The 57,244-nt window shown below is 65.9% G+C and carries 51 protein-coding genes and 2 pseudogenes (2 of these 53 only partly in view); 29 read left to right on the top strand and 24 right to left on the bottom strand.

The window, feature by feature from the left end:
- On the top strand, positions 1-182 hold the 3' portion of the coding sequence (locus MKW15_RS11660) for an acyl-CoA dehydrogenase family protein (protein WP_240857787.1). Its footprint begins 1,498 nt before the window's first position; the window shows 182 of its 1,680 coding nt (coding positions 1,499-1,680); its start codon lies beyond the left edge, outside the window; the stop codon is at positions 180-182.
- Between the two features lie 108 nt (positions 183-290).
- Here MKW15_RS11660 and MKW15_RS11665 read toward each other — a convergent pair whose 3' ends face one another.
- Complete coding sequence (locus MKW15_RS11665) at positions 291-1,199, bottom strand: LysR family transcriptional regulator (protein ID WP_276614871.1); 909 nt, start codon at positions 1,197-1,199, stop codon at positions 291-293.
- A gap of 310 nt (positions 1,200-1,509) precedes the next feature.
- On the opposite strand from MKW15_RS11665, the gene MKW15_RS11670 reads away from it, so the two are divergent.
- Together MKW15_RS11670 and MKW15_RS24660 are read left to right on the top strand one after the other, a co-directional pair.
- On the top strand, positions 1,510-2,679 hold the full coding sequence (locus MKW15_RS11670) for a GGDEF domain-containing protein (RefSeq protein ID WP_240857788.1): 1,170 nt from the start codon (positions 1,510-1,512) through the stop codon (positions 2,677-2,679).
- Positions 2,680-2,865: 186 nt separating this feature from the next.
- Positions 2,866-3,090: pseudogene (locus MKW15_RS24660) on the top strand (helix-turn-helix domain-containing protein); the annotation flags it as partial.
- A 105-nt stretch (positions 3,091-3,195) separates the two neighbouring features.
- Here the strand turns inward: MKW15_RS24660 and MKW15_RS11675 are convergent.
- Positions 3,196-4,563 carry an FAD-binding oxidoreductase gene (locus tag MKW15_RS11675; RefSeq protein ID WP_240857789.1) on the bottom strand — a complete coding sequence of 456 codons (1,368 nt, stop codon included), beginning with the start codon at positions 4,561-4,563 and terminating at the stop codon, positions 3,196-3,198.
- A 40-nt stretch (positions 4,564-4,603) separates the two neighbouring features.
- Between MKW15_RS11675 and MKW15_RS11680 the strand changes: the two genes are divergently transcribed.
- The 3 genes and pseudogenes from MKW15_RS11680 to MKW15_RS11690 all read left to right on the top strand — a co-directional run bounded on the left by MKW15_RS11680 (position 4,604) and on the right by MKW15_RS11690 (position 7,931).
- Entirely contained in the window at positions 4,604-5,026 is a 423-nt protein-coding gene (locus tag MKW15_RS11680) for a nitroreductase family deazaflavin-dependent oxidoreductase (protein WP_240857790.1), read from the top strand.
- 33 nt (positions 5,027-5,059) lie between these two features.
- A complete protein-coding gene (locus MKW15_RS11685; protein ID WP_240857791.1) occupies positions 5,060-5,986 on the top strand; it encodes a serine/threonine-protein kinase in 927 nt (308 codons plus the stop codon).
- Positions 5,987-6,431: 445 nt separating this feature from the next.
- Positions 6,432-7,931 (top strand): annotated as a pseudogene (locus tag MKW15_RS11690) (amino acid permease).
- Between the two features lie 10 nt (positions 7,932-7,941).
- Here the strand turns inward: MKW15_RS11690 and MKW15_RS11695 are convergent.
- Positions 7,942-9,075, bottom strand: a complete 1,134-nt coding sequence (locus MKW15_RS11695; protein WP_240857792.1) for an amidohydrolase family protein — start codon at positions 9,073-9,075, stop codon at positions 7,942-7,944.
- Between the two features lie 125 nt (positions 9,076-9,200).
- Here MKW15_RS11695 and MKW15_RS11700 point away from each other — a divergent pair, with 125 nt between their 5' ends.
- Entirely contained in the window at positions 9,201-10,352 is a 1,152-nt protein-coding gene (locus MKW15_RS11700) for an FAD-binding oxidoreductase (RefSeq protein WP_240857793.1), read from the top strand.
- Positions 10,353-10,360: 8 nt separating this feature from the next.
- Here the strand turns inward: MKW15_RS11700 and MKW15_RS11705 are convergent, their stop codons facing one another.
- The 5 genes from MKW15_RS11705 to dnaK all read right to left on the bottom strand — a co-directional run bounded on the left by MKW15_RS11705 (position 10,361) and on the right by dnaK (position 15,747).
- A complete protein-coding gene (locus tag MKW15_RS11705) occupies positions 10,361-11,422 on the bottom strand; it encodes a hypothetical protein (RefSeq protein ID WP_240857794.1) in 1,062 nt (353 codons plus the stop codon).
- A gap of 91 nt (positions 11,423-11,513) precedes the next feature.
- The gene (locus MKW15_RS11710) at positions 11,514-11,906 is read right to left on the bottom strand and encodes a heat shock protein transcriptional repressor HspR (RefSeq protein WP_240857849.1); all 393 of its coding nucleotides are present in this window, start codon (positions 11,904-11,906) and stop codon (positions 11,514-11,516) included.
- Between the two features lie 2 nt (positions 11,907-11,908).
- Positions 11,909-13,114, bottom strand: coding sequence for a molecular chaperone DnaJ (gene dnaJ, locus MKW15_RS11715; protein ID WP_240857795.1), 1,206 nt, complete (start codon positions 13,112-13,114; stop codon positions 11,909-11,911).
- 192 nt (positions 13,115-13,306) lie between these two features.
- Complete coding sequence (gene grpE, locus MKW15_RS11720; RefSeq protein WP_308221038.1) at positions 13,307-13,912, bottom strand: nucleotide exchange factor GrpE; 606 nt, start codon at positions 13,910-13,912, stop codon at positions 13,307-13,309.
- Positions 13,909-15,747 (bottom strand): molecular chaperone DnaK, encoded by a 1,839-nt coding sequence (gene dnaK, locus MKW15_RS11725; protein WP_240857796.1) that lies wholly within the window; start codon positions 15,745-15,747, stop codon positions 13,909-13,911. The genes grpE and dnaK overlap by 4 nt, the downstream gene beginning before the upstream one ends.
- 995 nt (positions 15,748-16,742) lie before the next feature.
- On the opposite strand from dnaK, the gene MKW15_RS11730 reads away from it, so the two are divergent.
- Positions 16,743-17,471 (top strand): mycothiol-dependent nitroreductase Rv2466c family protein, encoded by a 729-nt coding sequence (locus MKW15_RS11730; RefSeq protein ID WP_240857797.1) that lies wholly within the window; start codon positions 16,743-16,745, stop codon positions 17,469-17,471.
- Here the strand turns inward: MKW15_RS11730 and MKW15_RS11735 are convergent.
- A complete protein-coding gene (locus MKW15_RS11735) occupies positions 17,461-18,903 on the bottom strand; it encodes an MFS transporter (RefSeq protein WP_240857798.1) in 1,443 nt (480 codons plus the stop codon). The two genes, MKW15_RS11730 and MKW15_RS11735, sit on opposite strands and share 11 nt — an antisense overlap.
- Before the next feature lie 78 nt (positions 18,904-18,981).
- Complete coding sequence (locus MKW15_RS11740; protein WP_240857799.1) at positions 18,982-19,722, bottom strand: SDR family oxidoreductase; 741 nt, start codon at positions 19,720-19,722, stop codon at positions 18,982-18,984.
- 157 nt (positions 19,723-19,879) lie between these two features.
- On the opposite strand from MKW15_RS11740, the gene MKW15_RS11745 reads away from it, so the two are divergent.
- Both MKW15_RS11745 and MKW15_RS11750 read left to right on the top strand, forming a co-directional pair.
- The gene (locus MKW15_RS11745; RefSeq protein WP_240857800.1) at positions 19,880-20,713 is read left to right on the top strand and encodes a helix-turn-helix transcriptional regulator; all 834 of its coding nucleotides are present in this window, start codon (positions 19,880-19,882) and stop codon (positions 20,711-20,713) included.
- Positions 20,714-20,783: 70 nt separating this feature from the next.
- On the top strand, positions 20,784-21,389 hold the full coding sequence (locus tag MKW15_RS11750) for a TetR/AcrR family transcriptional regulator (protein ID WP_240857801.1): 606 nt from the start codon (positions 20,784-20,786) through the stop codon (positions 21,387-21,389).
- Between the two features lie 6 nt (positions 21,390-21,395).
- Here MKW15_RS11750 and MKW15_RS11755 read toward each other — a convergent pair whose 3' ends face one another.
- Positions 21,396-21,752 carry a YciI family protein gene (locus MKW15_RS11755; protein WP_240857802.1) on the bottom strand — a complete coding sequence of 119 codons (357 nt, stop codon included), beginning with the start codon at positions 21,750-21,752 and terminating at the stop codon, positions 21,396-21,398.
- Positions 21,753-21,807: 55 nt separating this feature from the next.
- Positions 21,808-24,153 (bottom strand): endopeptidase La, encoded by a 2,346-nt coding sequence (lon, locus tag MKW15_RS11760; protein WP_240857803.1) that lies wholly within the window; start codon positions 24,151-24,153, stop codon positions 21,808-21,810.
- A 220-nt stretch (positions 24,154-24,373) separates the two neighbouring features.
- On the opposite strand from lon, the gene MKW15_RS11765 reads away from it, so the two are divergent.
- The 5 genes from MKW15_RS11765 to MKW15_RS11785 all read left to right on the top strand — a co-directional run bounded on the left by MKW15_RS11765 (position 24,374) and on the right by MKW15_RS11785 (position 28,585).
- Positions 24,374-24,820, top strand: a complete 447-nt coding sequence (locus tag MKW15_RS11765) for a helix-turn-helix domain-containing protein (protein ID WP_240857804.1) — start codon at positions 24,374-24,376, stop codon at positions 24,818-24,820.
- Positions 24,821-24,856: 36 nt separating this feature from the next.
- Positions 24,857-25,033 carry a hypothetical protein gene (locus MKW15_RS11770; protein WP_240857805.1) on the top strand — a complete coding sequence of 59 codons (177 nt, stop codon included), beginning with the start codon at positions 24,857-24,859 and terminating at the stop codon, positions 25,031-25,033.
- Between the two features lie 736 nt (positions 25,034-25,769).
- Positions 25,770-26,240 carry a hypothetical protein gene (locus tag MKW15_RS11775; RefSeq protein WP_240857806.1) on the top strand — a complete coding sequence of 157 codons (471 nt, stop codon included), beginning with the start codon at positions 25,770-25,772 and terminating at the stop codon, positions 26,238-26,240.
- A 36-nt stretch (positions 26,241-26,276) separates the two neighbouring features.
- Entirely contained in the window at positions 26,277-27,683 is a 1,407-nt protein-coding gene (locus tag MKW15_RS11780; protein WP_240857807.1) for an MFS transporter, read from the top strand.
- Between the two features lie 77 nt (positions 27,684-27,760).
- Complete coding sequence (locus MKW15_RS11785) at positions 27,761-28,585, top strand: CPBP family glutamic-type intramembrane protease (protein ID WP_240857808.1); 825 nt, start codon at positions 27,761-27,763, stop codon at positions 28,583-28,585.
- A gap of 7 nt (positions 28,586-28,592) precedes the next feature.
- On the opposite strand, the gene MKW15_RS11790 is transcribed toward MKW15_RS11785, so the two are convergent.
- From MKW15_RS11790 to MKW15_RS24565, 5 genes are all read right to left on the bottom strand, one after another.
- The gene (locus MKW15_RS11790; RefSeq protein WP_240857809.1) at positions 28,593-28,949 is read right to left on the bottom strand and encodes a hypothetical protein; all 357 of its coding nucleotides are present in this window, start codon (positions 28,947-28,949) and stop codon (positions 28,593-28,595) included.
- Between the two features lie 82 nt (positions 28,950-29,031).
- Complete coding sequence (locus MKW15_RS11795) at positions 29,032-30,618, bottom strand: DUF222 domain-containing protein (RefSeq protein ID WP_240857810.1); 1,587 nt, start codon at positions 30,616-30,618, stop codon at positions 29,032-29,034.
- 161 nt (positions 30,619-30,779) lie between these two features.
- On the bottom strand, positions 30,780-30,938 hold the full coding sequence (locus MKW15_RS11800; RefSeq protein WP_240857811.1) for a hypothetical protein: 159 nt from the start codon (positions 30,936-30,938) through the stop codon (positions 30,780-30,782).
- 226 nt (positions 30,939-31,164) lie between these two features.
- Positions 31,165-32,103: a molybdopterin dinucleotide binding domain-containing protein gene (locus MKW15_RS24560; protein ID WP_308221039.1), complete on the bottom strand. Its 939-nt coding sequence runs from the start codon at positions 32,101-32,103 to the stop codon at positions 31,165-31,167.
- Entirely contained in the window at positions 32,100-33,491 is a 1,392-nt protein-coding gene (locus tag MKW15_RS24565; protein ID WP_308221040.1) for a molybdopterin-dependent oxidoreductase, read from the bottom strand. Before MKW15_RS24565 ends, MKW15_RS24560 begins: the two co-directional genes overlap by 4 nt.
- 200 nt (positions 33,492-33,691) lie before the next feature.
- On the opposite strand from MKW15_RS24565, the gene MKW15_RS11810 reads away from it, so the two are divergent.
- The 8 genes from MKW15_RS11810 (at position 33,692) to MKW15_RS11845 (ending at position 44,202) form a co-directional block, all read left to right on the top strand.
- Positions 33,692-35,038 carry an IS110 family RNA-guided transposase gene (locus MKW15_RS11810; RefSeq protein WP_240857812.1) on the top strand — a complete coding sequence of 449 codons (1,347 nt, stop codon included), beginning with the start codon at positions 33,692-33,694 and terminating at the stop codon, positions 35,036-35,038.
- Between the two features lie 439 nt (positions 35,039-35,477).
- On the top strand, positions 35,478-36,749 hold the full coding sequence (gene mdo / locus MKW15_RS11815) for an NDMA-dependent methanol dehydrogenase (RefSeq protein WP_240857813.1): 1,272 nt from the start codon (positions 35,478-35,480) through the stop codon (positions 36,747-36,749).
- Positions 36,750-36,889: 140 nt separating this feature from the next.
- On the top strand, positions 36,890-37,918 hold the full coding sequence (locus tag MKW15_RS11820) for a MadB family AAA-type ATPase (protein WP_240857814.1): 1,029 nt from the start codon (positions 36,890-36,892) through the stop codon (positions 37,916-37,918).
- Between the two features lie 6 nt (positions 37,919-37,924).
- Entirely contained in the window at positions 37,925-39,463 is a 1,539-nt protein-coding gene (gene madC, locus MKW15_RS11825; protein WP_240857815.1) for a MadC family VWA domain-containing protein, read from the top strand.
- Between the two features lie 83 nt (positions 39,464-39,546).
- Positions 39,547-40,287: a cutinase family protein gene (locus tag MKW15_RS11830; RefSeq protein ID WP_240857816.1), complete on the top strand. Its 741-nt coding sequence runs from the start codon at positions 39,547-39,549 to the stop codon at positions 40,285-40,287.
- Positions 40,288-40,343: 56 nt separating this feature from the next.
- Positions 40,344-41,534 carry a MacS family sensor histidine kinase gene (macS, locus tag MKW15_RS11835; RefSeq protein WP_240857817.1) on the top strand — a complete coding sequence of 397 codons (1,191 nt, stop codon included), beginning with the start codon at positions 40,344-40,346 and terminating at the stop codon, positions 41,532-41,534.
- The gene (locus MKW15_RS11840; RefSeq protein ID WP_240857818.1) at positions 41,531-42,181 is read left to right on the top strand and encodes a response regulator; all 651 of its coding nucleotides are present in this window, start codon (positions 41,531-41,533) and stop codon (positions 42,179-42,181) included. The genes macS and MKW15_RS11840 overlap by 4 nt, the downstream gene beginning before the upstream one ends.
- Positions 42,182-42,249: 68 nt before the next feature.
- Positions 42,250-44,202, top strand: coding sequence for a DUF2339 domain-containing protein (locus tag MKW15_RS11845; protein WP_240857819.1), 1,953 nt, complete (start codon positions 42,250-42,252; stop codon positions 44,200-44,202).
- Here MKW15_RS11845 and MKW15_RS11850 read toward each other — a convergent pair.
- The gene (locus MKW15_RS11850) at positions 44,189-44,704 is read right to left on the bottom strand and encodes an alpha/beta fold hydrolase (protein WP_240857820.1); all 516 of its coding nucleotides are present in this window, start codon (positions 44,702-44,704) and stop codon (positions 44,189-44,191) included. The genes MKW15_RS11845 and MKW15_RS11850 overlap by 14 nt on opposite strands.
- A 154-nt stretch (positions 44,705-44,858) precedes the next feature.
- On the opposite strand from MKW15_RS11850, the gene MKW15_RS11855 reads away from it, so the two are divergent.
- The 3 genes from MKW15_RS11855 to MKW15_RS11865 are packed head-to-tail and all read left to right on the top strand — an operon-like array spanning position 44,859 to position 47,157.
- Positions 44,859-45,266 (top strand): YciI family protein, encoded by a 408-nt coding sequence (locus MKW15_RS11855; RefSeq protein WP_240857821.1) that lies wholly within the window; start codon positions 44,859-44,861, stop codon positions 45,264-45,266.
- Complete coding sequence (locus tag MKW15_RS11860) at positions 45,263-46,426, top strand: RNA polymerase sigma factor (protein WP_240857822.1); 1,164 nt, start codon at positions 45,263-45,265, stop codon at positions 46,424-46,426. The genes MKW15_RS11855 and MKW15_RS11860 overlap by 4 nt, the downstream gene beginning before the upstream one ends.
- Before the next feature lie 11 nt (positions 46,427-46,437).
- Positions 46,438-47,157, top strand: a complete 720-nt coding sequence (locus MKW15_RS11865; RefSeq protein ID WP_240857823.1) for a cutinase family protein — start codon at positions 46,438-46,440, stop codon at positions 47,155-47,157.
- Positions 47,158-47,189: 32 nt separating this feature from the next.
- Here the strand turns inward: MKW15_RS11865 and MKW15_RS11870 are convergent, their stop codons facing one another.
- Genes MKW15_RS11870 through MKW15_RS11880 form a run of 3 tightly spaced genes read right to left on the bottom strand, consistent with a single transcriptional unit; the run spans position 47,190 to position 49,010 of the window.
- On the bottom strand, positions 47,190-47,903 hold the full coding sequence (locus MKW15_RS11870) for a neutral zinc metallopeptidase (RefSeq protein ID WP_240857824.1): 714 nt from the start codon (positions 47,901-47,903) through the stop codon (positions 47,190-47,192).
- Positions 47,896-48,561 carry a nitroreductase family protein gene (locus tag MKW15_RS11875; RefSeq protein WP_240857825.1) on the bottom strand — a complete coding sequence of 222 codons (666 nt, stop codon included), beginning with the start codon at positions 48,559-48,561 and terminating at the stop codon, positions 47,896-47,898. The genes MKW15_RS11870 and MKW15_RS11875 overlap by 8 nt, the downstream gene beginning before the upstream one ends.
- A gap of 8 nt (positions 48,562-48,569) precedes the next feature.
- Positions 48,570-49,010: a DoxX family protein gene (locus MKW15_RS11880; RefSeq protein ID WP_240857826.1), complete on the bottom strand. Its 441-nt coding sequence runs from the start codon at positions 49,008-49,010 to the stop codon at positions 48,570-48,572.
- A gap of 297 nt (positions 49,011-49,307) precedes the next feature.
- On the opposite strand from MKW15_RS11880, the gene MKW15_RS11885 reads away from it, so the two are divergent.
- A complete protein-coding gene (locus MKW15_RS11885) occupies positions 49,308-49,586 on the top strand; it encodes a GIY-YIG nuclease family protein (RefSeq protein WP_374246989.1) in 279 nt (92 codons plus the stop codon).
- Positions 49,587-49,733: 147 nt separating this feature from the next.
- Here MKW15_RS11885 and MKW15_RS11890 read toward each other — a convergent pair whose 3' ends face one another.
- The gene (locus MKW15_RS11890; protein WP_240857827.1) at positions 49,734-50,663 is read right to left on the bottom strand and encodes an oxidoreductase; all 930 of its coding nucleotides are present in this window, start codon (positions 50,661-50,663) and stop codon (positions 49,734-49,736) included.
- 931 nt (positions 50,664-51,594) lie between these two features.
- A complete protein-coding gene (locus MKW15_RS11895) occupies positions 51,595-52,956 on the bottom strand; it encodes a styrene monooxygenase/indole monooxygenase family protein (RefSeq protein WP_240857828.1) in 1,362 nt (453 codons plus the stop codon).
- Positions 52,957-53,055: 99 nt separating this feature from the next.
- On the opposite strand from MKW15_RS11895, the gene MKW15_RS11900 reads away from it, so the two are divergent.
- Positions 53,056-55,182: an acyltransferase family protein gene (locus tag MKW15_RS11900; protein ID WP_276614889.1), complete on the top strand. Its 2,127-nt coding sequence runs from the start codon at positions 53,056-53,058 to the stop codon at positions 55,180-55,182.
- Positions 55,183-55,188: 6 nt separating this feature from the next.
- On the opposite strand, the gene MKW15_RS11905 is transcribed toward MKW15_RS11900, so the two are convergent.
- Positions 55,189-55,755: a SanA/YdcF family protein gene (locus MKW15_RS11905; protein WP_374246992.1), complete on the bottom strand. Its 567-nt coding sequence runs from the start codon at positions 55,753-55,755 to the stop codon at positions 55,189-55,191.
- Positions 55,756-55,919: 164 nt separating this feature from the next.
- On the opposite strand from MKW15_RS11905, the gene MKW15_RS11910 reads away from it, so the two are divergent.
- Positions 55,920-57,244, top strand: partial view of a WS/DGAT/MGAT family O-acyltransferase gene (locus MKW15_RS11910; protein WP_240857830.1) — the 5' portion only. 61 nt of this gene lie beyond the right edge of the window; 1,325 of the gene's 1,386 nt are visible here — the first part of the coding sequence; the start codon lies at positions 55,920-55,922; its stop codon lies beyond the right edge, outside the window.

The following is a 57,244-nucleotide window of genomic DNA, read 5'->3' on the forward strand; positions in this document are numbered from 1 at the left end:
CGAGGGCACGAGTGACGATCGAGGCGATGGCGCTCGCGTTGGAGGCCTCGCTGCTGGTGCGGTACGCACCGACGGCGGTGTCGGAGGCGTTCATCGCCGCACGGCTGGGTGCCGATCGCTCGTTCGAGTACGGAGCGCTGCCGGTCGGAGTCGACGTGGGAGCGATCGTCGAGCGGCACTGATGCGCGGTGAGCCATCGGTGTTGCGGACATTGTTGTCTCACTGGGCCTTCGAGGCTCGTCGCTAGCGCTCCTCACACCTCAGGCAGCGGAAGGGGTCAGCGGGTGGGATCAGCCGTCGGTGCGCAGTGAGTCCAAGATCTGTTGCCGGAGTGGCGATGTCGTGTTCGGTAGCCAGGTGGCGCGGGCGGGGGCCACGGGCGGGTCGGTGAATTCGACGATCCTGATGCGACCGTTGTCGAGCCATCCGGGCGCATTGGTCACGAAGGCGCAGGCCTGCGGGTGTGCGATGACAGAGGTGTGTGGCGGGGTTCCGATGAGGGTGGAGACGATCACCCTAGGTTCGAATCCCGCTCTGCGACAGATGTCTACGAGAATGTCGGTGTATTCGGCGTCGCCCTCGGCGCCCCACACCACGATCTCGTGGTTGGCGAGAGCCTCGAGGTCGACGCGCTCGTGCTGGGCGAGAGGATGATCGGCGTGCATGGCCAGGCGGAGCACGTGATAGGTCGCGATCGCCGACGCCAGCCTGGACGGATCGCCGACACCCCGACCGAAGGCCAGATCGATCGCGCCACCGACCAGGGCGTCGTGGATGTCGGACGCAAACACCGGGCGCACGGTGATCGGCACTGTGGGATCGTCGCGCACCACGGGCTCGATGATTCGGAAGATCTCCGACGGCGCGAGGTCCGGCGTATGACCAATCACGAACGGCACCCGACGATCGGCGTCGGCGCTGCGCACTGACGAAGCGAGGTGCCGACCGCCGGCTAGCAACGGCACCGCCCCGTCGTAGAGCGCCGAACCCGCCTCGGTCAGCACCAGGCGTCGATTCGCGCGCGAGAACAACGTGACGCCCATCTGCCGTTCGAGTTCGCGAATCGCCGACGACAGCGCCTGCTGGGTGATGTAGAGCTCGTCGGCCGCGACCCGCAGGTTCGGCGAATCGACCACCGTGACGAACATACGGAGCCGACGCAGATCGAGGTCGCGATCACCGGCCGACGGTGAGTTCATCAAGTGATTCCTGTCAACTATCCGATTTGGTCTGATTGTAGATTGTCAATTCGATCCTTAGGCTTGAACTTGCGATGCGAGCGGTACCCCCGACACCGCTCGCATCGCTTCGCTTCACGTGGGTCCACGCACTGAGGGGATGCGTGGACCCATTTGCGCTTCCCTGGCCGGTTCCACCTATGCACCGCGGCCCATCACCTATGCGATCCTTGACTACACTTTTGGCATCAACAACCTTTGATGCGCGCGCGACTTCCGGGGGTCAGGCTCGTGTGCCACGCAGGCTTGGGAGGGGCGCAGCGTGGGCAACATGGTCGGCACACCCCGGTATGCCCGGATACGCAAGCGCATTCCGCGTGCGTCCGCTGAGGTCAGCGCGGACTACAGTGACGCGCTCGAGATTGTCAACCAGATCGGCATCCGTGAGCGGTTCATTCGCTACAGCATCGCCGCACTGACCATCACCTTTGGTGTTGTGGGACTCGTGAGCGCCTTCGCGCCGGGAGGTTCGGCGGGGTCACCGGTCCGCCTCGCCGTCGCTCTCGCCGCGTCGGCCAGCACCATCCCAGCGGCCATCGTGGTCAGCAGGGTCAACCTCGGCACTGTGTGGTGGTCCAAGGAGGCATCGATCAAGGGCGCCAACACGGCCTTCGTGATCTACGCCGATCTGGGCGTCGCGATAGTCCTCGCCACATTTCAGAATCCGCTGATGGCGCTGCATGGAGCCACGCTGTTCGCGGTGATCGCCGGCTATGTCGCGCACTTCGTGCGGTTGCCGGTGGTCATAGCGCATGTGACGTTCACGAGCTTGGTGATCGTTGCGTGTGGGATTGCCACGGTCCTGCTGGACTATCCGGTGGCGACCAGCGTGTACTACACCGTCGTCGCACTGGCTGCGTCGAACGGCATCGTGGTTCTGCTGCGGACCTACACCATCGATTTCCAGCGCGCCATTGCGCGCCAGCTCGAACTTGCCAGTACCGACCCGCTGACCGAGGTCCGCAACAGACGAGGCTTTCTCAACACCGTCGCATCCGAACTGCGTCGGGGTTGCTTGTCGGGCCCGTTCGCCATTGCGATGGTCGACATCGACAACTTCAAACAGATCAACGACCAGCACGGGCATGTCGTCGGGGATGCCGTCCTCATCCGCATCGCACGATCACTGCAAGATGTCGCCGGACCATCTGCCGTGGTCGGGCGCATGGGCGGCGACGAGTTCGCCATCGCGGCACCGCTCGAGCGTGAGGAAGCGATCCGCATGGCTCGCCGCATCACCGAGGTCCCGCACTCGATTCAGGGTGACGTGACGATCACCATGAGCCTGGGGATCTCGGTCCGCCGGGCGAAACGTACGCCGGTGTCGGCGTCGATGGTGATCGCGATCGTCAACGCGACACTCGCCAGTGCCGATCTCGCGCTGCTGCGTGCCAAGGCATCGGGCCGGGCCGGTCTGTCGACCACCGAAGCACCGTCCTGAGTTGCCCGTTCAGCGTCGGCCTTCGTCAGGCAGTTTGCCCGCGAGACCGCAGTCCGTGGGGAGACACCTTCCCCAGGAACAGAGGTCGCCGCACTCGAGTTGATCTGTGCGGCCCTCGGCGAGCTGAACTACGAGAAGTATCGGCTGTCCGACAACGGGGTCTTCATCCGGCAGGCCGCCGATGAGTTGATCCGACGTCACCACTGTGACCCGGATTTCACGCCTGACACCATTGCGCGGCTACTACACGTCAGTCGGCGACAACTCTATCGGCACTTCGAGCAGGAGCCTCAGTCCATGGCCGAGCTGATCGGGGCTCAGCGTGCCCGGACCGCTCGATCATTGCTCGTCACGAATCCAACCCGCCCGGCCGAGGATATCGCCACTGAATCCGGATTCACGTCGACAGCAACGATGCGCAGCCATTCTGCGTGCCCAATATGGCATGGGGCCCAGAGTGATTCGTTCGAGCGCCACCAAGGCTCCACCCACCACCTGAAGCTCCGGTATCGACGGTCAGAGAATGACACCCGGGTTGAGCAGCCCCTGCGGGTCGAGTGCCTGCTTGATCAGGGTCGTCAGTTCCATCACGTCGGGTCCGACCTGATCGGGCAGCCACGCCTTCTTCAACCGGCCGACGCCGTGCTCACCGGTGATGGTGCCGCCCAACGAGATAGCCAGATCCATGATCTGACCGAACGCGCGGTGGGCCCGATCGTGCTCGTCGGCGTCGTCGGGGTCGAACACGATCAGCGGATGCGTGTTGCCGTCGCCCGCATGCGCGATCACCGAGATCATCACCGAGTTGTCCGACGCGATGTCGGCAACTCCGTCGATCAGCGACGGAAGCGACGGCAACGGCACGCCGACATCCTCGAGCAACAGCGTCCCGAGTTTCTCGACTGCGGGGATCGCCGCTCGTCGCGCCGCGGTGAATGCCTCCCCCTCGGCCGGGTCGTCGGTCGCGAAAACCTCGGCGGCCCCGTGGGTTTCGAAGGCATTCTGAATCAGTTCCACCTCGGCGACACCCGCCGGACCCGGCGCGTCGGACTGGGCGACGAGCAACGCGCCTGCCTCGCGATCGAGACCCATCCGCAGCATGTCCTCGACGGCGTTGATGGAGACCGAATCCATGAATTCCAGCATGGCAGGCCGTATTTCGGAGGTCACGGCGAGCACTGCAGCGCTCGCGTCGTGCACCGAGGAGAAGGTGCCGACCACCGTGCACGCCGGCGCCTGCGGCGGGAGCAGGCGCAGGGTGACCTCGGTGATGATGCCGAGCAGGCCCTCGCTGCCGACAAACAGTTTGGTCAACGGCAGTCCTGCGGAGTCCTTGAGTTGTTTGCCGCCGAGCCGTACCGCTCGGCCGTCGGCGAGGACCACTTCGAGGCCGAGGACGTAATCAGTCGTGACCCCGTACTTGACGCAACACAGGCCGCCGGCGTTGGTGGCGACGTTGCCGCCGATCGAGCAGATCTCGAACGACGACGGGTCCGGCGGGTACCAGAGCCCGTTGGCCGATGCGGCCGCCTTCACCTCGGAGTTGAACAGGCCCGGCTGACTCACCGCGGTGCGGGTGGCGGTGTCGATGGTGAGTTCGCGCATCTTCTCCGTCGAGATCATCACCGCGCCGTCGACCGCGGTGGAACCTCCGGACAGGCTGGTGCCGGCACCGCGCGTGATGATCGGCGTGGCGTGCGACACGCACCAGCGCACGGCGGTCTGCACCTCGGCGGTGCTCGTCGGGCGGATCAAGGCGAGTGGGGTTCCGGCGTCCGGGTCTGCCGCCCGGTCCTGGCGGTAGGCGGCGAGGATGTCGGGATCGGTGACGACCATGCCGTCGGGTAGCTGGGACATCAACTCGCTCAGATCGGCACCGCTCATGTTTGCCAGCCTATGGGGCGTCGGTGTGCACAATGGCGGCATGAGCGATTTCAACGGCACCATCATCGACGAGTTCCGTACCAACAGCGGATTTGTGCAGACCGCAGGGTTCGGGCGCAATCTGATCCTGCTGCACACCGTCGGCGCCAAGTCGGGTGAGCCGCGCATCAACCCGCTGCTCGCGCTGCCCGACGAGGGCGGATGGCTGGTCATCGGCTCGGCCGGCGGGTCACCGAAGACACCGGCCTGGGTGCACAATCTGCGCGCCGACTCGTCGGTGACGGTCGAATCCCCCGACATCGGCGGCGTCAAGACCCAGCAGGCCACCGTCACCGAACTCCCGCCCGACGAGCGCGACGCCGCGTGGGACCGTTTCACCGCCAAATCTGACGGCTTCCTCAAGTACACCGAGACTGCGGAGGGCCGCCAGTTCCCGATCTTCCGCGTCAGCCCCACCGAATAGCGGCCCGACGTCGGCTGCCCCTACCCTGTCGGTGTGTTCGAAGTTGGCGATGTGGTGGCCGGCTACACCGTCGACGAATTCCTGGGAGGCGGTGCGACGGCCGACGTCTTCCGTGTGCACCGCGGCGACGACCGACCTGTGGCACTCAAGGTGCTGCACCCGAAAGGGTCCGATCCCAGCCGCATGCGCGAGCGATTCGACCGCGAATTCACCATCGCCCGCAAACTCGACCATCCACACATCGTCAAGATCTATGCCCGCGGCGAGGTCGACGATCCGGACACCGCACCCGCGCTCCGCCGACCGCACTACCCGGCGCTCTGGATGGCGATGCAGTACGTGCCCGGCTCCCCCGCGACGACGCTGATACCCCACGACGCCGAACCCGACGTACCGGCGATCCTGCGCATCGCCGCACAGATCGCGAGCGCGCTCGACTACGCGCACGGACAGGAGATCCTGCACCGCGACGTCAAACCCGCGAACATCCTCACGACGCCGACGTCGTCGGGGCTCGACGGGTTTCTGTCCGACTTCGGCATCGCGCAGTTCCTCGATGACACCCGGCCCCTGGCCCGAAACGGACGCGTGCAAGGTTCGATCGCCTACGCAGCACCGGAACTTCTTCAGGCTCAACAGCTTTCCCCAGCCACCGATCTGTACGCCTTCGCTTGCTCGTTGGTGGAACTGCTGACCGGCTTCCCTCCGTACCCACGCACCACCGCCTTCGCCATCACCTACGCACACATCAACGACGACCCGCCGAAACTCACCCGACGGCGCAGATGGCTACCGTCGGCGGTGGATTCGATCTTCGCAAAGGCTCTCGCCAAATCGCCCACCGACCGCTATTCGTCGTGCGGCGAACTGGTCGAGATCATCACCCGGCTCATGCGCGACGTCCCGATCCCGGACACACCCCCGCACCGACTGTTCGGGCGATCGCGGACCCGACGCTGACTTCTCTGCTGCCTGGGGGCTCGAGGCGCCGGCCGGGAGCCGCGCAGGTGTCGATGGGCCGACGGGGTGCCACTGAAAGTAGGGGAGGAAGTCTCTTCCCCGGGGTTTGGTGTCGTCCCCCAGAAAATTCGCGGGGAGGACACCGAGGTTAGGGGAAGAGTTTCTTCCCCTATTTTCTTGGGGACGGCCGGAGGGTGGCGGCGATCACATCCGAGGAGATGTTAAATCGGACATCCGATCCGTTAAACTGCCTGGCGCCAAGATGATTCGCGTTGCACGGTGCCACGTCGAGCCGAATGATGTCCGATTTCTTTAACATTCCACCGCTCGCGCCGACCATTTAGCACGTCTAATCTCTGTTCTGGTTCTGTTCATCTGCGCGTGCGCTCTCGCGATCCGAGGGTGCCCAATGCTGCGCGAAAAAACCCACCACCACAAGGGAAACATGACGTCCGAAACCACCACGTACGACAATTCGTCCCTCGCACACGAAGACGAGGGCTATCACAAGAGCCTCAAACCGCGGCAGATTCAGATGATCGCCATCGGCGGCGCGATCGGCACCGGCCTGTTCATGGGCGCGGGCAGCCGCTTGCACGACGCCGGACCCGGCCTGTTCATCGTGTACGCCGTCTGCGGCATCTTCGTCTTCTTCATCCTGCGGGCCCTCGGTGAGCTGGTACTGCACCGCCCGTCGTCGGGCTCGTTCGTGTCGTATGCACGCGAATTCTTCGGTGAGAAAACAGCATTTGTCACCGGATGGCTCTACTTCTTCAACTGGGCGGCGACCGCGGTGGTCGACGTCACCGCGGTTGCGCTCTACGTGCACTACTGGAGCATGTTCGAGGCGATACCGCAGTGGCTCATCGCGCTCATCGCACTCTGCATCGTCCTCACCATGAACGTCATCTCGGTGAAACTGTTCGGCGAGATGGAGTTCTGGGCATCGATCATCAAGGTCACCGCGCTCATCGCCTTCCTCGTGGTCGGCATGGTGTTCCTGGCCGGACGCTTCGACATCGACGGACAGCAGGCCGGGATCAGCGTCATCACCGACAACGGCGGTCTCTTCCCCGAGGGCATCTTCCCGCTGTGCATCGTCACGTCCGGGGTCATCTTCGCCTACGCGGCAGTCGAATTGGTCGGTATCGCGGCCGGCGAGACCGAGGATCCGCCCAAGGTGATGCCACGGGCCATCAACTCCGTCATCGTGCGCATCGCCGTGTTCTACGTCGGCTCGGTTCTGCTGCTCGCGTTGCTGCTGCCCTATACCGCCTATCGCGCCGGCTAGAGTCCATTCGTCACGTTCTTCTCCAAGATCGGCATGCCTGCCGCGGGCGGGATCATGAATCTTGTTGTGCTGACGGCCGCTCTGTCGAGCCTCAATGCCGGCCTGTACTCCACCGGCCGCATCCTGCGTTCGATGGCGATGAACGGTTCGGGACCGGCGTTCACCGGCAAGATGAATCGCAATGGAGTGCCGTTCGGCGGCATCGCACTCACCGGAGCCCTGACGCTCCTCGGCATCGTGCTCAACCTGTTCGTTCCCGAGGACGCATTCAACATCGCGCTCGATCTGTCTGCGCTGGGGATCATCTCGACCTGGGCGATGATCGTCGCCTGCCAGATTCAGCTGTATCGCTGGGAGCGCAAGGGAATTCTCGAACGCCCCGCATTCCGGCTGCCGGGTGCTCCCTACACGAGCTACGTGACGCTGCTTTTCCTTGCCGCGGTGACCGTGCTGATGTGCTACGAGAACATCTGGAACCTGATCGCCATCCTCGTCATCATCCCGATGCTGATCGTCGGCTGGTATGCGGTGCGCGGCAAGGTGATGACGATGGCAGCGGCACGCGAAGGCTACACCGGCGACTACCCCGTCGTGCCGCAACCGCCGGTCCCCGAGGCGCCGCACGGGCGTCATCAGGAGTCGGAGGAGGACTGAGCCGGAGTCCTCAGGGAGCGGACACCTCTTCGATGCTGTAGGTGCGTAGCGCGTTGTCGCGGAACACTTTACGAAGCGCGTCCGGACCCCATCGGGACAGGCAGTCGATGAGCGCACCCACCTGCATGTCCATCCGGGAGTTCGGTTTGTCGATCGGGTAGTTGCTGCCGTACATGACACGTTCGGTGCCGAAGTGGGTGATGATGTGTTCGACGAACGGTCCGATCATCTCGGCGAGGGTGGCCTGGTCACCGATGTTGCCCCACCGTTCGTGGCCGAACCCGAGGACCGGCATCGCCAGGCCGGACAGCTTGACCGACACATTGCGATGGCCGGCGAGCGTCGTCATCCGTTCCCGCCACAGGCGCATGATGTCGGCGCGGGCTGCGGCGGTGGCTCCGGTTCGCAGGCCGATGGGACCGAAAACCCCTGCGGGAATGCCGAAGTGGTCGAGGACGATCGGCGTGTCAGGATACTCACGGGCCAGGGTGACGACGTCGTAGAGCTGGTGGGAATACACCGAGGCGTCGAAAATCAGCTTCCTGGCGGCGATCTCGCCGAACCCTTCCAGGAAGGCGGCCGACGCCAGCATGCCTTCGGTGTCGCCGCCGTCCCGAACGCGAGGATCGGGGTGCCGTGAGGAGATGATACGAACACCTCGGAACAGATCGGTGACCGCCGCGTGCTCGTCGAGGATGCGGCCGAACTCGGGAGCACGCGGATCGGCATGTGCGATCAGGGCGCCGAGTCGCGGGGCGCCCCGCTCACCGAAGGGCAATCCCACCACGTAGCGGGTCTCCTCCACCGACGTCGTATCTTCTGCCAGCTGGTCTTCGATGGACTCGGCGCGCCAGTGCGATTCCATGTGCACGACGGTGTCGATCGGCACCCCGGCGACGGCCGGCACGCCCGCGATGTCGGCGGCGTACTGCCGCGGCTCGTAGGTGCGCGCGACGGTTCGGGGAGTCAGCACGTATTCGCGATCGGCGCGCGAGACGATGACGGGGAAGATCCGGTCCCCGATGCCGGGCACGAAGCGATAGAGGCGGGACGCACGGTTGGCAGCCCACGGTGTGCGCCGCGGATTCCACTGCTGCAGGTGTGCATCGACGATCCCGGGAATCACACCGTCGAGAGACGTCACAACACGTACCCTGCCACAGGCTTCGGCGAGGCGGCATACGATGGAGGATCGTGAATCGGTCTCGATCCAGCCGCGACCGGTCCCGACCACATCGACACGAGCGACCGGGGAGGTGAAAGGACGCGATGGCGACGCACTCTCGGCATGCGCTGCACCATCTGCGGACCGCGGTGAACCGAGATCCCGACCGCTTCGCCAAGAACGTGTACACGCGCATGTTCGCCATCGACCCGGACCTCCGGGACCTCTTCCCCGCGATGATGGCCGGCCAGCGCGACGCCTTCTACCGCGTCGTCGACCACGTCCTGGAGGTCATCCCCGCCGAATCCGGCCAGCCCGAGCTGGTCGAGTTCTTGGCCCAGCTGGGCCGCGACCATCGGAAGTTCGGCGTCGAACCCGAGCATTACCGCGTCATGTACCTCGCGCTCATGGGTGAGTTCGCCGAGTTGATGGACGGGTATTGGGACACCGACACCGCCGACGTCGTCGCGCAGGCGACGATGCTGCTGACCGGCGTCATGCGTGGCGCCGCCGAAACCGCGACACAGCCGGCGACCTGGACTGCCACCGTCGCCGAGAAGTACCGGATATCCCGCGACCTCGCCGTCGTCCGCCTGGTGGCCGACGCCCCGCTGCATTTTCACGCCGGCCAGTACGTCGAGGTGCAGATCCCGCAGTGGCCCAAGGCGTGGCGGAATCTGTCGTCGGCGATCCCGCCGAACCCCGACGGCGAACTCGAGTTCCATGTCCGGGCCATCAAGGGCGGCACGGTGAGCCCGACCATCGTCGCCGACACCCGCGTCGGGGATGTCTGGCATCTGGCGCAAGGGCACGGCACGCTGCACGTCGACCCCGACCGCGACGTGCTCATGGTCGCCGGTGGCACCGGGCTGGCACCACTTCGCGCGCTGATCATCGAGATGTCCAAACGCGCGGATTCGCCCCGCACACACATTTTCTACGGCATGCGCTACCCCGGTGAGCTATACGACCTCGCCGTGCTGCGACGCATCGCCACCACCAATCCGTGGCTGCAGGTGACCGCGGTGACCGAGGAGACGACCGACCCTTGGTGGCTGAGCTCGCTCCCGTCACCCGAAGATCTGGGGATGCCGCACCTGATCGGGCGACTCGGTGACGTCGTCGTCGGACAAGGATCGTGGGACGACCATCAGGTTCTGGTCGCGGGGTCGCCGCAGATGGTGGAGGCGACGCGGCGCAAGCTGATCATCGCCGGGGTGCCCGCGAGCCGCATCCAATACGACCCGGTGATCTGACGAACCGCTCAGTTCTCGGCGTTGGGATCGAAGTACGGGTTCGCCGGCTCGGTGACCGTGGTGGTCTCGGTCGTCGTCTCCGCGGGTGGTGTCTCGGTGATCGTCCTCGTCCGGGTGACGGGCCGCGGTGTGGTGGTCTGGGTGACGGTCCGGGTTTCCGTCTCGACGACGGTGTCGGCGGCCTCGGTCTTGGTCACCGTCCTGCCCGGTCCGGGGGTGGTGACGGTGGAGGTGATGGTGCTCGGACTGGTCTCGCGGAGTTCTCCGTCGGCGGCGAGCACCGCGGTGATGGCAAGGGCACCCAGGACGATCGCAGCGCCGATTGCTGCGCCGATGAACCACCAGCGTCGGCCCGATGATGCGGGCGCCGATCTGGTCAGCATCGTCGGTGCCTCGGCGACGCGGGCCAACTCGGCGGAGCTGATGGCCGACGCGAGGGAAGGCTGGTCGGCGATCGTCACGGGACGCTGGACGGCGTACTCGAAGGCGGGCGCGACGCCCGGGGTCTCGGCACCAGGTCCGGTGCAGATCACCGAGGTGAGCTTGTCGCCGCCGGGCATCTCGGTGATGGCGTCGGCCAACGCGGAGGCACCCTCATGCTCGGTGACCGGTCCGCACTCACCTCGATCGAATTGCCCGACCCCGACGAGACGTCCGGTCGCGACGTCGACGGTGACCGTGGTGGCCCCGACCGAGGGGGCGGCGTTGGTTCCGAGGTCGACCACCGCGACCACGCCGGGACGCGTCGCCTGCGCTCGGGCGACCTCCGCCAGGGCGGTCGGGAAATCGGTCACCCCGATCTTCGAGTGCCAGTCGGGAGTGCCAGCGGTCGGAGCGAATGCGCTGTTGAGATGCTCGCGCAGGGAGTCGTCGGCGACCGCGAGACCGATGTGCTGGAAGTCCATCGGGACCGAGGTCACGAGTTCTTCGATCGCGGACTCCACCTGCGACGACGTCGCCGAATCCGGCAGGTCGACGAGGTTGCTGGCGACGACACGGCCGTCCCCGTCGCGGACGACAGAGGCGATCTGGTCGTCGACGACGGAGATACCGAGCACGGTATCGGTCATCTCGGCCACCGGGCACTACCTCTCACGTCGATCCTTGACCAGACAGGATAACGGCAGGTCCCGGGTCCTCGGCTGCCGGGGCCGATCGGGGTTAACTCTTGGGACGCCTGTTACGCGGCTGCCACACCACCAGCGCGCTGGTGCGCGGCACCGGGACGAGTTCGCCGCCGCGTCGGCCGCGGGCCTGCTGCAGTTCGTCGCCGAGTTCACGCACCCGATGGCTCAGCGTATCGACCTGATTCTCCAGATCGATGATCCGTTTGATGCCGGCGAGGTTGACACCCTCCTCCTGGGAGAGTCGCTGGATCTCGCGCAGCAGTTCGACGTCGCGGGTGGAGTAGCGCCGGCCGCCGCCGCTCGTGCGTTGGGGGGTGACCAGGCCGAGCCGGTCGTATGTGCGCAGGGTCTGCGCATGCATACCGGCCAGCTCGGCGGCCACGGAGATGAGGAACGTCGCCGACTCGTCGAAGTCACCCGACGCCATCATCATCGCCCCCACCCGGCGCGAGGATCGAATCCGCTCGCGCGTTCGGCCTCGGCGTAGCGGCGCATGGCCTCAGTGGCGTCGTCGTCGAGCTTGGGTGGCACGGCGACCTTGACGGTCACCAGCAGATCGCCTGCCCCGCCCGAACGCTTCGGCACTCCTCGCCCGCGCACTCGCAGCGTGCGGCCGTCGGTGGTGTTGGCCGGGATCTTGACCCCGACCGACCCCTCTAGGGTCGGCACCGACACCGTCGCGCCCAGCACGAGTTCGGAGATACTCACCGGCAATTGCACCTTGAGGTCGTTACCACTGCGCGTGAAGACCTTGTCGGCGGTCACGTGGACGACCACATACAGGTCGCCCGACGGCGCGCCGCGTCGTCCGGCCTCACCCTGTCCGGCAAGCCGGATGCGTTGCCCGTCTTCGACTCCCGCGGGGATGCGCACGTTGATCGTGCGGGCGCGGACCTTGACGCCGCTGCCGTCGCAGTCGGTGCACGGATCGTCGATGCGGCTTCCGGTGCCCTGACAATCCTGGCAGGGTTCGCTGAATCCAAACGCGCCCTGGTTGCGGCTGATGAACCCGGAACCGTTGCAGCTCGGACACACTCGCGGGCTGGTGCCCGGCTTCGCGCCACTGCCGTGACACGTGGTGCACGGCGACGGGCTGGTCACCCGAAGTTGGACGGTGGTACCGAGTGCTGCGTCCTTGAACGACAGCGACGTCTCGGTTTCGAGGTCGTTGCCGCGTCGCGGCCGGCTTGCGGTCGAGGTTCGCTGACCGCCGCCGCCACGGTTGAACAGGCCCTCGAAAAGGTCACTGAATCCGCCGGAGCCACCACCGGCCTCGGCACCGCTGCCGAACAGGTCGCCGATGTTGAAGTCGGCCCCGCCGCCCGACGTGCTGTAGCTCGTGCCGCCGCCGAAGCCGCCGGGAAAACCGTTGCCGCCGCCGCGGAATCGACCGCCCGCGAACATGGCGCGGGTCTCGTCGTACTCCTTACGCTTCGCGGGATCGGAGAGCACACTGTGGGCTTCGGATACGCGCTTGAAGCGTTCCTCGGCCGCGCTGTCCCCCGGGTTGGCGTCCGGATGCAGCTCGCGGGCGAGCTTCCGATAAGCCTTCTTGATCTCGTCGGCCGAAGCGTCAGAAGCAACGCCGAGGTCCTGGTAGAAGTCGTGTTCCAACCATTCGCGTTGTGGAGCCACCAGACGTCACCTCCTTTGATGTTCTGTTGTCTGGTCTATCAATGAAATTGTGCAGCAATCCGCTTTCTGAGCCGTAAGCCCCCGCTCCCTGAGGTGCGAGCCTGCGAGCCTCGAAGGGGCTGGCGACATTGTCTCACCAAGCCCTTCGAGGCTCGTCGCTAGCGCTCCTCGCACCTCAGGGAACGTTGACCCTCAGGGTGCGGCGGTTTCTGCCGGATCGGTGACCGTGACCATTGCGGTACGGATCACCTTGTCGCCCAGTCGGTAACCGCAGCGGTACACGGCCCCGAGTACGGGGTGTGCGCCGTCGCCGTCGTGCTGGACGGCCTCGTGCAGTTCCGGGTTGAACTCGTCGCCGGGTTCACCGAAGCGGGCGAGACCCTCCGCGCTGAGTGCGCCGACGAGTTTGTCGGCGACCGCACGCAACGGACCGCTCTCGAGGTCGCCGTGCTCGCGCGCACGGTCGAGGTCGTCGAGGACGGGGAGCAGCTTGTCGATCAGGATCTGCTTGCCGTAGGCAACCGATCCCTGCTTCTCCTCCGCCGCACGCCGCTTGAAGTTGGCGAACTGCGCGCGTTCCCGTTGCAGGTCCGCGGTCAGTTCTGCCACCCGCGCGTCGGCCGCGTCGGGTTCGGCCGCCGGGTGGGTACCCGGGCGCACCTCCCCCGTGTCCGGGTCGATGACCCGCTTGTCGGTGACGGTGATGGGCATGTCGCCCTCGCGCTCGGGTTCGACCCCGCCGAGTTCGGCTTCGGTCGGGTCGAACCCGGTGTCGGGCGAGGACTCGCTCTGGGTCACTTCTTCTCCTCGTCGACGACCTCGGCGTCCACGACGTCGGCGTCGGCATCTGCGGCGTCACCGGCCGGTGCGTCACCGTTGGGCGACTCGGCGGTGTTGGCGTAGATGGCCTGGCCGAGAGCCTGGGACTCCTCGGACAGCTTCTCGATCGCGTTCTTGATGGCGGTCGAATCGGTGCCCTTCAGTGCCTCCTGCGCGTTGGAGATGGCCGATTCGACCTTCTCCTTGACGTCGGCGGGAACCTTGTCCTCGTTGTCCTTGAGGAACTTCTCGGTGTGGTTGACCAACGACTCCGCCTGGTTGCGGGTCTCGGCCTCTTCACGCCGCTTGCGATCCTCGTCGGCATGCGCCTCGGCATCCTTGATCATCCGGTCGATCTCGTCCTTGCTCAGGCCCGAGCCGTCCTGGATGCGGATGGAGTTCTCCTTGCCGGTGCCCTTGTCCTTCGCGGTGACGTGCACGATGCCGTTGGCGTCGATGTCGAAGGTCACCTCGATCTGCGGGACACCCTGCGGCGCGGGGGCGATGCCACCGAGCTCGAAGGAGCCGAGAAGCTTGTTGTGCGAAGCGATCTCACGCTCACCCTGATACACCTGGATCTGCACCGACGGCTGATTGTCCTCGGCCGTGGTGTAGGTCTCCGACCGCTTGGTCGGGATGGTGGTGTTGCGCTCGATCAGCTTGTGCATCACGCCGCCCTTGGTCTCGATACCGAGGGAGAGCGGGGTGACGTCGAGCAGCAGCACGTCCTTGACCTCACCGCGCAGCACACCGGCCTGCAGGGCGGCGCCCACGGCGACGACCTCGTCCGGGTTGACGCCCTTGTTGGGCTCCCGGCCGCCGGTCAGTTCTTTGACCAGCTCGGTGACGGCCGGCATACGGGTCGAGCCGCCGACCATGACCACGTGGTCGATGTCGCCGACGGAGATGCCGGCGTCCTTGATGACCGCCTGGAACGGTGCGCGAGTGCGCTCGAGCAGGTCGCTGGTGATCTTCTGGAACTCGCTGCGGCTCAGCTGCTCGTCGAGGAACAGCGGATTCTTGTCGGCGTCGACGGTGATGTAGGGCAGGTTGATCGACGTCGACTGCGAGGACGACAGTTCGATCTTGGCCTTCTCGGCAGCCTCGCGTAGACGCTGCATGGCCATCTTGTCCTTGGTCAGATCGATGCCGCTGGAGCTCTTGAACTTCTCGACGAGCCAGTCGACGACGCGCTGATCCCAGTCGTCACCACCGAGGTGGTTGTCACCGGAGGTCGCGCGGACCTCGACCACGCCGTCGCCGATCTCGAGCAGCGAGACGTCGAACGTTCCGCCACCGAGGTCGAAGACCAGGATGGTCTGTTCCTTCTCACCCTTGTCGAGTCCATAGGCCAGGGCTGCGGCGGTGGGCTCGTTGACGATGCGCAGGACGTTGAGGCCGGCGATCTGGCCGGCTTCCTTGGTGGCCTGGCGCTGGGCGTCGTTGAAGTATGCGGGCACCGTGATGACGGCGTCGGAGACGTCTTCACCCAGGTACGACTCGGCGTCGCGCTTGAGCTTCATGAGCGTGCGCGCGCTGATCTCCTGCGGGGTGTACTTCTTGTCGTCGATGTCGACGGTCCAGTCACCTTCGCCCATGTGGCGCTTGACCGAACGGATGGTGCGGTCGACATTGGTGACCGCCTGATTCTTTGCGGGCTGACCGACCAGCACCTCGCCGTTACGCGCGAAGGCGACCACCGACGGGGTGGTCCGGGAGCCTTCGGCATTGGCGATGACGGCCGGCTCTCCACCTTCGAGCACCGCGACCACGGAGTTGGTGGTGCCGAGGTCGATTCCAACAGCACGGGACATCTTGTTGCTTCCTCCTAGTTCGTGGGTGTGCACCCAAGTACGTTGTTCGAAACCCGAACTTCAGTGCATCCGACTCATGTCCTACTGGAGGACACAGCCGGAGTCAACCTGGGTTGAGCCTACACGACTCAGGTTTCTCGATTTGTTCAACCGGGACATGGCCGGGATCATTCCCGGATTCCCGAAAAAGTTGAGCGCGATACGCTCAATGTGAGTAATCGCTGGTCAGGGTCGGTTCTGCTCGGCGTTGCAATCACCGACGATGTCGGCGGATGGGTCGCCGACTCGAAGAGTTAGGGTGACCGCCTCCGCTGAGCTGCGGAAATCTGTACCTGGGAGGCTTGCCAAGCACATAGTGCCCTTGGCCGGGCTGAGGGGTACAGACATCCGACGGGTCGCGGTGCGTTCGGGTCGTTGGGCCGGCTCGACTCCGGGAGTTGGCGTCTGAAGCGGTCGCCGTGAGGTGTCGCCGAGGGCAATACGCCTCGGCGGGCACTGAGGAGGCCCGTTTCGGACGCCTCCCGGTGGGTGTCATTGCCCTCGCGCTCGGCGACCACGCTCTTCCCGCCGCCACGATCGCCGACGACGTCGGCGGGGGGTCGCTGATCCGACAGAGTCCGGTGACCGACGCTGCGAACTGGGCAAATGTGAGGCTCGCGTCTGCGGCGCGACGGCTTGGGCGACCGAGCCCGCCAGGTGCCGGGGCCGAAAAGCGGTGCGGACCACCGGTTCAGCCCACTGTGTGTGCTGTCACTACCACTCGCAGAACACGATTCGCGGGCTTAAGGTCAGCCTTGTCGTCGTGATCAGATTCGATGACACGTAAGAATCGCACTATATGTCGGGGGACATCATGGGATCAGTTGAAACAATCGTCGGCCTGTACCAGGTCTATCAAATCCTGCACTCACTCGGCCTCGTCTGAGGTCCACGCGATCAGTATGATTTTGGGGCCGGATTCCGGACCCAAAATTATACTGATCGGGAGGTGATCCGTGAGCGACGCCGACATCCGCTTCTACTTCGATCCGGTCTGCCCGTTTGCCTGGATGACCAGCAAGTGGGTGCGCAAGGTGCAGGAGCAACGCGACTATGCGGTGGACTGGCGATTCATCTCGCTGCGACTTCTCAACGCGCACATCGACTACGACGCGCACTTCCCGCCCGAGTACGAGGCCGGGCACTGGGCCGGTTTGAAGCTCCTGCGGGCGGCGGCAAGTGTCCGACGCGAACACGGGCGCGACGCCATCGGCCCGCTCTACACCGCTTTCGGGACCCGAATCTTCGACTCGCACACCGGAACCTACATGGTGGGCGAGCGCGATCACCGCGGCACGGCCGAATTCCTGGAACCGATCCTCGCCGAACTCGGACTGTCACCCGAACACATTGATGCCCTTGAGGACTCGTCGTGGGACGCCGAGATCCAAGCCGAGACCGACGAAGCGCTGTCGCTCACCGGACGGGACGTGGGCACGCCGATCATCCATTTCCAGCCGCCAAACGGAGTCGCCTTCTTCGGCCCGGTCATCAGCCGGCTGCCCAGCGACGACGACGCAGTCGCCCTGTGGGACCACGTCATCGGCCTCGCGAGCTTTCCCGGCTTCGCGGAACTCAAACGCAGCCTGCGCGAGAAGCCTCAACTCCGTGCCTTCGGCGTCGAAGACGCTGAAGTGGGGGTCCAAGAAGATTGGCACGCAGGGAGTCGTCGGCTCAAGAAGTGAGTCGCTCCGGCAGCTGGCATGCGTGATTCATTGCCGGCTGGACGTGCGGTGTCACCGGCGCCCCGGATCGGATGGTCGCGGCCGCCACGATCCCACCGAGCGCACAGCAGACCGCCGCGATGACCATCGCGGTATGAAATCCCGCACCCAGCGGTTGGCCGGGACCGCTGTCGATACCGGCGACGACCGGCAGGATCGCGACCGCGAGCAACCCGGCGAGACGCGCAACTGCGTTGTTGACGCCCGACGCAGTGCCTGCATGTGCGTCGTCGACCGCGCCCAGCGCCGCGGAGGTCAAGGGCGCAACCGTGATGGTCATACCGAGCCCGAACACCACAACAGCCGGGAACACTGCAGTGAAGTAGCCGGCGCCGGGTTCGATCCGCGTCATCAGCGCCAATCCGGTGGCCGCGACGAGCGGTCCGACGGTCATCGGCAGTCGCGGTCCCGTCATCTGCGACACCTTGCCGGACAGTGGTGACCCGAACAGCATGATGATGGTGCTCGGTGTGGTCGCGGCCCCGGCCTCGAGCGCCGAGTAGCCCATACTCTGCTGCAGTTGCAGCGCAAGCAGGAACAGCGCTCCGCCGAGTGCCGCGTACACGGCCAGCGTTGTCAGGTTGGCTCCGGTGAACTGCGCAGACCGGAACAGCCCGAGCGGCAGTAGTGGGTCGTCGACCCGGGATTCGATGACAACGAAACCGATCAGTCCGATGACACCTATTGCCGCCCAGGCGATCACACCGGCGTCCGAGCCTCGATCCGGGAACTCGATCAGCGCATAGATCACCCCACTCAACCCGACGATCATCGCGAGAGCGCCTGCGACGTCGAGCCTTCCCGTGCCGGCGCCGTCTGACTTCGGCACGTGCCTCAACGCGATCGCGATGGCACCGACGGCAAGTGGAACGCTGAGATAGAACACCCACCGCCACGACACGGCGTCGACCAACCACCCACCGACGAACGGGCCCAAAGCGGTTGTGGCACCGGACATGCCGGCCCACAGGCCGATCGCCTGGCTGCGGTCCTCCTCGCGAATCTCCGCGTCGATCAATGCGAGGCTGCCCGGTACCACGGCGGCCGCGCCGACGCCCTGGACGATGCGAGCCGCGATCAACGCCTCGATCGTCGGCGCCAGGCCGCAGGCCATGGATGCCAGCCCGAAGATCACCAGTCCGCCGACGAAGATCCGACGCCGACCGTAACGATCGCCGGCCACGCCACCGACCAGCAGCAGAGCGCTGAGGGTCAGCAGGTAGCCGTCGAGCACCCACTGCTGCCCGGACAGTCCAGTGTCGAGGTCGCGGGAAATGGCGGGAAGTGCGACGTTGACCACCGTGCTGTCGAGGAACGCCACCCCCGAGCCGAGCACGGCCGCGGCGATGAGCCAGCGACCGGAACTCGACGATGCGGAGAGACCTTCCGACATGAGCCGGCGTCACCTGCCCTTCGAGGCTCGTCGCTAGCGCTCCTCGCACCTCAGGGAGCGGTAAGGCCAGGGTATGCCCTAGACGTGCGCCAGCGCTGCCATCAGGTCATCGCGGTTGCCGTTGAGTTCGGCGAACCGCAGCGGCTTTACGCGTTCGACGAGGATCTCGCGGGTGGCCTCCGGGAGAAGGTGCATCACCTCGTCGAGGAAGTCGTCGAGCGGCATCGCCCATTCGGCCTCTGCCTGCCCGGGCATGAGATCGGTCTGGACGGCCGGCGGGACGAGCTCGAGAACACCGATACCGCTGTCGGCCAACTGGATTCGCAGGCTGTCGGTGAAGGAGTGGATGGCCGCCTTGGTTGCGCTGTAGGTGGGTGTGCCCACCATCGGGGTGAACGCGAGCCCCGAGGACACCGTGATGATCGTGGCGTCGGGCTGTGCGGCGAGGAATTCGGTGAACGCCGCCACCAGGCGCAGGGGTCCGAGGATGTTGGTCTCCACCTCCGCGACCGCTGTGCTGAGAAAGTCGTTGTCGCGCAGATCTTCTGAGCGCATGATGCCGGCCATCGCGATCAGCACGTTGGTGTCCGGGAATCGTCGCTGGACCTCGGCGGACACCCGCACGACGTCGTCGGCGTCGGCGGTGTCGATGCGGACGGTCTCGATGCCGGGGTGCGCGTCGGCGATCTGCGACAGCAGTTCTGTGCGTCGACCGCCGACGATGACCCGATTGCCCGCCTCGTGCAGGCGCAGTGCGAGACCGAGCCCGATTCCCGAGGTCGCGCCCGGGATGAAGATGGTGTTGCCGCTGATACGCATGATCTGTCTCCTTGTTGACGACTGAACTTTTCGACCTCCACACCACCGCAGTGCGGCGAGGGCAACAAGGCACCACTCATCCACGGACCGTCGATCCCTGGATGAGTACGGGCCGATCGGCAAGAGTGGAATGCAGAGTCGATCGTGAGGAGGGCCCATGGACTTCGACCGGGCCGGTTTGGCGGAGTTCCTGCGACGCCGCCGGGAGGCGCTGACGCCTGCGGACGTAGGGTTGCCCGCCGGGAGTCGGCGTCGTACCAGCGGATTGCGTCGCGAAGAGGTCGCGCTGCTCGCGCAGATGTCCACGGACTACTACAGCCGCCTCGAACAGCAACGCGGCCCGCATCCGTCAGAGCAGATGCTGACCGCGTTGGCCCGGGCGCTGCACCTGTCGCTCGATGAGCGTGACCACCTTTTCCGGCTCGCCGGCCAGCACGCTCCGGGACGCCGATCGGCGTCCGACCACGTCGGGCCGGGGATGCTGCGGATCGTCGACCGTCTCGCCGACACACCGGCGATGGTCGTCAACAGCGCCGGTGAGACGCTGCTGCAGACCATGCCGGCGAAGGCTCTCGTAGGCGACGAGACGCACTTCGAGGGCGTCGCACGCAGCATCGCCTACCGCTGGTTCACCGACCCAGCGACCCGACAACGCTTCCCTGCCGACGACCACGACCATCACGCACGAGCCCACACCGCCCGACTGCGCGCCGCGGTCACCACGGAGGGACCCGACTCCCGCGCCGCGGTGATCGCCGACGCCCTGCTCGCGGAAAGCCCCGAGTTCGCGTCGTTGTGGAAGGAGCACGACGTGAACGTTCGGCTCACCGACCAGCGCAAACGGCTGCTCCATCCCGAGCTGGGGCTGATCGAGGTGTTCTGCCAGACCCTGTTCGACCCCGACGCCAACCAGGGCCTGCTCGTCTACACCGCGACCCCGGGCACCGTGAGTCACGAGAAACTGGCCATGCTGAGCGCGGTGAGCGTGTGAGGCCATTCGCGAACGAGCGACTACATTCGGCGAGGTATGGTCACGCGGACGGGACGGGGGTGCGCCGCACATGGTTACCGGCAACGCGACACCCGATCGTCGTGCCCAATTCAGCAGCGCCGCCTTCGACGTCGTCGCGTCCGGCGGATTGAGAGCACTCACGCACCGCGCCGTCGACGACGCTGCCGGCGTGCCCCCCGGTTCGGTCAACTACTACGCACCCAACCGTTCCAAGCTGCAGCAACTCGCGCTCCAGGAAGCGTTTGAACGGATGCGGGAGATCGCGGTGCGCGAGTTCGAACCGATCTTCGACACCATGGCCGGCGGTCACCGGCCGTCGGAGACGATGATCCTCGACTGCGTGGTGAGGTTCATCGAGGCGATGACGACGGAGGGTCGCGGACTCGTGGTGGTGCGGCATGCGCTGCTGATCGAGGCGCAGTTCGATCCGGCGCTGCGCGAGCTGATCGTGGCCAATCGCAGTCGGTTCGTGGGGTTTGCCGATCAGATCACGCTTGAGTTCTGGCCGAAGCGCCCCACCCGTGCCGCCGAACTGATCGTCGCGGTGATCGAAGGCCTCATCCAGCAGCAGACCCTGGTCACCGCACAGCCGTTCGATACGGCGATGAATCGTGAGACTGTCGCGCGCGTCCTGGGATTCTCGGCGAAGAGCTGAGCTGGTTCAGTCCGGCGTGGGGATGAGCGCGTCACCCGGGAAGCCGCGGACCGGGTGAACGTCGAACTCGAAGACGCCGGCCTGTACGGCCGGGTCGTCGTTCATGATCTTCGCGGTGGTTTCGGGGTCTTGGTCGAAGATCCCGTAGCCACGGATGTCGGAGTCGTCGCTGGCACCGAGGATGATCGAGAGTTTGCCGCTGGCCCGCAACGAGAAGTTGCGGCGGCTGTGCTCCCAAATGAGGGGTTTCGCCTCGTCGGTGTGGAACTTGGGGCCGGCTTTCAGGACGACCACCGAATACGGCTGCGAGTACGCGATGATCGTCTTCATCTCCGCGTCGGTGATCGGTGGGAGGTCGGACATGCAAAGCTCCTTTGCTGACACGTGCCGAGGGTTCCCTCCCACCGTAGCCCGACGATCAGGCCGCTGTGTTCACTGTCTCTGCGGTCACCTCAGCAGCGGGCTCGAGAGCGGCTGCGACGACGTCGGCGACATCGGCGAACGGAGTCACCGTTACCGCGTCGAGGACCTCGGCCGGGACATCGTCGAGGTCGGCCTCATTGCGTGGCGAGATGAACACCTGCGTCAGCCCGTTGCGTTGGGCGGCAAGCAGTTTCTGCTTGAGCCCACCGATGGGCAGGACCCGGCCGTTCAGCGTGACCTCACCGGTCATGCCGACCTCGGCCCGCACCTTGCGGCCGGTGGCCATCGACACCAGCGCGGTCACCATCGTGATACCCGCGCTCGGACCGTCCTTGGGCACCGCGCCCGCCGGGACGTGGACGTGGATGGTGCCGTCGAGGTTCTTCGGATCGATGCCGAGTTGGTCGGCGTGGGCCCGGACGTAGGAGAGCGCGATCTGCGCGGACTCCTTCATCACGTCACCTAGTTGTCCGGTCAGTTGCAGACCGTTCTTCCCCTCGGTGCGGTTGGCCTCGATGAACAGGACGTCGCCGCCCATGCCGGTGACCGCCAAACCCGTTGCCACACCGGGCACCGCGGTCCGTTCGGCCGACTCCGGGGTGAACCGGGCCCGGCCCAGATAGTCCCGCAAGTCGGGTTCGTCGATCGTCACCGGTGCTTGGGATTTGCCCGACGCGAGGTTGGTTGCCGCCTTGCGCAGCGCCTTGGCGAGGAGCCGTTCGAACTGTCGCACACCGGGTTCCCGGGTGTAGTTCGCGGCGATCTCGCGCAGCGCGGCGTCGGTGACGGTCACCTCGTCGTCGTCGTCGAGCGCGGCCTTCTCGGCTTGCCTCGGCAACAGGTAGTCGCGGGCGATCGCGACCTTGTCGTCCTCGGTGTAGCCGTCGAGCGTCACCAGTTCCATCCGGTCGAGCAACGCCGACGGGATGTTCTCGATGACGTTGGCGGTCGCGAGGAACAGGACGTCGGAGAGGTCGAGATCGAGATCGAGGTAGTGGTCGCGGAACGTGTGGTTCTGTGCGGGGTCGAGGACCTCGAGTAGCGCAGCCGCCGGGTCACCCCGGTAGTCCGAGCCCACCTTGTCGATTTCGTCCAGCAGCACAACGGGATTCATCGATCCCGCTTCGCCGATGGCGCGCACGATCCGGCCGGGCAGCGCGCCGACGTAGGTGCGTCGGTGGCCGCGGATCTCCGCCTCGTCGCGGACGCCGCCGAGGGCGACGCGCACGAACTTGCGGCCCAGCGCACGTGCGACGGACTCACCGAGCGACGTCTTGCCGACGCCGGGCGGGCCGGCGAGCACCATCACGGCACCCGATCCGCGTCCGCCGACGACCTGCAGGCCGCGCTCGGCACGACGCGCACGCACCGCCAGGTATTCGACGATGCGGTCTTTCACGTCGTCGAGTCCGTGGTGGTCGGTGTCGAGGATGTCGCGGGCACCCTTGATGTCGGTCGAGTCCTCGGTGGTGACACTCCACGGCAGGTCGAGCACGGTGTCCAACCATGTTCTGATCCAACCGGTTTCGGGTGACTGGTCGCTGGCGCGTTCGAGCTTGCCGACCTCGCGCAGTGCGGCCTCGCGCACATTGTCGGGCAGGTCGGCGGCTTCGACGCGGCCGCGGTAGTCGTCGGCGCCGTCAGGCTCGTCCTCGCCGAGTTCCTTGCGAATGGCGTTGAGCTGCTGCCGAAGCAGGAACTCCTTCTGCTGCTTCTCCATGCCGTTACGCACGTCGTCGGCGATCTTGTCGCTCACCTCGGTCTCGGCGATGTGCTCGCCGGTCCAGTCGATGAGCAGTTGCAGGCGTTCGCCGACGTCCGGCGTCTCCAGCAGTTGCCGCTTCTGCACGTCGGTGAGCCACGACGAGTAGCCGGACGTATCGGCCAGCTCCGACGGGTCACTCATCTTGTTGACGGCGTCGATGACCTGCCAGGCCTCGCGTCGTTGCAGCATCGCGAGCACGAGCTTCTTGTACTCGGCCGCCTTTGCCCTGGTCTCGTCGGTGATTGTGGGGTCGTCGGTCTCGGTGACCTCAACCCACAGCGCATTGCCGTTGCCGGTGGTCCCGGTCCCGATGTGGGCGCGCTGCTCACCTTTCAGCACCGCCGCAGTCCCGCCGCCGGGAATGCGCCCGACCTGCACGATCGACGCGATCACGCCGTAGGTCGGGTAGCGGTCGTCCAGTCGCGGCGCGACCAGCAGTTTGCCGGACTCGCTGGCACGTGCAGCATCAATCGTCGCCTGAGCGGCGTCGTCGAGCGGGATCGGCACGACCATCCCGGGCAGAACCACGACGTCGGGCACGAACAGCACGGGCAGTGAATAGGTCCTGTCAGACATTCATCCTCCAAAGTTCAGTCTGACCGACTCAACCCTGATGGCAGGATGTTTGTTCCCGGTGGATTTATGCCGTGGGTGAAACGAACTGAAGCCATTCTCGTCGGGGCGGGTTGGGAACCAGAAGCCCGTCGCGTGCGTCCTAATAGAACACCTCCGGAAGCAATTTGCACTTATAGGCGCAATCTCCTTACACTTACATCTGCAACAACATGGAGGAATCATGTCACCCACTGACGTTCCGGTCGCGGACCGAAATCTGCTCATCGAAGCCCGACAGCGGCAGCAAGCCCAGGAACTCCTAGCCATGACTGGCGCCGAGTTCACAGAGTTGACGGTGACCGGCCCTGACCATGAGTTCGTCGCCGTCCCCTCGGCTATCGCCGGAGTAATCCGCGACGTCGTCGCCGCAATCGCATCAGGGACCCGCATATCTGTCGCAGCCCTCCCCGAAGAACTGACGACCACTGTCGCCGCCGAGCAACTTGGCGTCTCTCGCCCCACGCTCATGAAGATGATCAACCGGGGTGACATCGCGGCGCACAGAGTTGGCTCTCATCATCGAGTGCTGACCGAGGACGTCGTCGAGTACAAGAGGAAGCGCATCGAGCGCCAGCGCCGAGCGATAGACGAGCTTCGCGTTATCGACGCCGAACTCGACAAGTTCTGACAGCGATTCAACGAGCGCCTGGATATCGTGCTCACCGTGAGCGCAACCCGGGTGTTCGTTGATGAAAACGTGCTTTGGCCAAAGACGCTGAGAGACTGGCTCTTCCTGCTCCGCAACGCCACGGGTGGCGAGATGTTCACAGTGTGCTCGACAGAGGATGTCGTTGCGGAAGCGATCTACACCCTGCGGCGCAAGAAGCCGCTTGCTCATTGAAGCGTCGTCGCCTTCCGCCGTGAGAGCTGTCACCCGCGACCAATTCCAGCACTGGTGCGGACGGAAACAATCAGTGAACCTCGTTGCGATGCTTGAGGCGTCAGGTTGCCCCGCTTTCGCCGAACGTGTTCGCGTACACCTGCAATCAATCTGACCGACAGCCGGTCGACTCCGTCCTCGGTCACCATTGCCAGCGGAGCCCGCTTCTGGTTTCGCGACAGGTTGCGATGCCGTCTGTCTGGTACACGTACGCCCGTGCGCCCAGTTGGGGGCAGGGAGTTCCCAGTTTCACCTTCGGCGCTCGGGTCAGCGCTCTGCTCTGCCACGTCCCGGTCAGACCTGAGCAGAACAGCTTTCCATCGGCCGAGTCCTTGCCGAGTTCGTGCGAGTAGCAAGGCCCGCCCTCACGCTGAACCGACGACGGGGCCGCTTGAGCGCCACCTGTACCAAGGACGGCGAGCACCGCCGCGGCCACAATCGCGTAGCCAACCGACTTCATCAGCGCCTCCGATACAGGGCGACGCCCGCAAGTCGCCACTGGGTGTATTGCTCCAGTGTGCTGGGTCGCACCGACAATTCACGCATCCCGTCCCCCGATCGGTGGACATCGACATCACCCGGTACATCCACCACCCGGCGGAATGTCACCGACCCCGCTGAGCGGCAGAGTCATTGGTGTCAGAAACAACCCGCCCAGCCCAACCAGGACCGGACGACAAACTCTTCAGGAGACACCATGACCATCTCGAAGAACGTCAAGACCCGCACCGCCGCCGCCATCGCTGGGCTCGGCATCGCCGGAGCACTCGCCGTCGGCGGCGCCGGACTCGCCAACGCCGGCACCCTGCCCGTCACCCACCCCGGCGAACCCACCGTCGCCATGACCCTGACCAATCACACCAACAAGACCGAATGGCTCGCCTCGGCCACCCCCGGCAGCGGCCACTGGGTCCAAGCACCCACACGCTCACTGGCACCCGGAGCATCCGAGACCATCGTCAGCGTCGCGCCGAACACCAGCTACGAGACCGTGTTCGTCAACTACCGGATCGGCGCCTTCGGCCCCACCGCCACCTACAACCTCGAAAACGTCCGCGGCAACGTCAACACCAACATGACCGGCACCTCCGGCGGCCACTACTTCATCAACGCACCCCACATCGCCACCGGCTACCCCAACGTCAACGTCAGCTACGACCTCTGGTGACCCTCGCCGTGAGATCCTGATCCGAATGGAGGCTCGATGAACACCTTGCCCGGTCAACGACGCACCCCCGGCGTCGTTGACCGGGCTGCTCGTCGTGAGCGGCTGTTGATCGCGGCATTGACCTCGACCATGGTGCTGCTGGTGCTCGACTCGAGCATCGTCGGCGTGATGCTCCCCAGCATGACCCGCGATCTCGATCTGTCGGGATCGCAAGGGGCGTGGCTGGTTTCGGTGTATCTGCTGACCCTGGCCGTGTTCCTGCCGCTCGGCGGGCGCCTGTCCGACGCGTATGGGCCGGTCAACCTCTTTCGCGCCGGCATGACGGGATTCATCCTGTCCTCGTTGGGAATTGCGCTGATTCCGCACTTCGCCGGTGTCGTGGGATGTCGGGCGATCGCCGGTATCTCCGCCGCGATGCTCATGCCGTCGACACTCAGCCTGCTCACCCAGGCCATTCGCGAAGATCGGCGGGCCGGTGCGATGGCCATCTATACCGGTGTCGGACAAGGGTTTGCGCTCATCGGACCCGCAGTGGGTGGCATCTGCGCGCAATTCCTCGGCTGGCAATGGGGTTTCCTGATCAACGTGCCGGTCGGCCTCGCCGGCATTGTCCTCATCGCGCTCGTGCGGCCAGAGAACACTCGACATCCGGTGCGCTCGTGGGATCTGCTGGGTGTGGTCCTCGTCGTCGGCGGGCTGTCCGCCATCATGACCGCGCTGCTGCAAGCGCCCGAGTGGGGATGGTCGTCGCCTATGTTCCTCACGGTGGTCGCAGTCGGTATTGCCCTGACAGTCGGATTCGTCGTCCACGCCCGACGCGCCGACGATCCGATCCTCGATATCGGATTGTTTGCCAATCGCCAGTTCGCCACCAACACGGCAGCACTCGCCGCGCTCGGGTTCGCCATGACGGTGGCGACCATCTACGGCGCCACGGCATTGCAGGACGCACTGCACTTGAGCCCCGCCGAGGCCGGTATCAGTCTGTTGCCGTTGGTCATTCCTCTGTTGATCACCACCCGAACCGTCGGTGCGCGATACGAGACGCTTGGTTTACGCCGTGTCGTCGTCGGCGGCAGCCTCACACTGGCAGCCGGGTTGTCCATCGGCGCAATCGGTTTCGGTCTGTCGTCGTTGATCGTGGTGTGCGCCGGCATGCTGCTTGCCGGCTCGGGGATCGGCGCGATCCTCAGCCCGTTGACCGCCGCGACGATCGCGACCGCTCCCGCCGACAAGCGCGGCCAGGCGTCCGGATTGATGACGACGTGCCGTCAGATGGGCGGCGTGATCGGGATCGCGGTGTTCTCGGCGGTGATCGTCGACGTCCACGGGACCACCGCCACCGCCATCGGTTTCGCGATCACCGCCGTGGTGATGGCGGCTGCGGCTGTAGCGGCATACCGTGGGCTCGCCGAAGACGGGGCGAGCGAAGCGCCGGGGTAGACAACTCGGGACGTTCGACGGTAGGCGGCAGCGACGCTCGCACCTAACGTAGGAGGTGCGAGCGTCGGAGGTGTGACATGCGCAGCGACACCCGAACGTGGTGGCAGCATCTGCGGTCGGGGCTACCCGCTCGGACCCTTCAATTCTTCGGACTCGCATACCTATTGACCTGGGTGTTCTGGATTGCCATGCTCTTCGCGCCCGACAGCCTGCAATTCCTGCACTACGTGGGCACCCTCGGGCCGTTGGCCGCGGCGTTCGTGATGCGCTACCGCGACGGCGGACGCACGGCAGTTCGGGAGTTGGGTGCACAGATGGTGCGCTGGCGGGTACCCGCCCGGTGGGTGGTGTTCGCGATAGGGTTCCCGCTCGTCCTGTTCGGCGTCGGCGCACTGGTGTCGGCGGCGCTCGGGTCCCCGGTCGAGTGGTCGGAGTTCCTCGGATCGAAGGAGTTCGCGAACGTCGGGCTGATGCTGATTCCGATCGAGATCATCTTCTTCGGATTCGGTGAGGAGACCGGCTGGCGTGGGTACGCCATCCCCTCGCTCGAGGCCGACGGCTGGTCGTCGTATGGCGCGACAACGATTTTCGCGTTCTTCTGGGCAGGCTGGCACCTGCCGCTCTTCTTCTACTCCTACGGTTTGCAGACGTTGGGGCTGTTGATGATTCCCGGCTGGATCATCAGCATCCTGTTGGGCGCGTACTTGACGACGTTCCTCTTCAACAGCGCACGCGCAAGCATCCTCGTAATCGCGGTCTTCCACGGGATGGTCGACATCGTCTCAATCTCGCGGGCCGCCACCGACACGACGTTGTTGGTGGTGAACGCCGGCCTCATCGCAGCGGCGGTGTTCGTCGTGATCCGCTACGCGCCGTCACTACGCGCGGCGACGCACGACTGACGGATCATCATCGACGCGCGATGGTGCTCGGTCCCGATCCGATCTGCACCGGCGGCAGTGCACGGATCACTGCCATGAGCGGCCCGCAGTAGATGGCGGTCGACATGCAGACGAACCGGCCGGTCTTGTCGTAGTTCCACGCGTCGCCGTGGAATGACCAGGTCAGACCGTCCCTCGACGGCGACATCGGACACTGCGACTTCGCCTTGCCCTTGCACGGCCCTTCGATGTGCCAGGGGCCGACAGGGTAGGCGTCGGCCGATCCCGCCGCAACGAAGCCACCTGAGACGACGGCACCCGCGAGCATCGCTGCGGCGACTCCGCGACGCAACCAGTTGGTCCTTGCGACGTTCGTGGTCGTCATCTGTCCGCCTCTCGGTCGTGAGGGCACCACAGTGTGACCCTTCCACTCACTATCGCGGACTTCGACGTCCGTCGTTACGAGTTCAGAAGGGTGGTGGGCCTGCGGCGCGGTCGCGTTCGTCGCGGTCGCGTCGGTTGCGGTTCCTTTCTGCCCGGCGTCGGGCGTGTTTGTCTGCCACCCGACCACGACGAGGGCGGGTGGTGGCAATATCGTTGCGCGCGTTACCAGTCGGTGGGCCTTGAGCGGGCGCGACAAACCGGATACGACGCAACCCCGGGAACAGGTCCTCATTGGTTTCGGCCTCACCCGGCAGTATCAGCCCCTCCGGAGTCGTGTACTCCGTGCTCAGGCGCCCATCACAGTCGCGCCACTGATCATCCACCCACTCCCCGAACGTCTTCAACAAGTGTCCGGGACGGCACTTGATGTTCATACCGTCAGCCGTGGTCTGCCCACCACGTTCCGGGTGATCGTGATCGAACTCGGCGACATGATCACCATCGCCCTGCCACGCCGACGTCACACAACCCGGATCCACGCAATACCCATCCCGAATCCGCAGAAACGTGTCCAACGCGGCCGAGGGCCGATGCGCATCCGCAGGTTGGTGCGCCGGCAACGTGAACGACCCATCCGAATTCACGACCGCCTGCGGCCCGATCACCGGTTTCACAATGGAGTCCTTACGCGCGGCGATATCGCGCACATGCTCACCACTGATGAGCCCGTGACCTTCCACGAACGCCGGGTTGTCCGCGGTGCCGGCCAGCGTCGCCTCATCACACACCACATGCACCATGATCGCCGTCGACGGTGTCAGTGCCGTTGACGCCGAGATGGTCGCCGGGTCCGGGATCTGGGCGTCACACTCCTCACGCCCGCAGTCACACTCGAACACGGTGCCCGACAACAGGGCGAACATCGCGTCCGAGCGCCGCTGCTGAACAGTGCGCGGGTCACTACTGCACACCGCTTTCGCCAACCCGGCCACCCGCGCCGCAGCGACCCGCACATCCTCGGCAGCCCCCACCGCAGTGATCTCCCCGGTCCCGTCCTCCAACTCGGCCGTCCACACCCCACGTGCATCCAACGCGTCTTTACGGCGCTGACGCACCGCATCCGGGTCATGGCGGTAGACGACGCGGTCGATCATGTCGCGCATCCGGGCGCGTGACCACGTACCTTTCCGGGTGCGCAACAACGCAGCGATCTCGGCATCCACCAGAGGTGCCGCCGCCGACTCGTCCAACAGTTCGGTGCGTGTCACCGCGAGTTGTGCTTGCCAGGGTGCGATGATCCCGTCGCGTAAACAGTCGAACACCTCGGGCAGGCGGTCCCGCAACGACACCGCCTCACTGAGTAGTTTCTCCGCGGCACGCTGCCCGATCCCACGGGCGCGGGCGATCCGCGCCGCGCAATCGGCATACCCATCGGTCACGAACCCCGACCCGGATGGTTCGACGAGTTTGGCCGCCACATACCGGTCATAGAGCACCGCCGCTGACTGGTACTCGGCATACGCCAACGACGCACGCCCACGATCGATCTCGGCCATGCCGAGGAGTAGGTCGTTGGTCGGGGTTTCATCCGGATAGGCCGGGTCGACCCCACCGAGCAACCCGGCAGCAAACTGCTCAGGCCACGGCGACGGCGTCGACAACACAGACACGACAATCCCTTCCGATACGACGAACCAACGGATCGGGACCATCCGCTCAACATGCTCATCATCAAAAGGAATCAGACCGGCAACCCGGTCTCAGTCATCAACTACCCAGTCATCACATCCCGTGTACAAACCACGCTAAACCATGCCACCGACAAAACTCGTCAGCCCTGGTCAGCGCCCTTCATGCCGGCGTTCCGGAGCAACGTCGGGCAGTGCGCATTCACGAGGAGCAGGTCGGGTTCGTGCGCTGCCCACAGTTCCGCAAGTCGATCGTGGTTGTCGCGCACCCGCTTCCAATCCTGAGCGATCACACGCTCCATCAGCGTGAGTGCTCCGGTACATGCCCGCTCCCTGAGCCTGGATCCGTGGAAGGCAGAGCTGGGCCCGAAATTCCGCTGCCTGAGGTGCGACGAGCGCTAGCGAGGAGCCTCGAAGGCCTGGTGACCGTCGCTACTTGGTCGCCGAATTGCCCTGTCTCACCAGCCCTTCGAGGCTCTCGGCTAGCGCCTCGCGCACCTCAGGGAGCGAGAGGTGGTGGACCTCCAACTACCTTCCGCCCCCCGCCAGCGGCGCGATCCGCACCCTCAGGCTCTTCATCAACGGCTGATCACTTTGGGCGCTGAAGTCGGCAGGCTCGATCAGCACGTTCATCTCTGGCATGTACCCAGCCGCGCTGCCCGACGGGATCTTGTACTCGACGGCCCGGAAGCCGTCGAGCTTCCTACGACTGCCATCCTTGGAGATCGCCTCGATGGCGACCCGATCCCATTCGGCGAGGCCGCGCGCGGACATGTCGTCGGGGTTCATGAAGACAAGTGTGCGAAGGTTCTTCACCCCTCGGTAACGGTCGTCGTCGGAGTAGATGGTGGTGTTCCACTGATCCTGCGAACGGAAGGTCTGCAGCACCAGCACATCCGACTCGGCCGGCACCTCATCGTGCAACGCGGACAGGCAGAACTCCGCTTTGCCACTGTCGGTCAGGAAGGTTCGGTCGCGCGCAGGCTGCAGTACACGGAAACCCATGGGCTGACGAACTTTTCGGTTGTAGTCGATTAGCCCCGGAATCACCACACCCATCGCGTCGCGAATGTGGTCGTAGTCGGCGACCAGCCAGTCCCATCGCATCGTGGATTCCGGCAGTGCGGCTTTCGCCATGCCTGCGATGATGGCGTGCTCCGACCGTAGGTTCGACGATGCCGGTTTGCGTGTGCCCTTGGAGAGCTGGACCATGCTCATCGCATCCTCGCAGCTGACCGATTGCGACCCGCTCTGTTGGACGTCGTCCTCGGTCCGGCCAAGGCAGGGAAGGATCAGCGCGTCTTTGCCGTGCGCGAGGTGGCTGCGATTCAGCTTGGTGCTGACCTGGACGGTCAGATCACATTGCGCGAGTCCATGTTCGGTGTATTCGGGATCGGGTGTGGCGCGGGCGAAGTTTCCGCCCATCCCGACAAAGACCTTCACATTGCCCTCGTCGAGTGCCTTCAAGGTGGCGACGGTGTCGAGTCCCCACTCGCGCGGGGGTTCGAAGTCGAAGCACTCGCCGAGCCGGTCGAGAAAGTCGGCCTTGGGCCGGTGATCGATTCCGCACGTGCGGTTGCCCTGCACGTTGCTGTGGCCGCGTACCGGCGACGGCCCGGCGCCGTCGCGTCCGACGTTGCCGCGAACATCAACAGGTTGACCACCTCGCGGGCCGTATCGACGCCGTGTTCCTGCTGACTCACGCCCAGACACCAGCTGATGATGGCGCTTTCAGCTGTCATGTAGATGTCGGCGGCACGTCGGATGTCGTTCTCCGACAAACCCGATTGCCGTTCCAACTCAGCCCAACCAGTCGCAAGAACCACCTCCCGGTACGACTCGTATCCGCGAGTGTGGTGCTCGATGAAATCGATGTCGAGCAGTTCGGGACGATCGAGTGCCGCCTCGAACAACGCCTTGGCCATGCCACTCAGCAGTGCCTGGTCGCCGGCCGGTCGCACCTGTAGGTTGAGAGTGCTTGTGGGAGTGGACTTGAAGCGCGCCATCTCCAGAATCTCGTGCGGCACGATCGTGCGCGTGCCGCCGACCTCGGAGAAGGTGTTGACGTGCACGATCTGCGCACCACGACGATGGGCGTCGGCCAATGTCGTCAGCATGCGCGGCGCATTGGATGCGACGTTGACGCCGAGCACGAAGATGGCGTCGGCCTGCTCCCAGTCCGCGAGGTCAGCGGTACCGACACCTGTGCCCAACGAGGCCTGCAGTGCCCGACCGGACGCCTCGTGGCACATGTTGGAACAGTCGGGGAGATTGTTGGTGCCGAACTCGCGTGCCATCAGTTGATACAGGAACGTCGCCTCATTGCTCAGACGGCCCGACGTGTAGAAACTCGCAGCGTCGGGCGTATCGAGTGCGCGCAGATGCCGGCCGACGAGCTCGAACGCGTCGTCCCAGCCGATCGGCACGTAGTGATCGGTCGCGGCGTCGTAGACCATGGGATCGGTGAGGCGCCCCTGGTCTTCCAGGGCGAAATCCGACCATCCGCGTAACTCCGAAACAGTGTGGGCAGCAAAGAACTCCGGCATCGTACGTTTGCCGGTCATCTCCCAGGTGACGTGCTTGATCCCGTTCTCACAGATGTCGAGAGTGACGCCGGGATCGTCGGGCCATGCGCAGCCCGGGCAGTCGAAACCCGTTGTCGGATGATTCATCTTGAACATCGCCCGGGTACCGCGACCGGCTTCCCGCTCGCGTGTCAGGACCTTCATCACCGACATGGCGGCACCCCAACCGGCAGCGGGATGGTGATAGTCGCTCTGGGAATAGGGCTTCTCGTCGTTGGGGCCGTAGCCGGCCTGGCCGCTCGGATGGTCGCTGACGTCACGGTCGCTCATCGCTGCGCTCCTACTCCCCGACGGAGTTGCACTTGCTCCTTCCACGGTAGACCTCGTGGTGGAGAGTCACCCGGCCTTCGAGGCTCCTCGCTGCGCTCGTCGCACCTAGTAATGGGTTGAGGGATTGGAAGCCAGCGACATCCTCCTGTTTTGGTTGATGTCGGGCTTGGTGTCCCAGAACCAAAACTAGGAGGATGTCAGTGTCTAATCGTAGTCGGTTGAGTCGTGGTGACAACCGCCGTAATGCCCGGATCAAGCGGTTACGTGAGATCGTGCCTCACGACAACGCGGTGATCGGGTTGGATTTGGCCAGCGCCAAGCAGGTGGTCGTGGTCACCGACCATGATTCGCGGGTGCTGGCCCGGCGCACGTACCGGTGCTCACCGGGCGAGTTGGGGCAGGCGTTGCAGTGGGCGCGCGCCGCAGCGACCACGGCCGGGTTCACGGGGGTGACGTTGGCGTGCGAGCCGACTGGTCACCGCTGGCGGGTGGTGGGCGAGCTGGCAGCCGAGGCCGGGATCGCGATGGTGTGTGTGCAGCCGATGCTGGTGGCCCGGGCCCGTGAGGCCGAGGACTTCACCCGCGACAAGTCTGATGACAAAGACGCCATGTTGATCGCCCGGCTGGCCTGTCACCTGCACGTGTATGTGCCCGAGGTGCTGTCCCCGGTGTGGGCGCGGTTGCGGCATTTGGGGGCGCGCCGGGTCGAGCAGATCACCCGCCGCAGCGCGGCCCGCCAGCAGGTGCGGGACCTGTTGGAATGTGTGTGGCCACAGGTATTGGATTGCGCGAGCAAACCTTTCGATGCCGCGACCTGGCTGGCCGCGATGCGGGTGGCCGGCTGTGACCCCGAACAGGTCCGCGGGCACGCCACGCTGGAAGCGTTCACCGCCGCGGTCGCCGCCGAACTCCCCGCCTGGGGTGCGCGGCGGGTGTACCGGCCGATCCTGGCCAAAATCTGGGCGGCCGCCACCGCGCCGGCCGGCCTGCCCGGTCAGCGGGCCGCGGCGATCGAACGCGCTGGCTCTGTGCTCGGCGATCTGGTCTACCACGCCGCCGCCTGCACGCAGGTCGAGACCAAGATGACCGCGGTGATCGAGGAGTTGGGCTACACCGCGCTGATCGAGTCGTTTCCCGGGATCTCGGTGGTGGGGGCCGCAGCGATCCTGGCCGAGACCGGGGACCTGACCCGGTTCGATTCCGCGCGGGCGCTGGTCAAGCATGCCGGGTTGTGCCCGCGGGAGAACGCCTCAGGCACCTATGCCGGCAAGACCACCATCAGCCGCCGGGGCCGACCCAAGCTGCGGCTGGCGGTGTATCGGGCCGCGTTCGCCGCGACCGCCAACAACGAGGTCTACGCCGCCCGCTACACCCACCTGACAACCCGAAAAGTCAACCCCCTCACCAACAATCAAGCCCGCGTCGCGATCGGCGCAGCGCTGCTGCGTCAACTGTTCACAGTGTTGACCACCGGCACCCCGTGGAACCCGACCATCGCTGCCGGCGGCACCACCAAACAGGGCACTGCCCAGCAGGAGGCCGCCTAACCTCGCCTAACCTAAACCTTGTTGCCGGGACAAGCTCGAAGCACCTGGGGAACAACCCGCGGCTGAGCATGAGCAGTCCCACCCTCGCGCGACCAAAGCTCGAATGAAGACTGTCGGGAACAACCCGATTGACCGCTAGGTAGAGCACGCGCAGGGCACCCCGGACCCCGGCAACCCAACAACCCCCAGCACCCAACTGCGGCAAACAGATTCCTTGTCAGCAGTCGAACAAACACGCCCACACACCGAAAACCAGCCCTTGACAACCAACCCCATAGACTGCTCAGGCAGCGGAGTGGAACCTGTCCGGTGGGACAGGAACCGAGCTGACCACTGCGTCTGAACATCTGAGCAGATGAGCAGGTGTCCTTGTTGCGGCTGTGACCTGTGCAACACGGTGGACGGGTACCACCCATTCGCCACAAGGGAGTAAGACCGCATGGCCATCGAGCTGAACCAGATCTGGGACTTCCCGATCAAGGATTTCCATCCGTTCCCCAACGCCAAACTCGGTGTCGGCGCACACGACATGCTGGGCGTGGAGGCCAAGAACCTCGGCATGACGCGCGTGCTGCTGATGACCACCGGCCTGCGCGGCTCGGGCATCATCGAGGAACTGATCGGCAAGATCGAGTACCAGGGCGTCGACGTCGTCCTCTACGACAAGGTCGAGTCCAACCCCAAGGACTACAACTGCATGGATTCGGCTGCGCTGTATCAGTCCGAGAAGTGCGACGGGATCATCTCGGTCGGCGGCGGATCGAGCCACGACGCGGCCAAGGGCGCGCGTATGGTGATCGCGCACGACGGCCGCAACATCAACGAGTTCGAGGGCTTCTCCAAGGCCACCAACAAGGAGAACCCCAAGCACATCGCCGTATCCACCACTGCCGGAACGGGTTCGGAGACGTCGTGGGCCTACGTCATCACCGACACCTCGGACATGAACAAGCCGCACAAGTGGGTGGCCTTCGACGACACCTGTCTCGTCGACCTCGCGATGGACGACCCGCTGCTCTACTACAGCTGCCCCGAGCACTTCACCGCGTTCTGCGGATTCGACGTCCTCGCCCACGCGAGTGAGCCCTATGTGTCCCGCTTGGACTTCGCGCCATCGCTGGGCAACGCGAAATACTCGATCGAACTCATCCGCGACCACCTGCGGACTGCTGTGTACGAGCCCCGCAACCTCGAGGCGCGCACGGGCATGATGCACGCGCAATACATTGCGGCACAGGCATTCAACTCGGGCGGACTTGGCCTCATTCACTCGCTCTCGCATGCGGTGAGCGCGTTCTACGACAGCCACCACGGCCTCAACAACGCGATCGCCCTGCCGCGCGTCTGGGAGTACAACCTCCCCAGCCGCTACGAGCGCTACGCCGACATCGCCGCCCTGCTCGGCATCGACACCAGCAAGATGACCACCGTCCAGGCGGCCGACGCGGCGGTCGAAGAGGCGATCCGCCTGTCGAAGGATCTCGGCATCCCCGACAACTTCGGTCAGCTCTCCGTCGACAGCTACGACAAGAACCGGATGAACACCGGCAAGTACGAGGGCCGTGGCGACACCATGGACACCTCGGACAAGCAGGTCCGGGCCATCGCCGAGCACATGATGGACGACTGGTGCACCCCGGGCAACCCCCGCGAATGCACCGTCGAATCGTTGATCCCCATGGTCACGCACGCCATGACCGGGAGCTACTGAGCACTGATCGACAGTGGGGCGCTGTCGCGTCGCAGGCCGGGCCGGGCATCTCGATGCCCGGCCCGGGCTCACCCCGTTCGACCAATTCCCTTGCCTGGACGATGAATCCCTGGACGATGAATCGAGGAGACATGTCGCTCATGTCGACAGTGACCGACCAACCCACCACCTTCGAGAGCGTCGACGAGCTCGCTGCCGCTCTCGGCGAGCAGGGCTATCTGATCGATGACGAACTCGCCGTGGTGGTTCACCTCGCCACGCTGCTCGATCGGCCGCTGCTGCTCGAAGGTCCGGCCGGCGTGGGCAAGACGGAACTCGCGAAGGCACTCGCGGCGGCGTCGGGCCGGGAACTGATTCGCCTGCAGTGCTACGAGGGTCTCGACGAGTCACGCGCGCTCTACGAATGGGACTACGCACGACAACTCCTGCACGTGCAGATGCTGCGCGATCGCATCAGTTCCGAATTGGCCACCGAGACAACACTTTCCTCTGCATCGGCCGCGCTCGCACGCACCGACGTCGGCGTGTACACCGAGGACTTCCTCGTACCCCGACCACTTCTGGCCGCCATCATGTCCACGCTCCCGACCGTCCTGCTGGTCGACGAGATCGACCGCACCGACGAGGCGATGGAAGCGGTGATGCTCGAGGTGCTCGCCGAGCGGCAGGTCACCGTTCCCGAGCTGGGTACCTTCGCCGCGCGATCGGCACCGTGGGTCATTCTGACCTCCAACGACACTCGCGAACTCTCGCCCGCCTTGAAGCGGCGGTGCCTGCACTTCCAGGTCGACTACCCGTCGGTGGATCGAGAACGGCGAATCGTCGCCGTGCGTGCACCCGAGGTCGAGGAGGCGGTCATCGCTCGCGTCGTCGAGATGGCCCGCGACCTCCGTGAGCTGCCGTTACGCAAGAGCCCGTCGATCGCCGAGGTCATCGACGCAGCCCGCGCCGCAGCGCTGCTGGGTGATCGCACCGGCGACCCGTCGACCAACCGGGCGCTGCTGTCACTGCTGGTGAAGTTCGGCACCGATCTCGACATCGCCCGACGCGCACTCGAGCGCCCGACGAAGAGCGAAACCATCTCCACCACAGGAGAAACCGGACCTCGAGGAACCGTCACCGCCACAGCGTTCGGGGCCGGTCGCGCCCGCAGCGCGCAACGCCGGTAGTTGCTGGTGCTCACCACCGAACGCCCGATATCACCGGGACGAGACGGCGTACTCGACCTTCTCGCCGTGCTCTTCGGACAGGTTCTCCGGTGTCACGGCGTCGCCGCGTCGCCCGCCGAGGTCATCGAGATTCGACGTGTGCTGTCGATCGTCGGGGCCGCGGACCTGACGCTCCTGCGTGCAGCGCTGCGCAGCGTGTGTGTCAAGTACACGCACGAGGCCGACGGCTTCGACCACGCCTTCGACCTGTTCTTCCTTGACACCACCGACGACAGCACTCCCGACGCCCTGCCCCGAACCCGTGGCGCCGCAGCCGAATTGCCCGATGACGTCGAATGGGACGAAGACTTCGAAGGTGCCGCCCGACGCATCGGCGCGGACGAACACACCGACGAGATCGGCGATCTCATGATCGACGATCCGGACGCCACCGAACGTCACGCCGAGAGCGCCCATCGCGAGGAGAACGACTTCACCGTTTCGGCCGGCACCGAACAACTCGGTGTCGACGCGGAGAGCGACACCGTGTCCGGAGGCATCACGTACACCGTCGAGATCGACGAGGCCGACTCAGCCAGCGTCGGCGAACTCGTGGGATCAGCGACACGGGTCCGGGGAACACCGTTGGGGCTCAAGGACGCTGCCGCGATCCTGCGCGCGCTCGACGCCTACGATGCGCGCAGCGCCTATGGCACCGATGGCGCAGAAGGGCTCGACGACCGGCGTCGTGCCGAACTCGAACGCGCCTTGACCGCATTCATCGACGCCCTGGCTGCTCGCCTCGACACCGAGTTGTCGGTGCTCGCGCAGGACACCGACTCGGCGTCACGAACGACGACCGATCAGGCCGACATCGACCGCGCATGTCATCGCCTCGTGCAACGGATGAACGGCGCACCCCGTCGGGTCCCGCGTCGGACCGACCGCGGCCGGCTCGACATACGACGCACGATGCGAGCGTCGGTGCCGACCGATGGCGTGCCGATCACGCTGTGGCGACGCGCTCGAACGCCCGGCCCGGTGCGCATGCTGATCGTCGCCGACGTCTCGCTGTCGGTGCGACCGGTCGCAGGCTTCATCCTGCGACTCGCTCAGACCCTCCACCGCATGGGGCGGCACTGCGAGGTCGTCGCGTTCGTCGACCAACCCGTGCTCGTGACGTCGGCCCTGCGCGCCGCCCATACCGACGACGCCCTGGCCGCGGTGCTGGCAGCCGACGGCCTCGATCTCGCCGCGACGAGCGACTACGGATCGATGTGGTCGACGATGCTGGAACGCTTCGGAGATCTCCTCACCGCCCGAACCTCGGTGCTCGTGGTCGGCGACGCGCGCAGCAACGGCTTCGACCCCCGTATCGACCTCGTTGCCGAAGTATCCCGACGAGTCCATCGCATGGCCTGGGTCACGCCCGAACCGTCGAGGTACTGGACCCAGGCGGGTTGCGCAATGGCCGACTACGCCGACCACTGCAGCACCGTGGTGAGTGCCCGCGACGGTGCGGAGATGCTGAGCCGCGCCGACGAGCTGGGTGCCGCGTTGAGCTGATGCTGAAGTCCCGCGCAAAAAAGAACCGAGATCCGACCCATCCGCCGACCATCCTCATCCGAACACCCGATATGAATCACAGTATGAATGTCCGGACCACCCGGCCCATCAGGCGTTGGTTGACGGCCCTCGTATGTGCGCTCGGCGCACTCGGGGGGTCGATCGTCGCAACCACCACCACGGCCCCAGCCGCGTCGGCCGCGCCCTGCTCCGACGTGGCGGTGGTGTTCGCGCGCGGTACCGCCGAACCCGCCCCGATGCTGGGTCTGACCGGTATCTCCTTCGTCGAGTCGATGCGGTCGCAGCTTCGCGGGAAGTCGGTCGCGGCCGAGGGCGTCAACTATGCGGCCAGCGACAAGTTCAACAATCGGGTCGTCTTCGTCCGCAGTGTCGCCGACGGTGTTCGGCAAACCCAGCGGGACGTGACGGCGATTGCCCGCAGCTGCCCGAAGACCCGGATCGTGCTGGGCGGATACTCGCAGGGCGCCGTGGTCGCGGGGTACGCGACGAGCGGCAAGATCGCGATCCCCGACCGCTACCGCCAGTACGAGCGTGAGGTACCTCCGCCGCTGCCCGCCGACGTCGCAAGCCACATCGCCGCGATCGTCATGTTCGGTGCGCCGTCGGACCGCTTCATCACCGACATCGGCGCGCCGCCGGTCCGCGTCGGCTCCGCCTATCGCGGCCGCACGGTCCGCTACTGCATCCCCGGCGACACCATCTGCAACGGCGCGCCCGTCGGCGGCCCGAACGCAACCCACGTCCTCTATACGGTCAACGGAATGACGATGGACGCGGCTCGATTCGCAGTGCGTCGCCTCTGAGTCCACTTCATGGGCGATGATGGTCGCGACGTCCGCGACCATCATCGGGAGAGAGCATGGCGACCGGGTTCGACCGCTTGATCCCGTCGTCGATGCTCGCCGTCGATTCCGACCCGGTAGGCCCGCTGTGGCGTGCCGCGCAGATCTTTCGCCTGGCGTCGTTCATTTACGCGCTCGGTTTCCAGATCGTCATCAACGACAACCTGGACAAGCCCGGTCTGACGTGGGCCCTGTTCGGCCTGATGACTGTCGCGAACGTCTGGTGGGCGACGGGCTACCTGGTCGGCTTCGGCCGCCGATGGTGGTTCGTCGCTTCCGAGGTGGCCGTGTCGGTGGTGATGATGCTGTCGACCTCCTACGTCGCCGACGAGGGATGGGTCGCGGGGAACCAGACCTGGCCGACCACGCTGTGGGTGGCCAATTGTGTGCTGTCGAGCGCTCTGCTCGGCGGTCCGGTGTGGGGTGTGATCACGGCGGTCGTCGTCGGCTGCGCCAACTTCTTCGTCAAGGACGACATCTCACTCAACTTCGGCCGCAACGCCACCCTGCTCCTGCTGATGATGACCGGACTGGCGGTGGGGTTGGCCGCGTCGCGGGCCCGGGTGACCCACGCCCGTCTGACCGCGGCCATTCGCACGGCCGCGCAGGCCACCGAACGCGAACGCCTCGCCCGCGAGGTGCACGACGGTGTGCTGCAGGTGCTCGCCCTGGTCGCGCGACGCGGCGCGGAAATCGGGGGTGACGCGGCCGAACTCGCTCGGCTCGCAGCCGAACAGGAGCAACGCCTGCGCCGACTCATCGCCGATCAACCCGAGACCTCGACGGGCGGCCCGACACCGTCGTCCGACGTCGACCTGGGTGCCGCGCTGCGTGAACTCGGTGCCGACACGGTCAAGGTCAGCGCTCCCCGTGAGCCGGTGCCGGTGTCGGCGCACATCGCCGACGAGGTGCTCGCCGCGGTCGACAATCTTCTGCACAACACCGCAGAGCATGCCGGGAGCGGAGCCCAGAGTTTCATCCTGCTAGAAGACATCGACGACGAGGTGGTGATCAGCGTCCGCGACGACGGACGCGGCATCGCACCGGGCCGGCTCGAGGCGGCACGGCAGGAAGGCAGGATGGGTATCGCCCGGTCCGTCGTCGGGCGTATCGAAGATCTCGGGGGTCGCGCGCAGCTGCAGACATCCCCCGATTCCGGGACCGAATGGGAGCTGACGATTCCCGTTCAGGAGGGCCGCGTCCGATGACCGACAAATCCGTGCGGGTGATGGTGGTCGACGACCATCCGATGTGGCGCGACGGCGTCGCCCGCGATCTCGCCGACGAGGGATTCGAGGTGGTGGCGACCGCCGATGGCGTGCGTGCAGCCACCGAACGGGCCGCCGCCGCCCAGCCCGACGTCGTACTCATGGACATGAACATGCCCGACGGCAACGGTGCGACCGCGACCGCCGCGATCCTCGAGAAGTGCCCCGACGCGCATGTCCTGGTGCTGTCGGCGTCCGACGAACGCGACGACGTCCTCGACGCCGTCAAGGCGGGCGCCACCGGGTACCTGGTCAAGAGCGCTCAGCGGGCCGAACTCGTCGCAGCGGTCCTCGCCACCTCGAATGGCCAGGCAGTGTTCACACCCGGACTCGCCGGACTGGTGCTCGGCGAGTATCGCCGCATCGCCCGTGATCCCGGTCCGTCGACGCCGGTACTCACCGAGCGGGAGACGCAGGTGCTGCGGGAGGTCGCCAAGGGGTTGTCGTCGCGGCAGATCGCCAACCGCCTGTCGATCAGCCCGCGGACCGTCGAGAACCATGTCGGCGCATCGCTGCGCAAGCTGCAACTGGCCAACCGCGTCGAACTCACGCGCTACGCCATCGAACACGGGCTCGACACGGACTGACAACTACCCACCGAAAGTGGGTACATCTACGCATGATCGTCGGGAGCCGGCGGTCGAAGGTGGACGGTATGAATGCCACCACTTCATCACCCGGCCCGGAGTCACCGGCCGACACCGTGAATCGCATCCGGGGAGAGTTCGCCGACATCACGCGGCGCCTCTCGCACGCATCCGATGAACTCACCGCACTGCACGGGGTTCTGTTGACGCAGACCGCTGCCCCCGCGCAACCGGTCCACACTCCCCCGATCCCGCCGCAGCCGACGCCGACACAGGCGCCGCAATTGCATCCGTTGCAGCCACCAACAGCCACCTTCCCCCCTCCCCTGTTCACACCGAACTATCGTGTGCCGCAGTACGCGCCGGCTCCGCCCCGGGTGCAGCCGCTACCACCGCCGCCCCGGCCACTTCCAGTCCCCCCGCGGGCCTCGACCGCCGAGAAGATGACCGCGGCGTCGGAGGGCGGACTGATCGGCAAGATCCTCGCCGGCATCGGTGTCGCGATCACGCTCATCGGCGTCGTGCTGCTCCTCGTGCTCGCCGCCCAGGCCGGACTACTGCGACCCGAACTCCGCGTCGCCGGCGGTGCACTCCTCGCCGCCACCCTGTTCGGTATCGGCGTTCGACTCGGGCACAACGTGCAGAAGCGTTCTGGTGCAGTCGCACTCGTCGCGACCGGTGTCGCGGCCGCGCTATTCGACGTGCTCGCCGCCACCGCGATCTACCACTGGCTGCCCGACTACGCCGCACTCCTCGTCGCCGCGGTGCTGGCCGGCGGCGGCCTGGTGGTCGCGCATGTGTGGGACAGTCAGGCCCTCGGCCTCATGGTCGGCATCCCGCTGGTTGTCCTCGCACCGTTCCTCGCCGGCGGCGACGACGAGATCCTGGTCGCCTTCCTGCTCACCTACGTCGCAGTGACGTTGTGGATTCAATTGGGCCGCAACTGGACTGCCATGTTCATCACCAACACGGCGGTCGGCACCCTACCTGTTCTGTACGGACTCGTGGCCTGGTCATCGGACGATCAGTGGTTCTTCGTGATCGCCGCATCGCTCAACGTCGTGCTGGCGATCGTGTCGGTGCTGGTGCTGATGCGGTCCTCGACTCGCCCGGTGATTCTCGCTCTGACGTCGTCGGCGACGGTGTTCCCGATGTTCGGCGCCGTGCACATCACCGGCGGTCCGCTGGCGTCGACGCTGCTAGGCGTCACCGCCGCAATCCTTCTCGCGCTGGCCGTCGCCGGTCGCCCGCTGGGCGTCCCGGTTCCCGTCCGGGTGGTGTGGCTCGCGACCAGTTCGGTCACCGCCCTCGTGGCCTGCGCGTCGATTCTCGAGGGTGCGGGTCTCGCCGTCGCCGTGGCCGGCATCGCCGTTGTCACCGCCTGCGCCGCCGCGGTCGGAAAGGTTTCGGGCACCGGAGGGGACCTGAACCTCACCGTCGCGGTCATCGCGACGATCGCCACCGGGATCTCGCTCGCCGGCACCCTGCTCTCCGGTGCTGTTGCCCAGCTGCTGTTCGCCGATGCGCTGCCGACCGGCGATCAGGCGCTGATGCTGATCACCGAGGTCCTCACCCTCGCCGCCATCGTCGTGCTGGCGTGGTCGTGGGCGCAGGGCGCCGGCGGCGAGCAGTTGCAGGCGATCTGGACGGTCGGGACCGTGGCCGCGTTGTGGCAGGTCACGCTGCTGTGCGTGGGACTCGGCGCACTGATCGGCGGCGGCAGCGACGCGGGAATCCGGGGTGGCCACGCGGCGGCCACGATCGTCTGGGTGCTCACCGGTGCGGCCGGTCTGCTGTGGGCCCGCCGCCAACGCGGCAGTGCACGCACCGTGACGCTCAGCGTGAGCCTGTCGATCATCGGTGCGGCCGTCGCGAAACTGTTCCTCTTCGACCTCGCCACGCTCGACGGCGTGTTCCGGGTGATCGCCTTCATCGTCGTCGGACTGCTACTGCTGTCGCTGGGCGTCGCCTACGCGCAGTCGCTCAACTCCGACGACGACCGTTCCGTCACCCCGCGTTGAGATCACGGCCCAGTGAGCCGACGACCGACCCGACTTCCCCGTCGAACTGATGACCGCCGACGGCGTGTTCATACAGACGAGCCTGGGGAAGTCGGGTCGCGTTGAGCTTCAAGTGCCCAACCGGCACAGCCTCATCGTCCCGACAATGGTGCAATGCGAGCGGGACTGTCGGCTGCCGATCGCGGAGGTCGTATTCGGCGATGTCCCAACCGTCCGAACTCCAGTCGGGCATGGCCAGCAGCACCGCCGCGTGCACCGCGATTCCCGGATCGTCGGACAGCACCTGCATCAGCATCGATGCACCGAAGGAGTGGGCGATGACCACGTCGGATGCACTCAGTGATGCCACGGCAGGACGAATGACCGCGGCCCGCGACATGTCGTCGGGCGGGATCACCGGATAGTCGAGCGTCATCCCCAGCGTCTCGGCGAATTCCTCGGCGAGTGGTCGGTCGTCGAGGTCGCCGCCCGCACCGTGAATGAACAGCAATCGTCTCGCCACAATCATCCTTTCGAGCTGCCCCGGAGGTGTCGACTCGGCAACGGGCGACAACTCATCGAAGAATTCGTCACCATCGATGTAGAGGATGGGTCGACGGCTCCGTCTCAGGTATGAACGCGGCCGCAGGGGTCGCGTCGGACCAGAGGAGAAAACAATGGCGAAGTACCTGCTTCTCAAGCACTACCGCGGCGGCAAGCCCGCCACCAACGACGTCCCCGCAGATCAGTGGACCGCCGACGAATGGGAGGCGCACATCCAGTTCATGCGCGATTTCTCCGACCGGCTCGTCGAGACCGGGGAGTTCGTCGACGCCAACGCCCTCGCCGAGGACGGGGTGTGGGTGCGCTATGACGGGGAAGGACGTCCACCGGTCACCGACGGACCGTTCGCCGAGACCAAGGATCTGATCGCCGGCTGGATGATGATCGACGTCGATTCCTACGATCGGGCACTCGAACTGGCCGGGCAGTTGTCGGCGGCCCCCGCGGCCGGTGGCCGACCACTCGGAGAATGGCTCGAACTCCGGCCGGTGATGAGCGAACCGCCCACCATCACCGAATGACCGAGCCCGACCGTGCAGGTGCCACCGCATTGAGCGGACAGGTTCCTGCGGTGATCGGCATCCTCGTCCGGCGCGGAGCAGACTTCGCGTCGGCCGAGGATGCTGTGCAGTCCGCACTGGTGCGGGCGCTGGAGACCGGGGAGCGGCCCCGGGACCCGAAGGCCTGGCTCATCACCGTCGCGTGGCGCAAGTTCTTGGATCAAGTGCGCAGTGATGGCTCACGGTCGGCACGCGAGGAAAGCGTCGCACGAGAGCCCGAACCCGGTGACATCACGGGAGCCGATGACTCGCTGTGGCTGTACTTCCTGTGTGCTCATCCGTCACTGACCTCGTCGTCGGCCATCGCGCTCACTTTGCGCGCCGTCGGCGGGCTGACGACCCGGCAGATCGCCGACGCCTACCTGGTGCCGGAGGCGACGATGGCGCAACGCATCAGCCGGGCCAAGCAGCGACTCCGTTCGGTGCGCCTCGATCAACCAGGTGATGCGAGCACCGTCCTGCACGTGCTGTACCTGCTCTTCAACGAGGGATACAGCGGCGAACTCGACTTGGCCGCCGAGGCCATTCGCCTGACGCGCCAGTTGTCGGAGTTGCTCGACGAACCCGAAGTGGACGGTCTCCTGGCGCTCATGCTGCTCCATCAGGCTCGACGCGAGGCGCGGATGAGCGCGTCGGGCGCCCTGATTCCCCTCGCCGAACAGGACCGATCCCGCTGGGACACCGCGATGATCGCCGAAGGTGTCGAGATAGTGCAGTCCGCGCTGGCCCGCGACCGGTTGGGCCCCTATCAAGCGCAGGCCGCGATCGCCGCCCTACACGCCGACGCCCCGAACGCCGACGAGACCGACTGGGTGCAGATCGTCGAGTGGTACGACGAACTGGTCGCGCTCACCGACTCGCCGGTCGTCCGACTCAATCGTGCCGTCGCCGTCGGGGAAGCCGATGGGGCCCCGGCCGGGCTCGCCGCCTTGGCCGACGTGGATCCCGGCGTCCCGCGCCACGCCGCCGTCTCGGCCTACCTACATGAGAGAATCGGCGACTTCGACACCGCCACAACCGAATACGCTCTCGCGGCGAGGGTAGCGACCAATGAGGCAGAGCGAGACCACCTCGCTCGCAAGTCTGCGCAATGTGCGCGAAAGCGGATCCAGGATCGCTGACCCTGCATAGCATGAGGCAGATGATCAAGCGTCTGCTATTGGTGATTTCCGGTCTCACGATGGCCATCGGCGGGTCGATCGTCGTGGCCGATGCGCCGGCGATGGCCGCACCGTGCGCCGACGTCGAGGTGGTGTTCGCGCGCGGCACCGTCGAATCCGCACCGCCGGTCGGGCTCACCGGACTCTCGTTCGGCGCGGCTCTGCGCCAGCGTCTGCCCGGCAAGTCGGTGAACGTCTACGGGGTCAACTACCCCGCGAGCGACAAGTTCAACAACCGACTCCTGTTCGCACAGACGGTCGCGAACGGTGTGCGCGACGCGCAGAACCGGGTGAAGTACATCGCGGCGACCTGCCCGCGCACCCGGATCGTGCTCGGCGGCTACTCGCAGGGCGCGGTGGTCGCGGGTTACGCCGTGCAGGCCAACATCGAGGTTCCCGCCCGCTACCGCCAGTACGCCGACCGCGCACCCAAGCCGCTGCCGGCCAGCCTGTCGAAGAACATCGCGGCAGTGGTGCTGTTCGGTCCGCCGTCGGACCGGTTCATCCGCGATGTCGGCGCGCCGCCGATCCGGATTGCCCCGGCATACCGCTACAAGACCGTCCGGTACTGCATCCCCGCGGACACCATCTGCAACGGCTCACCGGTCGGCGGGCCCAACGTTTTCCACGTCCTGTACGCGGTCAACGGCATGACGGTCGACGCAGCGAACTACGTCGCACGGCGCCTGTGAGCTGAGTGCAGGGCCCGCTGGTCGATGCCAACTCAGCGCGGGAAGGCACGCGCTCCGAGGATGGTGTCACATGCGGCAGCACCCCGGTGGAGCCCGGCGTCGAACGCGGCGACCCGTTGCTCGCCGGCGCCATGGCCGGGATCGCCTATCTCCCGGAACAGATTGCGACTCTCCCGGACTACAGCGGACGGCAGCATCCGCTGGGAAACGAACCACGCGATTCCGACGCCGGACCAGCAGTCGGCGGATTGTTCCAGCGGGAAGAGTCGCCGGTTGTCACCGGACAGCGTGACGGCGACCGGGTCGAATCCGGCCCGTTCCTGAAGGCCGTGCCCGGACTCGTGCACGAGCGCGGTGATCGCCCGGACATCGCTGGTCAGGATTTTCGCGTCCCGCCTGGGCTCGATGAACGTCAGCCGATCACAGTGATGCAGGCCGAGACCGATGGGACCCACCCGAGCGAAACCACAGATCCCGTCCGTGGTGCTGCTCGGCCAGACGCCGACGCTCGGCTGCTGCACAAGGACGGTCTCACGCACGACGCCGCCCACACCGCGGTTACGCAGGAAGCGTTCGGTGAACGCGGCGCCGCAGCGCGCATACCGCACGAGGTCGGTGCCGCCACACGCCGCCATCGACGGCTGGATCCGAACAGTTCCCCACGGCGACGCCTGCGCCGGTTGTGCCGGAACGGCTCCGAGCAACAGGGCCGCGGTCAGCATCGCGCCCGCGAGGACCTTACGCATCCAGTGGAGCCCCGTCGAACCGTTCCCAGGTGACGAACTCCTCCACCGGCCGGCGTCGCAACTTGGTGAGTTGTTTCACCGGCTTGCCGAGGGGTACGACGGCCGCGATTGCGTGAGTATCGGGTAATCCCAACAACTCTCGCATGGCGGGCTCCTCGGCAACCGCCATCGTGGTGAACGTGCCACCGTACCCGAGCGACCGCGCCGCCAGCAGCGTGTTCCAGATCAGCGGGTACACCGACGCCCCACTCACCACGCCGATCCGATCGAGGTTCTGGTCGACGGCCGCCACCACCGCGAGATCGACCGAGAAGACCAGCAGGACAGGGGCTTTCCCAACCGGTGCGACAAAGTCGTCGACGCCGGGCACCTCGGCGATCTCCTGCTGGGTGATGCCCGGCGGATGCACCGGGTTCCACGGACTCTCACCGGCGCCGCGTTGCGCGAGATAGCGTCGAGCCGCTGTCTTGCTCAACTCGGCGACGCGGGCGCGGGTGTCGGGATCACGGATCACCACGACGTGTCCGCCCTGTCGGTTGCCGCCGCTGGGAGCGAACCGCGCGAGGTCGAAGATCTGCCACAGCACCTCGTCGGACACTGGATCGTCGGTGAACTCTCGCGCCGCGAAGGTCGTTCTCATCACCTCGTCGAGTTCCATGAACCCAACTATGCCTTGCCGCTGGTGCGTCCGTCCCCGCCTGCGGCGATCGCCCACAACACCAGGACCGGCTGGAAGAACAGGCGAACCAGTCGCTTGGTGTCAGTGTCGAGGCCGAACGCGTCGATACCGGCCACGTACTGGTGGATGTTGCCCGGGAATACCGCGACGAAGAAGGCCGCCACCACCCACGACACGATGCGACGGTGTCGGGGCAGCGCGATGAGCGCGGCACCCAGTCCGACCTCCACGACACCCGAGGCCAGCACGGTGAAGTCCTTGCCCAGCGGCACCCAATCGGGCACCTGTGCCTGGAACTCGTCGCGCTGGAAGGTCATGTGCCCGATCCCGGCGAGCGCGAGCACCACGCCGAGCGCGATGCGTGCGAACATCCGGCCGCGGGACTGGGGTGTGGTCGTGGGTGCGATCAGTGTCTTCAGGTCGGGCATCGAAACTCCTGTCGTCGTGTGCGTCGGCGGGGTATTCGGAACCATCCTCACACCGGATTGGCCGGGATTAGGCGAGTCTCGTCCGCTGATCGAGCCGCCCCCGCTGATCGAGCCACCCAACCGCTGATCGAGCCGACTCCGAGCCGCCCCACGCTGATCGAGCCGACTCCGAGCCCCCCACGCTGATCGAGCCGACTCCGAGCCGCCAGGCGAGGCGTCGTGTCGAGATCACTTCCGCGCCCACAGCCCTGTGGACAAGCGAACCACTATCCGGCACCAAAGCGCCAAAGTGTGTGCATGATCGGCTACTTGTACATCCTTGAATGCGCTGACGGCACCCTGTATGTCGGCAGTACGCGGAATATCGAGCTGCGATTCGAGCAGCACCAAAGTGGACGCGGCTCGCGGTACACGAGCAGCCGCCTACCGGTCAGGCTCGTGTACTTGCTCGAATGCCCCTCTGTCGCAGAGGCGTACGCGCTGGAGAAGCGTCCAGAACTGGTCGCGGGCCAAGCGTCTCGCATTGATCGAAGGACGGTTCGACCTGTTACCGGAACTGTCTCGACGGCGGGGTAAGTCGTACGGTTCGGAATAGTGATCTCGACACGGGTCCTCGCCTAGCGGCTCGGTCCCGGCTCGATCAGCGTGTGGGCGGCTCGGTCCCGGCTCGATCAGCGTGTGGGCGGCTCGGTGTCGGCTCGATCAGCGTATGGGGCGGCTCGATCAGGCGAAGGAATAGTGCACGTCGGTGAGGTCCTCGGCCACGTCCCACAACTGCGTGGCCACCGCACGATCCTGCGCGCGCGCCGACGGCGTCACGAGTGCCGGCGGGCCGGCGAGGCCCAATCGTCCTGTCGGACCGTAGTATTCGCCGCCGATAGCCCGAGGATCAGTTGCCGCGCGAAGGATCGAGAGCACACCTTCGGGCGGGTCCATGATGAAGCGGTCGGTCAACCACCGAAGCGACGGGGCGAAGTAGGCCCACTGCAGGAAACGGTTCTGCTCGCGCATAACGCCGGTTCGCGTCCCGCCGGGATGGGCTGCCAGAGAGGCTATCTCCGACTTGGCATCCCACAGCCGCCGGTCGAATTCGAACGCGAAAAGCATCTGCGCCAACTTGGCACGGGAATAGGCCGACGCCGAACTGAATCCGCGGTCGAGCCGTAGGTCATCGAAGTCGATGGCGCCGGTGCGGTGTGCGTGACTGCCGACCGTGACCACCCGACCGTCACCCGAAACCTTCGGCAGCAGAAGACCCGTCAGCGTGAAATGACCGAGAAAGTTTGTCCCGAAGTCCATTTCGAAACCGTCGACGGTGAGCTCACGTTGCGCACGCATCAGGCCGGCGTTGTTGATCAGCAGGTCTATGCTGTCGTTTCGGTCGATGATCTCTGCTGCCGCGCGTCGCACCGAGGACTGGTCGGACAGGTCGATCGTGACGACGTCCAGCTCGGCTCCCGGCACCATGTCGACGATGTCCGCGGCGGCGGCGGTCGCCGTCTGCTCGTTGCGGCACGCGAGGACGACGCGAGCACCCAGGGTGGCCATACCCATGGCAGCAGCGCGGCCGATGCCGGAGTTGGCCCCGGTGATGACCGCGGTGCGACCGGTCTGGGGTGGAGCATCGGCGAGCGTCCAACCCGATCTCGCCACGTCAGCCCCTTCGCCACCATCCGGACCCGATCATCGATCGGTCGACTGACTTCGTATCACATTGTCAACGAAACGAGCACCTCAGCGACCCACCCGCGCCGACGTCGTCGGCGATCGTGGAGTCGGGAAGAGCGCGCCCTCGTCGCAGAAACCGCACGTGTCGCCAGAAACCTCACTTGCGGTCAGGGACCGTCGGCAGTTCCGAAGGTCCCTGACCAGAAACGAGGTCCCTGTCGCCCCGGAGCATCCGCGCCGCCGGCACTCGCGACAACCGGAGCCGAATTGGGGAACGCGAGTGCTGCAGCACTCGCGTTCTCCAACTCAACTCGAGTTCTCGCAGGACGACGCGGGACATGGCCAGACCGAAGCCGAGGCCGCCCTGGGCGGTGATGTGCCATGGGTGGCCTCAGACCACACCCTGCGTCGAGTCGGCTCAACCGTGTGCTGCAGCACACAGATTCTCCAACAGGACACGGAGTGTCCGAGGCGCCTCCTCGGAAGGCTGCATTTCCCCAGTTCAGCGGGCTGTCACTACCCTTCGGATCGGCGACCCACCCGCCGACCTCGTCGGCGATCGTAGAGGCGGGAAGCGTCCGCCGGAGCGCGGCGCGGCGACGATGATCCACGAAAAATAGGGGAAGAAACTCGTCCCCTATCCCTGGAGTCCTCCCCGCGAATTTTCTCGCGGGCGACTCAACAAGCAGGGGCAGAAAGTAGGGGAAGAACCTTCCCCTACTTTCAGTGGTCCGGCGCCTCGCTGACGTGGCCCGTTCGCCTGCCCTTCGAGGCATCCCTCGGCCGGCGCCTCGGGCACCTCCGAGAGCGGTGGGGTGGTGGACGCTTATGTGCAGGCCAGAGCGCTAGTCACCGACCTCTTCGAGTCAGGGAGCGGTAGGAGGCACTCGCACCTCAGCTCAGGAGCGGTAACCCGTCAGGCGGAGACGGGCGCGGGTGCCGAGGTGAATCTGCCCGCCGGCTCGAAGCGGCCCAGCACGTCGTCGGCCGGTTCGCCTGCGACGGCGGAGATGAAGCCGAGGACGTCGTCGCGGCTCTCCAGTGTGAGCAACGGGTTGGGCTCCGAGAGCAGACCGAAGAGCGCCGACGCGATCTTCTCGTCGACCGCCGCCGCGGGGAAGGACAACTCCAGGTGCGTGGCGTAGTCGGGGTCGCCGAGGTACAGGCGCGTCACCTCGACCGCCGCCTTTCCGCGTCGCTCCCAATGCTTTTCGAACTCCTGCGAGAGCCATTCGGCGCCGAACTCACCGTCATGCGCAGCCGCAGCCTTGACCAACTCGGCAACCTGGATCAGCGTGTTCTGCGCGCCCTGCCCGGCGACCGGGTCGACGGCGATGGCGGTGTCACCGATGGCGGCCACCGGATGGCCGCTGCGCGTCGTCGCGACTGCCTGGCGGACGGTCGGGGTCACCGCGCCCTTGAGCCACGACACCGGGTCAGACTCGATGACCTGCAGCTTCTCGATAACCGGTGCGTCGTGCGGGAAGTACTCGTCGAAGATCTCGACGATGGCGGCGCGGGCCGACGCCGCGTCGTGCACGTCGTCGATCTTGGGCGCCCAGGCACCGTCTGGCTTGGCGAAGACGATGAACGACCAGGTGGCGCCGGCGTCCTTGTGCAGGAACGGTCCGACGAAGACCTCGCCGTTCTCGCTGTCGAGGTTGAACAGCGAATGACCGCCGCCCTCGCTGCTGCGGTAGGCGAAGGTCTGTGGGCCGTGATCGAGCCCGGTCAGGGTGACCTGCAGGAGGCGGCGCTGCGGCTCCCGGTAGTGGGTGCGCGACTCGTCGACGGGGAACAGGGTCGACAGCCCACCCTTGCCGGTGGCGACCAGCGTGATGTCGGCGTCGGCGGCGATCGCGTCGAGACGGTCGAGGTCGACGGACTCCACCGAGAACCGACCCCCGCGGTCCAGGAAGCGACCGAGCCGGTCGTCGGCACGCAGGCGAAGATCGACGGCCTGGGCGACATAGCCGTAGTCGGGGTTGAACTCGAGCACGTCGGCCCGCTCGTCGCCACTGCCGGAGTGCAGGCGAACGCTGATACCGGTGGTGTTACCGACCTCGTACAGATCGTCGATGATCTCGGCATCCCATTCGCGCGACTTGCCGAACAGCACGCCGACACCGGTCGGGGGCACCTCGTTGCGCAGAGATGCGCGGTCGCGGTCGCTGTAGAGCGTCACGTCGAATCCGGCGTCGGCGAATCCGAGCGCGGCACTGGTTCCGGCCAGTCCCGCGCCGACGATCGCGACCTTGCGACGGCTGTCTGCTGTCATGATGTTTCTCCCTCACGTTGTGGTCCGCGCACAGCGTGCCGGTGCCGTGGCCCGGCGGGGAGGGTTAGACGCAGTACGATTCCGGCTGTGCGCACGCCCATGACCGATGAGAAGTCGGTCGCGACGCCCAACGAGGACGCCGCGACCGGCAACACGTCGGGCTACCGGCTCGACCTCGACGGGCTGCGCGGAATCGCGATCGCGCTGGTCGCCATCTTCCACGTCTGGTTTGGCCGGGTGTCCGGCGGAGTCGACGTCTTCCTGACGCTGTCCGGCTACTTCTTTGTCGCGTCGTTGCTCAAACACGTCATCGCGACGCAGCCGGCGTCGGTGTCGTGGAATCGGGCCATCAATCCCGGCCCCCGCCTGTGGCGCCTGTTCCGACGACTCATCCCCGCGCTCTTCCTCGTTCTGGCCGTCGTCACGTTGCTGATCGCGCTGGTGATGCCGAAGACCCGGTGGGGTCCGCTCGGCGCCGAGGTGCAGGCCAGCGCGCTCTACTACCAGAATTGGCACCTGGCGTTTCAGTCGCAGGACTACGCCGCGGCCGATTCCGCGATCAGCCCGATGCAGCACCTGTGGTCGATGTCGATGCAGGGCCAGTTCTTCGTCATCACCATGGTGTGCGCACTCCTCCTGGGCGGGCTGCTGAAGGCACTGGCGCGACGCTTCGAGGTACTTCGACGGCCGACGGTGATCCGCGGGATCGTCGGCGGCACACTGGCCGTCGTCGCACTCTTCTCGCTGGCGTGGGCTCAATACCGGCATGGCATCAACCAGCCGTTCAACTACTACGACACCGTCGCACGACTCTGGGAGCCGTTGGCCGGTGGCCTTCTCGCGGTGTGGATGCCTCGGCTCGCACTACCGCAGCGCCTGCGCACCTGGCTCGGCGTCGGCGCACTGTTGCTCATCGTGACGTGCGGCTGGTGGATCGTCGGTGTGGCGCAATATCCGGCGGCCTGGGCGCTGGTACCGGTCGGTGCGACGCTGCTGCTGATCTGGGTCGGCTCGCCGCAGACCGCGGCCACCGCCACCGGGCCGACCCCGACCAGCCGCGCACTGGCCCACCCCCGTCTGGTGTGGCTGGGATCGATCGCGTACGCGCTGTATCTCTGGCACTGGCCGCTGCTGATCTTCTACCTGAATTGGCGCTACCAGGACGACGTGTCGTGGCTCGAGGGCACCGGGATTCTCGCGGTCTCGGTGGTACTCGCGTGGGCGACCACACGATTCGTCGAAGCACCGCTGCGGTCCGGACGCGGCGGCGGCTCGAAGCAGTACCGACGCATCCTGGTGCTGGCGCTCGTCGCCGCGACCGTCGTGAGCGCGGCGACCGTCACCATCTGGCAGCGCGACGCCGCCAACGCCACGGTCGACACGTTGAATCTCGACCCGCGCCTCTACCCCGGAGCACGCGCCTACCTGTACGACGCGGGCGTGCCGAACGTCCCCATGCAGCCGAGTCCCGAACTGGCGCCGAAGGATTGGCCGATCACCTGGGAGGATTCGGTCACCGGACAGTTCACCGACGCTCCCGACCGCATCCGCTCGGGCGTCTACGGCGACCCGACCGCCACCCGCACCATCGCGCTCGTCGGCGGCTCCCACGCGGACCAGTGGATCGACGCACTCAACATCATCGGCCAGCGGTACCACTTCAGGATCAAGACCTACCTGCGCGTCGGGTGCGCGCTGACCACATCGCACGTCTACACCTGGTTCGGCCGCAAGTACCCCGAATGCAACGAATGGTCGCGGCGCGTGATGGCGCAACTCGCCGTCGACAAGCCCGACGTGGTGTTCACCAACAGCACCCGCCCGGCCGAAGAAGGCCCGGGCGACTACGTACCGTCCGACTATGAGGAGATCTTCGCGCAGTTCCGCGACCGCGGCCAACGAGTTATCGCCCTGCGCGACAACCCTTGGGTGAGTGCAAAACTCAAGCCGCCGGAGTGTTTGGCGACCGGCCGCAAGCCGCAGGTGTGCGGCGTCGACCGGGATCGTGCGATGTCGCCGGTCGACCCGACGATCGCCATCGCGGGCAAGTATCCGAACATGACCTTCCTCGACTACACCGACGGCATCTGCAACGACACCTATTGCCCCGCGGTGGTCGGCAACATCGTCGTGTACCGCGACTTCCACCACCTGACGGCCACCTACATCCGGAGCTTCATCCCGCAGCTGGAAACGGACCTGCAGCGGTCGTTGCGTTGGTGGTGAACCGGGTCAACCGACGATCGACCACAACGCCCGCGGCTGCGCGAAGAACAGTTCGCGGACGTGGTTGCGGACGATAGTCAATGTCGGACAAGGACATTCGGCGTTCACCCCGACCGCGTCGACTCCGCGGTCGCGACACAGTGCAATCGCCCGCGCAAGGTGGAAGTCCTGGGTGACGACGACCATTTCCCGTTCACCGAACACGTCGTGTGCGCGCCGACAACTCGCCTCGGTGTCGAATCCCGCTGGATCGTCGACGATGTCGGCGGCCGGCACCCCACGCTCCTGGAGATACGCGCGCATCACGGCCGGTTCGTTGCCGGCCTCGGCAGAGCCGTTGCCGGAATTGATGATTCGGTCCGTCTTGCCCGACCGGTAGAGAGCAAGAGTGGTGTCGAGCCGGCCGCGGACGTAGTCGCCGGGTTCGCCGTCGTCGACGAGTGATCCGAGCACCAGCGCCGTGCGCGGACCCGCGAATTCGTCGGCGTCGAAGATCCGCCCGACCGACGCGACGTACATCCAGGTGGCCGCCACCGTGACGATCAGTTCGACCACGACCAGTCCGACGAGCACCGCCGCACGCCCGAAACCCCCGAGAACCCCGAAACCTCGGACTGTGAAACACCTATCAGTTGCCCGATAGCGACCACCTCTGTGCACTGCCGGGACGATACTGAAGCAATCAGCAGCCCATGTGTGCCGGGGGTCACACAGCATCGCGAAAGTGAGGTCGAGCGATGCCGTATATGCCCGTCACGGAATCGATGTTCCTGATTGCCGAGACTCGCGAGCAACCCATGCATGTGGGCGGCCTCCAACTGTTCGTGCCTCCCGAAGGTCAGTCGGCGACCGAACTCGCCGAGGAGATCTTCGCGACGTTCCACCAATGCAAGGACGTCCATCCGATGTTCCGGAAGCGTCCCGCGTCGCCGGTGACGCTGCTCGGCAATGTGGCGTGGTCCTACGACGACGACATCGACTTCGACTACCACGTCCGACGCACGGTGCTGCCCCGACCGGGCCGGATCCTCGAGTTGCTGCGTTACGTGTCGCTCAACCACGGCGCCCTGCTCGACCGCTTCCGGCCGATGTGGGAGTTCCACGTGATCGAAGGCCTCGAGGACGGTCGGGTCGCCCTGTACTCCAAGCTCCATCACTCACTCGTCGACGGCGTGTCGGCGCTACGACTGCTCGAACGCACGCTGTCCAACGATCCCGACGACCGCAACGGCAGCGCACCCTGGGACCCGGAACTGGTCAACCGCCGCAAGCGTCGGCCTGCCCGACCGAGCCCCAGCATCGCGTCGCGGATCGGCGGAGTCTTCGATGTCGCAGGCCAGATAGCGGGCATGGCACCCGCCGCGGCGAAGGTCGCGCTCACCGGCATGACCGACCCCGATTTCGTCGCACCCGGACTCACCGCGCCGCGCACGATCCTGGACGTGGCCATCGGCAGCGCCCGGCGATTCGCCGCACAGCAATGGGAGATCAGCCGCATCCGCACCGTCGCGTCGGAGATGCAGATCACCGTCAACGACGTCGTCGTGGCCATGTGCGCCGGAGCCCTGCGCGCCTACCTCATCGATCACGACGCGCTGCCGGACAAGCCGCTCGTCGCGTCGGTGCCGGTGTCGATGCACACCGACGACGACAAGGACGGCAACGCGGTCAGCGCGATCCTCGTCAGCCTGGCCACCGACCAGCCCGATCCCGAGCGGCGACTCCGATCCATCGTCGCGTCGACCCGCAAGAGCAAAGAGGTGATCCGGGGCCTGCGTCCGCTGCAGGCGCTCGCGCTCGGCGCGGCGAACTTCGCACCGCTCGCCTTCGCGACCATCCCGGGTGTCGTGCAATACACGCCGCCGCAGTTCAACATCATCATCAGCAACGTGCCAGGCCCCAAGGAGCATCTGTACTGGAACGGCGCACGGCTCGACGGCGTGTACCCGGTGTCGATCCCCATGGAGGGTCTGGCCCTGAACATCACCGTGACCAGCACCGCCGAGCACATCAACTTCGGGCTGATCGGCGCACGCGCCCAGTTGCCGAGCCTGCAGCGCCT

The sequence above is a fragment of the Gordonia gummivorans genome, from assembly GCF_022513585.1.
Lineage (GTDB): Bacteria > Actinomycetota > Actinomycetes > Mycobacteriales > Mycobacteriaceae > Gordonia.

Excerpts from the sequence above, each read along its gene's own strand:
- MKW15_RS11900 (WP_276614889.1), top strand. The coding sequence starts at position 53,056 with ATGACCGATGAGAAGTCGGTCGCGACGCCCAACGAGGACGCCGCGACC.
- MKW15_RS11670 (WP_240857788.1), top strand. The coding sequence starts at position 1,510 with ATGGTCGGCACACCCCGGTATGCCCGGATACGCAAGCGCATTCCGCGT.
- MKW15_RS11880 (WP_240857826.1), bottom strand. The coding sequence starts at position 49,010 with ATGCCCGACCTGAAGACACTGATCGCACCCACGACCACACCCCAGTCC.
- MKW15_RS11895 (WP_240857828.1), bottom strand. The coding sequence starts at position 52,956 with ATGACAGCAGACAGCCGTCGCAAGGTCGCGATCGTCGGCGCGGGACTG.
- mdo (WP_240857813.1), top strand. The coding sequence starts at position 35,478 with ATGGCCATCGAGCTGAACCAGATCTGGGACTTCCCGATCAAGGATTTC.
- MKW15_RS11750 (WP_240857801.1), top strand. The coding sequence starts at position 20,784 with ATGGTTACCGGCAACGCGACACCCGATCGTCGTGCCCAATTCAGCAGC.
- MKW15_RS11790 (WP_240857809.1), bottom strand. The coding sequence starts at position 28,949 with ATGACGACCACGAACGTCGCAAGGACCAACTGGTTGCGTCGCGGAGTC.
- MKW15_RS11775 (WP_240857806.1), top strand. The coding sequence starts at position 25,770 with ATGACCATCTCGAAGAACGTCAAGACCCGCACCGCCGCCGCCATCGCT.
- MKW15_RS11780 (WP_240857807.1), top strand. The coding sequence starts at position 26,277 with ATGAACACCTTGCCCGGTCAACGACGCACCCCCGGCGTCGTTGACCGG.
- MKW15_RS11735 (WP_240857798.1), bottom strand. The coding sequence starts at position 18,903 with ATGTCGGAAGGTCTCTCCGCATCGTCGAGTTCCGGTCGCTGGCTCATC.
- MKW15_RS11800 (WP_240857811.1), bottom strand. The coding sequence starts at position 30,938 with ATGGAGCGTGTGATCGCTCAGGATTGGAAGCGGGTGCGCGACAACCAC.
- MKW15_RS11840 (WP_240857818.1), top strand. The coding sequence starts at position 41,531 with ATGACCGACAAATCCGTGCGGGTGATGGTGGTCGACGACCATCCGATG.
- MKW15_RS11855 (WP_240857821.1), top strand. The coding sequence starts at position 44,859 with ATGGCGAAGTACCTGCTTCTCAAGCACTACCGCGGCGGCAAGCCCGCC.
- MKW15_RS11710 (WP_240857849.1), bottom strand. The coding sequence starts at position 11,906 with ATGGCGTCGGGTGACTTCGACGAGTCGGCGACGTTCCTCATCTCCGTG.
- MKW15_RS11665 (WP_276614871.1), bottom strand. The coding sequence starts at position 1,199 with ATGAACTCACCGTCGGCCGGTGATCGCGACCTCGATCTGCGTCGGCTC.
- MKW15_RS11865 (WP_240857823.1), top strand. The coding sequence starts at position 46,438 with ATGAGGCAGATGATCAAGCGTCTGCTATTGGTGATTTCCGGTCTCACG.
- MKW15_RS11680 (WP_240857790.1), top strand. The coding sequence starts at position 4,604 with ATGAGCGATTTCAACGGCACCATCATCGACGAGTTCCGTACCAACAGC.
- MKW15_RS11745 (WP_240857800.1), top strand. The coding sequence starts at position 19,880 with ATGGACTTCGACCGGGCCGGTTTGGCGGAGTTCCTGCGACGCCGCCGG.
- macS (WP_240857817.1), top strand. The coding sequence starts at position 40,344 with ATGGCGACCGGGTTCGACCGCTTGATCCCGTCGTCGATGCTCGCCGTC.
- MKW15_RS11765 (WP_240857804.1), top strand. The coding sequence starts at position 24,374 with ATGTCACCCACTGACGTTCCGGTCGCGGACCGAAATCTGCTCATCGAA.
- MKW15_RS11845 (WP_240857819.1), top strand. The coding sequence starts at position 42,250 with ATGAATGCCACCACTTCATCACCCGGCCCGGAGTCACCGGCCGACACC.
- MKW15_RS11675 (WP_240857789.1), bottom strand. The coding sequence starts at position 4,563 with ATGAGCGGTGCCGATCTGAGCGAGTTGATGTCCCAGCTACCCGACGGC.
- MKW15_RS11830 (WP_240857816.1), top strand. The coding sequence starts at position 39,547 with ATGAATGTCCGGACCACCCGGCCCATCAGGCGTTGGTTGACGGCCCTC.
- MKW15_RS11755 (WP_240857802.1), bottom strand. The coding sequence starts at position 21,752 with ATGTCCGACCTCCCACCGATCACCGACGCGGAGATGAAGACGATCATC.
- MKW15_RS11870 (WP_240857824.1), bottom strand. The coding sequence starts at position 47,903 with ATGCGTAAGGTCCTCGCGGGCGCGATGCTGACCGCGGCCCTGTTGCTC.
- MKW15_RS11820 (WP_240857814.1), top strand. The coding sequence starts at position 36,890 with ATGTCGACAGTGACCGACCAACCCACCACCTTCGAGAGCGTCGACGAG.
- MKW15_RS11860 (WP_240857822.1), top strand. The coding sequence starts at position 45,263 with ATGACCGAGCCCGACCGTGCAGGTGCCACCGCATTGAGCGGACAGGTT.
- lon (WP_240857803.1), bottom strand. The coding sequence starts at position 24,153 with ATGTCTGACAGGACCTATTCACTGCCCGTGCTGTTCGTGCCCGACGTC.
- MKW15_RS11885 (WP_374246989.1), top strand. The coding sequence starts at position 49,308 with ATGATCGGCTACTTGTACATCCTTGAATGCGCTGACGGCACCCTGTAT.
- MKW15_RS24565 (WP_308221040.1), bottom strand. The coding sequence starts at position 33,491 with ATGAGCGACCGTGACGTCAGCGACCATCCGAGCGGCCAGGCCGGCTAC.
- MKW15_RS11700 (WP_240857793.1), top strand. The coding sequence starts at position 9,201 with ATGGCGACGCACTCTCGGCATGCGCTGCACCATCTGCGGACCGCGGTG.
- MKW15_RS11705 (WP_240857794.1), bottom strand. The coding sequence starts at position 11,422 with ATGACCGATACCGTGCTCGGTATCTCCGTCGTCGACGACCAGATCGCC.
- dnaK (WP_240857796.1), bottom strand. The coding sequence starts at position 15,747 with ATGTCCCGTGCTGTTGGAATCGACCTCGGCACCACCAACTCCGTGGTC.
- MKW15_RS11875 (WP_240857825.1), bottom strand. The coding sequence starts at position 48,561 with ATGGAACTCGACGAGGTGATGAGAACGACCTTCGCGGCGCGAGAGTTC.
- MKW15_RS11740 (WP_240857799.1), bottom strand. The coding sequence starts at position 19,722 with ATGCGTATCAGCGGCAACACCATCTTCATCCCGGGCGCGACCTCGGGA.
- MKW15_RS11785 (WP_240857808.1), top strand. The coding sequence starts at position 27,761 with ATGCGCAGCGACACCCGAACGTGGTGGCAGCATCTGCGGTCGGGGCTA.